Source organism: Salmonella sp. NW38, assembly GCF_051807745.1.
In the GTDB taxonomy this organism is placed as follows: domain Bacteria; phylum Pseudomonadota; class Gammaproteobacteria; order Enterobacterales; family Enterobacteriaceae; genus Salmonella; species Salmonella enterica.
Genome location: NZ_JAMMTO010000009.1, coordinates 1 through 57,671, shown reverse-complemented (window position 1 = coordinate 57,671; position 57,671 = coordinate 1). Strand labels below are relative to the sequence as shown.

56 protein-coding genes and 2 pseudogenes (1 of these 58 running past the window's edge) are annotated in these 57,671 nt (G+C 53.4%); 26 read left to right on the top strand and 32 right to left on the bottom strand.

Annotation, left to right across the window (positions count from 1 at the left end):
- Positions 1-1,454 carry the 3' portion of a CNNM family cation transport protein YoaE gene (yoaE, locus tag NA624_RS15960; protein ID WP_000421815.1) on the top strand. 106 nt of this gene lie to the left of the window's left edge, so the window shows 1,454 of its 1,560 coding nt (coding positions 107-1,560); its start codon lies off the left edge, out of view; it ends in the stop codon at positions 1,452-1,454.
- Positions 1,455-1,475: 21 nt separating this feature from the next.
- Here the strand turns inward: yoaE and NA624_RS15955 are convergent, their stop codons facing one another.
- From NA624_RS15955 to pabB, 4 genes are all read right to left on the bottom strand, one after another.
- The gene (locus NA624_RS15955) at positions 1,476-3,077 is read right to left on the bottom strand and encodes an EAL domain-containing protein (protein WP_001192516.1); all 1,602 of its coding nucleotides are present in this window, start codon (positions 3,075-3,077) and stop codon (positions 1,476-1,478) included.
- A 137-nt stretch (positions 3,078-3,214) separates the two neighbouring features.
- Complete coding sequence (gene sdaA / locus NA624_RS15950; RefSeq protein ID WP_000624274.1) at positions 3,215-4,579, bottom strand: L-serine ammonia-lyase; 1,365 nt, start codon at positions 4,577-4,579, stop codon at positions 3,215-3,217.
- A 263-nt stretch (positions 4,580-4,842) separates the two neighbouring features.
- Positions 4,843-5,421: a CoA pyrophosphatase gene (locus NA624_RS15945; RefSeq protein ID WP_000381543.1), complete on the bottom strand. Its 579-nt coding sequence runs from the start codon at positions 5,419-5,421 to the stop codon at positions 4,843-4,845.
- 3 nt (positions 5,422-5,424) lie between these two features.
- Positions 5,425-6,789, bottom strand: a complete 1,365-nt coding sequence (pabB, locus tag NA624_RS15940) for an aminodeoxychorismate synthase component 1 (RefSeq protein ID WP_000978462.1) — start codon at positions 6,787-6,789, stop codon at positions 5,425-5,427.
- An 80-nt stretch (positions 6,790-6,869) separates the two neighbouring features.
- Here pabB and NA624_RS15935 point away from each other — a divergent pair, with 80 nt between their 5' ends.
- Complete coding sequence (locus NA624_RS15935) at positions 6,870-7,049, top strand: YoaH family protein (protein WP_000457328.1); 180 nt, start codon at positions 6,870-6,872, stop codon at positions 7,047-7,049.
- Between the two features lie 5 nt (positions 7,050-7,054).
- Here NA624_RS15935 and NA624_RS15930 read toward each other — a convergent pair whose 3' ends face one another.
- Positions 7,055-7,399: a RidA family protein gene (locus tag NA624_RS15930; RefSeq protein ID WP_000029550.1), complete on the bottom strand. Its 345-nt coding sequence runs from the start codon at positions 7,397-7,399 to the stop codon at positions 7,055-7,057.
- A 130-nt stretch (positions 7,400-7,529) separates the two neighbouring features.
- On the opposite strand from NA624_RS15930, the gene NA624_RS15925 reads away from it, so the two are divergent.
- The 5 genes from NA624_RS15925 to rnd all read left to right on the top strand — a co-directional run bounded on the left by NA624_RS15925 (position 7,530) and on the right by rnd (position 13,936).
- Positions 7,530-9,440 carry an ATP-dependent DNA helicase gene (locus NA624_RS15925; protein WP_000128801.1) on the top strand — a complete coding sequence of 637 codons (1,911 nt, stop codon included), beginning with the start codon at positions 7,530-7,532 and terminating at the stop codon, positions 9,438-9,440.
- A gap of 57 nt (positions 9,441-9,497) precedes the next feature.
- A complete protein-coding gene (gene tsaB / locus NA624_RS15920) occupies positions 9,498-10,193 on the top strand; it encodes a tRNA (adenosine(37)-N6)-threonylcarbamoyltransferase complex dimerization subunit type 1 TsaB (protein ID WP_001221014.1) in 696 nt (231 codons plus the stop codon).
- A gap of 71 nt (positions 10,194-10,264) precedes the next feature.
- The gene (locus NA624_RS15915) at positions 10,265-10,846 is read left to right on the top strand and encodes a Slp family lipoprotein (RefSeq protein ID WP_000290594.1); all 582 of its coding nucleotides are present in this window, start codon (positions 10,265-10,267) and stop codon (positions 10,844-10,846) included.
- 204 nt (positions 10,847-11,050) lie between these two features.
- Positions 11,051-12,736, top strand: coding sequence for a long-chain-fatty-acid--CoA ligase FadD (gene fadD / locus NA624_RS15910; protein WP_000758418.1), 1,686 nt, complete (start codon positions 11,051-11,053; stop codon positions 12,734-12,736).
- A 72-nt stretch (positions 12,737-12,808) separates the two neighbouring features.
- On the top strand, positions 12,809-13,936 hold the full coding sequence (gene rnd, locus NA624_RS15905) for a ribonuclease D (RefSeq protein WP_001109128.1): 1,128 nt from the start codon (positions 12,809-12,811) through the stop codon (positions 13,934-13,936).
- Between the two features lie 121 nt (positions 13,937-14,057).
- Here the strand turns inward: rnd and minE are convergent, their stop codons facing one another.
- Genes minE through minC form a run of 3 tightly spaced genes read right to left on the bottom strand, consistent with a single transcriptional unit; the run spans position 14,058 to position 15,871 of the window.
- Positions 14,058-14,324: a cell division topological specificity factor MinE gene (minE, locus tag NA624_RS15900; protein ID WP_001185666.1), complete on the bottom strand. Its 267-nt coding sequence runs from the start codon at positions 14,322-14,324 to the stop codon at positions 14,058-14,060.
- A 3-nt stretch (positions 14,325-14,327) separates the two neighbouring features.
- A complete protein-coding gene (minD, locus tag NA624_RS15895) occupies positions 14,328-15,140 on the bottom strand; it encodes a septum site-determining protein MinD (protein ID WP_000101047.1) in 813 nt (270 codons plus the stop codon).
- A gap of 23 nt (positions 15,141-15,163) precedes the next feature.
- On the bottom strand, positions 15,164-15,871 hold the full coding sequence (gene minC / locus NA624_RS15890) for a septum site-determining protein MinC (RefSeq protein ID WP_000072527.1): 708 nt from the start codon (positions 15,869-15,871) through the stop codon (positions 15,164-15,166).
- Positions 15,872-15,996: 125 nt separating this feature from the next.
- Between minC and NA624_RS15885 the strand changes: the two genes are divergently transcribed.
- The 5 genes from NA624_RS15885 (at position 15,997) to NA624_RS15865 (ending at position 18,393) form a co-directional block, all read left to right on the top strand.
- Positions 15,997-16,290 (top strand): YcgL domain-containing protein, encoded by a 294-nt coding sequence (locus NA624_RS15885; RefSeq protein WP_001537109.1) that lies wholly within the window; start codon positions 15,997-15,999, stop codon positions 16,288-16,290.
- A 49-nt stretch (positions 16,291-16,339) separates the two neighbouring features.
- Positions 16,340-16,999, top strand: coding sequence for a fumarylacetoacetate hydrolase family protein (locus NA624_RS15880; protein ID WP_001519895.1), 660 nt, complete (start codon positions 16,340-16,342; stop codon positions 16,997-16,999).
- Positions 17,000-17,091: 92 nt separating this feature from the next.
- Positions 17,092-17,538 (top strand): YcgN family cysteine cluster protein, encoded by a 447-nt coding sequence (locus NA624_RS15875; protein WP_001285703.1) that lies wholly within the window; start codon positions 17,092-17,094, stop codon positions 17,536-17,538.
- 351 nt (positions 17,539-17,889) lie between these two features.
- Positions 17,890-18,027 carry a hypothetical protein gene (locus tag NA624_RS15870; protein ID WP_001519337.1) on the top strand — a complete coding sequence of 46 codons (138 nt, stop codon included), beginning with the start codon at positions 17,890-17,892 and terminating at the stop codon, positions 18,025-18,027.
- Positions 18,028-18,219: 192 nt separating this feature from the next.
- The gene (locus NA624_RS15865) at positions 18,220-18,393 is read left to right on the top strand and encodes a GnsA/GnsB family addiction module toxin (RefSeq protein ID WP_001083582.1); all 174 of its coding nucleotides are present in this window, start codon (positions 18,220-18,222) and stop codon (positions 18,391-18,393) included.
- Between the two features lie 71 nt (positions 18,394-18,464).
- On the opposite strand, the gene NA624_RS15860 is transcribed toward NA624_RS15865, so the two are convergent.
- From NA624_RS15860 to nhaB, 3 genes are all read right to left on the bottom strand, one after another.
- Positions 18,465-18,806, bottom strand: a complete 342-nt coding sequence (locus NA624_RS15860; protein WP_000018967.1) for a DUF1971 domain-containing protein — start codon at positions 18,804-18,806, stop codon at positions 18,465-18,467.
- A 109-nt stretch (positions 18,807-18,915) separates the two neighbouring features.
- Positions 18,916-19,446, bottom strand: coding sequence for a disulfide bond formation protein DsbB (gene dsbB / locus NA624_RS15855; RefSeq protein ID WP_000943470.1), 531 nt, complete (start codon positions 19,444-19,446; stop codon positions 18,916-18,918).
- Between the two features lie 141 nt (positions 19,447-19,587).
- Entirely contained in the window at positions 19,588-21,132 is a 1,545-nt protein-coding gene (gene nhaB / locus NA624_RS15850) for a Na(+)/H(+) antiporter NhaB (RefSeq protein WP_000406426.1), read from the bottom strand.
- Between the two features lie 219 nt (positions 21,133-21,351).
- Between nhaB and fadR the strand changes: the two genes are divergently transcribed.
- The gene (gene fadR / locus NA624_RS15845; protein ID WP_000234826.1) at positions 21,352-22,071 is read left to right on the top strand and encodes a fatty acid metabolism transcriptional regulator FadR; all 720 of its coding nucleotides are present in this window, start codon (positions 21,352-21,354) and stop codon (positions 22,069-22,071) included.
- A gap of 46 nt (positions 22,072-22,117) precedes the next feature.
- Here the strand turns inward: fadR and NA624_RS15840 are convergent, their stop codons facing one another.
- Positions 22,118-23,650, bottom strand: coding sequence for a SpoVR family protein (locus tag NA624_RS15840; RefSeq protein ID WP_000190831.1), 1,533 nt, complete (start codon positions 23,648-23,650; stop codon positions 22,118-22,120).
- Between the two features lie 322 nt (positions 23,651-23,972).
- On the opposite strand from NA624_RS15840, the gene NA624_RS15835 reads away from it, so the two are divergent.
- The 3 genes and pseudogenes from NA624_RS15835 to NA624_RS15825 form a co-directional block, all read left to right on the top strand.
- Positions 23,973-25,271, top strand: coding sequence for a D-amino acid dehydrogenase (locus tag NA624_RS15835; protein ID WP_001266935.1), 1,299 nt, complete (start codon positions 23,973-23,975; stop codon positions 25,269-25,271).
- A 13-nt stretch (positions 25,272-25,284) separates the two neighbouring features.
- Positions 25,285-26,355 (top strand): catabolic alanine racemase DadX, encoded by a 1,071-nt coding sequence (dadX, locus tag NA624_RS15830; RefSeq protein ID WP_000197903.1) that lies wholly within the window; start codon positions 25,285-25,287, stop codon positions 26,353-26,355.
- Between the two features lie 32 nt (positions 26,356-26,387).
- A pseudogene (locus tag NA624_RS15825) lies at positions 26,388-26,480 on the top strand (hypothetical protein); the annotation flags it as partial.
- Here the strand turns inward: NA624_RS15825 and NA624_RS15820 are convergent.
- Together NA624_RS15820 and ldcA are read right to left on the bottom strand one after the other, a co-directional pair.
- Positions 26,436-28,151: pseudogene (locus NA624_RS15820) on the bottom strand (potassium/proton antiporter); the annotation flags it as partial. The pseudogenes NA624_RS15825 and NA624_RS15820 overlap by 45 nt on opposite strands.
- Before the next feature lie 96 nt (positions 28,152-28,247).
- Complete coding sequence (ldcA, locus tag NA624_RS15815; protein ID WP_000051613.1) at positions 28,248-29,162, bottom strand: muramoyltetrapeptide carboxypeptidase; 915 nt, start codon at positions 29,160-29,162, stop codon at positions 28,248-28,250.
- Positions 29,163-29,332: 170 nt separating this feature from the next.
- Between ldcA and emtA the strand changes: the two genes are divergently transcribed.
- A complete protein-coding gene (emtA, locus tag NA624_RS15810) occupies positions 29,333-29,944 on the top strand; it encodes a membrane-bound lytic murein transglycosylase EmtA (protein WP_000776974.1) in 612 nt (203 codons plus the stop codon).
- Between the two features lie 13 nt (positions 29,945-29,957).
- Here emtA and ycgR read toward each other — a convergent pair whose 3' ends face one another.
- On the bottom strand, positions 29,958-30,692 hold the full coding sequence (gene ycgR / locus NA624_RS15805) for a flagellar brake protein YcgR (RefSeq protein ID WP_000017413.1): 735 nt from the start codon (positions 30,690-30,692) through the stop codon (positions 29,958-29,960).
- A gap of 168 nt (positions 30,693-30,860) precedes the next feature.
- Here ycgR and NA624_RS15800 point away from each other — a divergent pair, with 168 nt between their 5' ends.
- Complete coding sequence (locus NA624_RS15800) at positions 30,861-31,115, top strand: GlsB/YeaQ/YmgE family stress response membrane protein (RefSeq protein WP_000511320.1); 255 nt, start codon at positions 30,861-30,863, stop codon at positions 31,113-31,115.
- Between the two features lie 61 nt (positions 31,116-31,176).
- Here NA624_RS15800 and NA624_RS15795 read toward each other — a convergent pair whose 3' ends face one another.
- From NA624_RS15795 to hyaA, 11 genes are all read right to left on the bottom strand, one after another.
- The gene (locus NA624_RS15795) at positions 31,177-32,889 is read right to left on the bottom strand and encodes an alpha,alpha-trehalase (RefSeq protein ID WP_000612835.1); all 1,713 of its coding nucleotides are present in this window, start codon (positions 32,887-32,889) and stop codon (positions 31,177-31,179) included.
- A 213-nt stretch (positions 32,890-33,102) separates the two neighbouring features.
- Positions 33,103-34,377 carry a Glu/Leu/Phe/Val family dehydrogenase gene (locus NA624_RS15790; protein ID WP_001519734.1) on the bottom strand — a complete coding sequence of 425 codons (1,275 nt, stop codon included), beginning with the start codon at positions 34,375-34,377 and terminating at the stop codon, positions 33,103-33,105.
- A gap of 394 nt (positions 34,378-34,771) precedes the next feature.
- Positions 34,772-34,861 carry a cytochrome bd-II oxidase subunit CbdX gene (gene cbdX / locus NA624_RS15785; protein WP_000270306.1) on the bottom strand — a complete coding sequence of 30 codons (90 nt, stop codon included), beginning with the start codon at positions 34,859-34,861 and terminating at the stop codon, positions 34,772-34,774.
- Between the two features lie 12 nt (positions 34,862-34,873).
- Positions 34,874-36,010 (bottom strand): cytochrome d ubiquinol oxidase subunit II, encoded by a 1,137-nt coding sequence (gene appB, locus NA624_RS15780; protein WP_000888109.1) that lies wholly within the window; start codon positions 36,008-36,010, stop codon positions 34,874-34,876.
- An 11-nt stretch (positions 36,011-36,021) separates the two neighbouring features.
- The gene (appC, locus tag NA624_RS15775) at positions 36,022-37,566 is read right to left on the bottom strand and encodes a cytochrome bd-II oxidase subunit 1 (RefSeq protein WP_000263603.1); all 1,545 of its coding nucleotides are present in this window, start codon (positions 37,564-37,566) and stop codon (positions 36,022-36,024) included.
- 74 nt (positions 37,567-37,640) lie between these two features.
- Positions 37,641-38,489, bottom strand: a complete 849-nt coding sequence (locus NA624_RS15770) for a hydrogenase expression/formation protein (RefSeq protein WP_000063377.1) — start codon at positions 38,487-38,489, stop codon at positions 37,641-37,643.
- The gene (gene hyaE, locus NA624_RS15765; protein ID WP_001262569.1) at positions 38,486-38,890 is read right to left on the bottom strand and encodes a hydrogenase-1 operon protein HyaE; all 405 of its coding nucleotides are present in this window, start codon (positions 38,888-38,890) and stop codon (positions 38,486-38,488) included. Before hyaE ends, NA624_RS15770 begins: the two co-directional genes overlap by 4 nt.
- The gene (hyaD, locus tag NA624_RS15760; protein WP_000993804.1) at positions 38,880-39,476 is read right to left on the bottom strand and encodes a hydrogenase 1 maturation protease; all 597 of its coding nucleotides are present in this window, start codon (positions 39,474-39,476) and stop codon (positions 38,880-38,882) included. Before hyaD ends, hyaE begins: the two co-directional genes overlap by 11 nt.
- Entirely contained in the window at positions 39,473-40,204 is a 732-nt protein-coding gene (gene hyaC, locus NA624_RS15755; protein ID WP_000147031.1) for a Ni/Fe-hydrogenase b-type cytochrome subunit, read from the bottom strand. The genes hyaD and hyaC overlap by 4 nt, the downstream gene beginning before the upstream one ends.
- A gap of 18 nt (positions 40,205-40,222) precedes the next feature.
- Positions 40,223-42,016, bottom strand: a complete 1,794-nt coding sequence (gene hyaB / locus NA624_RS15750) for a Ni/Fe-hydrogenase large subunit (RefSeq protein WP_000070982.1) — start codon at positions 42,014-42,016, stop codon at positions 40,223-40,225.
- Entirely contained in the window at positions 42,013-43,131 is a 1,119-nt protein-coding gene (hyaA, locus tag NA624_RS15745) for a hydrogenase 1 small subunit (protein ID WP_001058312.1), read from the bottom strand. The genes hyaB and hyaA overlap by 4 nt, the downstream gene beginning before the upstream one ends.
- Before the next feature lie 492 nt (positions 43,132-43,623).
- Here hyaA and NA624_RS15740 point away from each other — a divergent pair, with 492 nt between their 5' ends.
- On the top strand, positions 43,624-44,889 hold the full coding sequence (locus NA624_RS15740; RefSeq protein WP_000794380.1) for a DUF4427 domain-containing protein: 1,266 nt from the start codon (positions 43,624-43,626) through the stop codon (positions 44,887-44,889).
- A gap of 158 nt (positions 44,890-45,047) precedes the next feature.
- On the opposite strand, the gene ychF is transcribed toward NA624_RS15740, so the two are convergent.
- Positions 45,048-46,139: a redox-regulated ATPase YchF gene (gene ychF / locus NA624_RS15735; RefSeq protein ID WP_000505850.1), complete on the bottom strand. Its 1,092-nt coding sequence runs from the start codon at positions 46,137-46,139 to the stop codon at positions 45,048-45,050.
- 116 nt (positions 46,140-46,255) lie between these two features.
- On the bottom strand, positions 46,256-46,840 hold the full coding sequence (gene pth / locus NA624_RS15730) for an aminoacyl-tRNA hydrolase (RefSeq protein WP_000985595.1): 585 nt from the start codon (positions 46,838-46,840) through the stop codon (positions 46,256-46,258).
- A gap of 275 nt (positions 46,841-47,115) precedes the next feature.
- On the opposite strand from pth, the gene ychH reads away from it, so the two are divergent.
- Positions 47,116-47,394: a stress-induced protein YchH gene (gene ychH / locus NA624_RS15725; RefSeq protein WP_000823878.1), complete on the top strand. Its 279-nt coding sequence runs from the start codon at positions 47,116-47,118 to the stop codon at positions 47,392-47,394.
- 44 nt (positions 47,395-47,438) lie between these two features.
- On the opposite strand, the gene dauA is transcribed toward ychH, so the two are convergent.
- The 4 genes from dauA to lolB form a co-directional block, all read right to left on the bottom strand.
- Positions 47,439-49,124 (bottom strand): C4-dicarboxylic acid transporter DauA, encoded by a 1,686-nt coding sequence (dauA, locus tag NA624_RS15720; RefSeq protein ID WP_001037188.1) that lies wholly within the window; start codon positions 49,122-49,124, stop codon positions 47,439-47,441.
- 124 nt (positions 49,125-49,248) lie between these two features.
- Positions 49,249-50,196, bottom strand: coding sequence for a ribose-phosphate diphosphokinase (gene prs / locus NA624_RS15715; RefSeq protein WP_001518537.1), 948 nt, complete (start codon positions 50,194-50,196; stop codon positions 49,249-49,251).
- Between the two features lie 265 nt (positions 50,197-50,461).
- Positions 50,462-51,313 carry a 4-(cytidine 5'-diphospho)-2-C-methyl-D-erythritol kinase gene (ispE, locus tag NA624_RS15710; protein ID WP_000988251.1) on the bottom strand — a complete coding sequence of 284 codons (852 nt, stop codon included), beginning with the start codon at positions 51,311-51,313 and terminating at the stop codon, positions 50,462-50,464.
- On the bottom strand, positions 51,310-51,933 hold the full coding sequence (gene lolB, locus NA624_RS15705) for a lipoprotein insertase outer membrane protein LolB (protein WP_000174481.1): 624 nt from the start codon (positions 51,931-51,933) through the stop codon (positions 51,310-51,312). The genes ispE and lolB overlap by 4 nt, the downstream gene beginning before the upstream one ends.
- A 313-nt stretch (positions 51,934-52,246) precedes the next feature.
- On the opposite strand from lolB, the gene hemA reads away from it, so the two are divergent.
- Genes hemA through kdsA form a run of 6 tightly spaced genes read left to right on the top strand, consistent with a single transcriptional unit; the run spans position 52,247 to position 57,550 of the window.
- Complete coding sequence (gene hemA, locus NA624_RS15700; protein ID WP_000173208.1) at positions 52,247-53,503, top strand: glutamyl-tRNA reductase; 1,257 nt, start codon at positions 52,247-52,249, stop codon at positions 53,501-53,503.
- 40 nt (positions 53,504-53,543) lie between these two features.
- Complete coding sequence (prfA, locus tag NA624_RS15695; protein WP_000804708.1) at positions 53,544-54,626, top strand: peptide chain release factor 1; 1,083 nt, start codon at positions 53,544-53,546, stop codon at positions 54,624-54,626.
- Positions 54,626-55,459 (top strand): peptide chain release factor N(5)-glutamine methyltransferase, encoded by an 834-nt coding sequence (gene prmC / locus NA624_RS15690; protein WP_000347310.1) that lies wholly within the window; start codon positions 54,626-54,628, stop codon positions 55,457-55,459. The genes prfA and prmC overlap by 1 nt, the downstream gene beginning before the upstream one ends.
- Positions 55,456-55,845 carry an invasion regulator SirB2 gene (gene sirB2, locus NA624_RS15685; protein ID WP_000150667.1) on the top strand — a complete coding sequence of 130 codons (390 nt, stop codon included), beginning with the start codon at positions 55,456-55,458 and terminating at the stop codon, positions 55,843-55,845. Before prmC ends, sirB2 begins: the two co-directional genes overlap by 4 nt.
- Positions 55,846-55,848: 3 nt before the next feature.
- The gene (gene sirB1, locus NA624_RS15680; protein WP_001257065.1) at positions 55,849-56,658 is read left to right on the top strand and encodes an invasion regulator SirB1; all 810 of its coding nucleotides are present in this window, start codon (positions 55,849-55,851) and stop codon (positions 56,656-56,658) included.
- A gap of 37 nt (positions 56,659-56,695) precedes the next feature.
- Positions 56,696-57,550: a 3-deoxy-8-phosphooctulonate synthase gene (kdsA, locus tag NA624_RS15675; protein WP_000811046.1), complete on the top strand. Its 855-nt coding sequence runs from the start codon at positions 56,696-56,698 to the stop codon at positions 57,548-57,550.
- Positions 57,551-57,671 lie beyond the last annotated feature (121 nt).

Here is a 57,671-nt window from a genome sequence, read left to right as displayed (position 1 = left end):
ATAAATTGCCGCCAAAGCAGCGTGACAAAGCGCGTCTTATCGGGCTCTCGCTGGCGCTGATTATGCGTCTGGCGCTGCTGTCCATTATTTCGTGGCTGGTGACCTTAACAAAGCCGCTCTTTACCGTCTGGGATTTTACCTTCTCCGGCCGCGATTTAATTATGCTGCTGGGCGGTATATTCCTGCTGTTTAAAGCGACCACCGAGCTGCATGAACGTCTGGAAAACCGCGAGCATGACACCGGACACGGTAAAGGCTATGCGAGCTTCTGGGTGGTAGTCACGCAGATTGTCATCCTGGATGCGGTCTTCTCGCTGGACGCCGTGATTACGGCGGTAGGTATGGTAAACCATCTGCCGGTTATGATGGCGGCGGTGGTGATTGCGATGGCGGTGATGCTACTGGCGTCAAAACCGCTGACCCGTTTTGTCAACCAGCATCCGACGGTGGTGGTGCTCTGTCTGAGCTTCCTGCTGATGATCGGCCTGAGCCTGGTGGCGGAAGGGTTTGGTTTCCATATTCCGAAAGGCTACCTGTACGCGGCAATTGGTTTCTCGATCGTTATCGAGGTGTTTAACCAGATTGCGCGCCGCAACTTTATTCGTCATCAGTCCACGTTGCCGCTGCGCGCGCGTACTGCGGACGCTATCCTGCGTCTGATGGGCGGTAAACGTCAGGCGAGTACGCAACATGAGACGGATAGCCCGGCCGCGATATCGGTGTCGGAAGGCGCCTTCGCCGAAGAAGAACGCTACATGATTAACGGCGTACTGACTCTGGCGTCGCGCTCCCTGCGCGGCATTATGACGCCGCGAGGCGAAATTAGTTGGGTGGATGCAAATCTCAGCGTAGCTGAAATCCGTCAGCAGTTACTCTCTTCTCCGCATAGCCTGTTCCCGGTATGTCGGGGCGAGCTGGATGAAATTATCGGTATCGTTCGCGCGAAAGAGTTGCTGGTGGCGCTGGAAGAGGGCGCGGATGTTGCGGCTATTGCCGCGTCTTCCCCGGCGATAGTGGTGCCGGAAACGCTTGATCCTATCAATCTGTTAGGCGTTTTGCGTCGCGCGCGCGGCAGTTTCGTTATCGTCACTAACGAGTTCGGCGTGGTGCAGGGGCTGGTTACGCCGCTGGATGTGCTGGAAGCGATTGCCGGTGAGTTCCCGGATGCCGATGAAACGCCGGAAATCGTTGCCGATGCCGAGGGCTGGATAGTGAAGGGCGGCACCGATCTCCATGCGCTACAGCAGGCGCTGGAAGTTGACCATCTGGTGAACGAAGAGGGAGATATTGCGACGGTCGCGGGGTTAGTGATCGCCGCTAATGGCCATATTCCTCGTGTAGGCGATGTCATTGATGTTCCGCCACTGCGGATCACCATTGTCGAGGCCAACGACTACCGTGTCGATCTGGTTCGGATTGTTAAAGAACAGCCTGCCCACGACGAAGAGGAATAACGTCACACGCAGGAATCAAGTCTATAGATGCGGCATCGCGGACATAATCTGTCCGTTATGCCGGGCGGGCGGCGGCGCGCTGCCCGCCAGCCACTGTGGAAATTCGCTAATGGGCATCGGCTTCGCATAGAGATAGCCCTGTAACATTTGCACGCCATGCTGGCGCAAATGCTGTGCCTGCGTCTGGTTTTCGACCCCTTCCGCCACCAGTTCAATATTCAGTCTTTGCCCCAGCGCGATAATAATATCGGTCACCGTCGAATTGACCGCATCGGTACCGATGGCGGCGGTGAAGGATTTATCGATTTTCAAAATATCCGGCCGCAGTTTTTCCAGCCAGGAGAGCGAGCTGTTTCCTGTGCCAAAATCATCGATGGCTAACTTGACGCCTTTACGATGCAGCTCGCGCATCAGGCGGTAATCAACGTCAAGCAACGCGTCGCGTTCCGTGAGCTCCAGCACCAGTTGCTGAACAGGTTCCGCACTAAACCAGTACTGATTAAGATCCTTGAGAAGCACGCCGTGTCGGAAATGGCTTGCCGCCACATTGATGCCGATATGAAACTGATGGTTGATGGGGAAGTAGTGCCGCTGCCGAATGGTTTCCGCAATCACATAGCGGGTCAGCGGCGCTATCAGGTTATGCTCCTCGGCGATAGGAATAAAAACATCCGGTGAGATCCAGCCCTGGCGCGGGTTATTCCAGCGTAACAGGATCTCAACGCCGGTACACTGCTGCGTGCGGGCATTAAGCAACGGCTGACAAAATAGCTCAAACTCCCGTTCGGCAAGGGCCAGATTAATCTCCCAGGAAAAGCTCATTCTGCTGGCCGTCGCCAGCCAGGCGATATAACCGATCAACAGGCTAAGCAATACGGCCAGGGGTAACTGTGTCGGGAGATGTTTGAACGCCAGTACGCCTGCCGACGGCCCGCTGACGCTGATAGTAAAAGGGAAATGCCGCGATGAAAGCTGGTAACGCTCTTCATCTTTTTTTAATTCCGGAAGAGTATCGACCACGCCCCGACCATATAACAGGTGCCGTTTGCCGACCGTCAGGCTGGCGCTGGTAATTTGCGGCTGCTGTGGCTCAAGTAGCATGGTCGTCAGCAAGCCAATATTCACAATTTCCATCACGCCATCCTGACCATCGGCAGAGGCGGGATACCACTGAATGAGGATCGGGCTTCCCTTGAGTAACGAGTGATCCGTGGAAAGTAGCAGCAGATCGCCGGCTGCGGGAAGATCGGGCTGAAGCTGGCGTATGGGAGTATTACGGGCGCCAAAAATGCTTGAGCAGTAGAGAATTCCCTCTTTTACCAGCCCGATAGAACGAATGGTTTGCAGGCGGGCGGCTTGCTTACGCAACGGCAAATGCGCGGTCGCGCACGGAAGCTCAAGTAAGGGTAGCAGTATGTTTCGTCCGACCAGGAGAGGATGCAGCACATTATCCAGCGCATCAACGGCATGATTCGCGAATGCAACCGTGCGATGGTGATTTAAGTTCCGCTCCGAAATAAATCGGATGCTCAGCGTAAGAATGAGCGTGACCAGTGCACAAATCGTGCAAACAATGAAACGATTACGGCGATAATGATTGATGATCCGTTGTGCTGTTTGCATGCGGGCCGCCCAATAAGCGTTGGCGACAAAAGCCAACCGCGACACAGCAAGTGTAGTGGGGAAACGTGGAGTCGACGAGGAAGAGATAAAAATTTCGCCCATCCGTAGCAGATGGGCGAAGGGAGGGGAAACGGCGTTTAATCACACTGGACTTTAATGGCCAGCCCGCCGCGCGACGTTTCACGGTATTTGGCGTTCATGTCTTTTCCGGTCTCGTACATCGTTTCGATGACTTTATCCAGCGAGACGCGCGGCGCGCTGGTTCGACGCATGGCCATACGCGCAGCGTTAATCGCTTTAACCGAAGCAATGGCGTTACGCTCGATACACGGCACCTGCACCTGACCGGCAACCGGGTCGCAGGTCAGCCCCAGGTTATGCTCCATGCCGATTTCAGCGGCAACGCAAACCTGTTCCGGGCTGGCGCCCAACAGTTCAGCAAGGCCTGCCGCCGCCATCGAACAGGCGACCCCGACTTCACCCTGACAGCCGACTTCCGCGCCGGAAATAGACGCGTTCATCTTATACAGCGCGCCAATAGCGCCTGCCGCCAGGAAGTAGCGGGTGTAAATATCCGGGCTGACTGATTCAATAAAATGGTCGTAGTAAGCCAGTACCGCAGGAACGATGCCGCACGCGCCGTTGGTTGGCGCCGTCACGACGCGACCGCCTGCGGCGTTCTCTTCGTTCACCGCCAGAGCAAACATGTTCACCCAGTCAATGACGTTCATCGGATCGCTGGAAAGCTTATCGCTGGAAACCAGCATACGACGCAGCGCGGAGGCGCGACGCGGTACGCGCAGCGGCCCCGGCAGCACGCCTTCGGTATTCATACCGCGATCAATACAGGCCTGCATGGTCTGCCAGACGTGACCGAAATACTCTTCAATCTCTTTCTTGCTATGCAACGCCAGTTCGTTTTGCATCACCATGCCGGAGAGTGAAAGGCCGGTGCTGTTGCAATACTCCAGCATTTCTTTCGCCGATTTAAACGGATAAGGTACAGTAACCTCATTCGTCGCTTCCTGGCCGAAATGCGCTTCATCAACGATAAAGCCGCCGCCGATGGAATAGTACGTCTTGCTATAAATGACCGTGTCGTCATGCCAGGCGTGGATCTGCATCCCGTTTTCATGCAGCGGCAAATTGCCGTTGTGAAAACGCATTCCGTCATCTTTCGGGAAGTCGACTTCGTGACGTCCCTGGGCCAGTAACAGACGCTCGCGCGTTTCGACGTCGCGAATAAAACCGGGGATACTATCAATATCCACGGTAGCGGGTTCATTACCCGCCAGACCCATAATAATGGCGATATCGGTATGGTGACCTTTCCCCGTCAGCGACAGCGAGCCGTAGACATCGACAGCGACGCGGGTAACGTTATCCAGTAATCCTTTTTCGACCAGGTCATCGACGAACTGTTTACCGGCCTTCATCGGGCCAACAGTGTGGGAAGAGGAGGGACCAATCCCTACCTTAAACATGTCGAATAGGCTAATCACGATAATACTCCTGACAGGGCAACCGGGGCTTCCGGTTACGATGTTATAACTGCGCATAGTGTAAGAGGGAACGCTGGCATCAGCTTAACTATTCACATGAATTAAACTAATGAATAACCGCGTTTTTACTAATATTGCGACAGTAATCTCAAGTCGTGTCTTGCGCGCGTAAAGTTAAGTATATACACGTTGCCCTTCAGGCTGCCTCTTTGGGGGAGGCGATTGTTACCGCCTTGAGGCAACGTGAATGGCGTTGTGTACAGTCAGGGCTTTACGCCGATTTGCAGCGCCAGCTCACGAAGAATGTTTGCGGTCATGCCCCAGACGAAATAATGCTCATACCAGGAGAGCCATACGCGGTGCGAATTGCCGCGACGGTAAATATCAAGCGGATGATATCGACCCAGTTGCAACGCTTGCGCCAGCGGCATTTCAAACACCGCAGACACTTCGTCTTCACTGGCGCGCCAGGGGAGGTTTGGCGGAATAATGCCGACCACCGGGGTGACCTGAAAACCGGTCACGCTGTCTACCGGCGGTAAAACGCCAATCACTTCCACGGCTTGCGGCGGGATGGCGACTTCCTCCTGCGCTTCGCGAAGCGCTGCGGCGATAAGCGAAGCATCGGTACTGTCCACGGCCCCGCCGGGAAAGGCGACCTGTCCGGCGTGTTTGCGTAAATGAATAGCCCGCTGGGTCAACAGCAGCCCCGGCTGGGGGCGGCGAACCACAGGGATCAGTACGGCGGCCTGACGTTGATTTAACGTTTCATGAGTCATCTGCGGGCGCAAAAGCTGAAAGCGCGATAAGAAATGATCGAGCGTCAGACGGCTGGTATCCACGTATTAGTTCTCCAGTGGGTGCAGGATACGATTAACTTTATCAAAAGTTTCCTGATATTCCGCTTCTTCCTTGCTATCGGCCACGATACCGCCGCCGGCAGAGCAATAGAGTTGGCCCTGCGTTGCCGTGACGGTGCGGATAGTAATACTGGTATCCATCTTGCCGCAGAAACTCAGATAACCGATGCTACCGCACCAGGCGTTGCGTCGCTGCGGCTCCAGTTCGTCGATAATTTCCATCGCCCGCACTTTAGGCGCGCCGGTAATGGAGCCGCCGGGGAAAGCCGCGCGCAGCAGGTCGGTGGCATGAAGCGAGTCCGGTAAACGGGCGGTAATGGTGCTAACCAGATGGTGAACGGCAGGAAATGGTTCGACGACGAACAGTTCCGGCACTTTCACCGAACCCGGCACGGCGACCCGGCCAATGTCGTTACGCATCAAATCGACGATCATCAAATTTTCAGCGCGATCTTTCATTGAGTTTGCCAGTTTCTGCGCTTGCTGACGATCCGCCTGCGGATCGTTAAGCCGTGGAAGCGTACCTTTGATCGGGCGCGTCTGAATATGACCATTCTCCAGTTGGATAAAACGCTCGGGAGAAAGGCTCAATATGGCGCTGTCATGCAAACGAAGAAAGGCGCTGAACGGGGCGCGATTTGCGCGGTTAAGGCGTTCGAAAGCCTGCCACTCATCACCCTCGTAGCTCGCCTGAAAACGCTGGGAAAGATTGACCTGATAGCAGTCCCCACTGTGCAGCCAGGCCTGCACCTGACGAAACTTCTCGCCATACTCGCAACGCGTCATATTGGATTGCCAGGCTGAGGTAAGCCTGAAGGGCGTGCGGGTCGGCGCGCGCTGGCTGGTGAGCCAGCGATATCGGGCGTCTGTATCGTGATAGCTTATCAGCGACACTACCTGTTTATGGTGATCGACAATCAGCGCCCAGTCGTAAAGGCCAATCGCCATATCGGGTAAAGCGATATCGCGCGCGGCAGTATCGGGCAGAATTTCGAAACGCCGCCCTAAATCGTAACCAAACAGACCCAGCGCGCCGCCCTGAAAGGGTAAGTCAGGGTCAGGCTGAGGATGAAAAGGCAGCGCCTCCAGTTGAGTCTGCAAAACGTGTAACGGATCGTCGAGAGTGACGGTAGTCGTGCGCGCAGTACATACCGTGGTTTCCTGCGCGCGCGTGGTCAGTGTGGTGACAGGATCGGCGACCAAAATATCAAAGCGGTTATAGGGATGAATAGCATCACCTGAATGCAGCAGCATCGCCCAGGGCAAATGGTTTACGGGCGCAAAATAGTGTTCAGCGGCGTCCGGACGCCAGGGTAAGGTGATAACAGTGGGAGATAACGTCTTCATCATTCCTGACTCGTTACAACACTACTGGCTTACCGCCGGGTAGCGTGAAATAATTAGCGCTAACAATTTAGCAGGAGTTAATCATGTTTGCAGGTTTACCTTCACTCAGTCATGAACAACAGCAAAAAGCCGTAGAACGTATCCAGGAATTGATGTCGCAAGGTATGAGCAGCGGAGAAGCGATTGCCCAGGTGGCGGGTGAGCTTCGCGCCAACCATACCGGCGAACGGATAGTGGCGCGTTTTGAGGATGAAGACGAATAACCGGCTTATACCGCCGCGACAATCTTAATCTCAACTTTATATTTCGGGTTCATCAACCCGGCCTGTACGGTACAGCGTACCGGCGCATGGCCTGCGACGACCCACGCATCCCACGCCTTATTCATGGCGGCAAAATCCGCTTTATCGCTCAGGAAAATAGTGGCATCCAGAATACGTGACTTACTGGAGCCCTGTTTTTCCAGCACCGCATCAATTTGCGCCAGAGTATTCGCCGTTTGCTCAAAAGCGTCGGCGTCGAGGTTTTCCGGCACGCCGGTATACCACAGCGTATTATTGTAGATCACCACGTCTGACCAACGATCTTCGGCATCAATACGCACGATAGACATCAATTATTCCTCATTTGCTTTTCATTTGAATGGTTCAAGACTGCCACAATGTGGCGCCGCCGTCACCTCTGTAACTGGCGTAAGCCTTTCTACCCTGACATAATCCCTGTGCAAATTAACAGGGGGCAGTGTGACGGACGATTTTGCAGCAGATGGCCAACTGGCCAAAGCGATAACTGGCTTTAAACCGCGCGAACCACAGCGGCAAATGGCGGTTGCCGTAACACAAGCGATTGAAAATGCGCAGCCTTTGGTTGTTGAAGCCGGCACCGGAACCGGGAAGACCTATGCTTACCTCGCTCCGGCGTTGCGCGCCGGGAAAAAAGTCATTATTTCGACCGGGTCGAAAGCGTTGCAGGATCAACTCTACAGCCGCGATCTGCCGACGGTAGCAAAAGCGTTGGCGTTTACCGGTAAGACGGCCCTGTTGAAAGGACGTTCAAACTACCTCTGCCTGGAGCGTCTGGAACAACAAGCGCTGGCGGGCGGCGATTTACCGGTACAAACGTTAAGCGACGTGATATTGCTGCGCTCCTGGTCAAATCAGACGCGGGATGGCGATATCAGCACCTGCGTCAGCGTGGCAGAAGATTCCCAGGCCTGGCCGCTGGTCACCAGTACCAACGACAACTGCCTTGGCAGCGATTGCCCGCTCTACAAAGAGTGCTTTGTGGTGAAAGCGCGTAAAAAGGCGATGGACGCGGATGTGGTGATTGTAAACCACCACCTTTTTCTTGCGGATATGGTGGTTAAAGAGAGCGGGTTTGGCGAACTTATCCCTCAGGCTGAAGTAATGATCTTCGATGAAGCCCACCAACTGCCTGATATCGCCAGCCAGTATTTCGGACAATCGCTCTCCAGCCGTCAGTTGCTGGATTTAGCAAAAGACATCACCATCGCCTACCGGACGGAACTGAAAGACACTCAACAGTTGCAAAAATGCGCCGATCGCCTTGCCCAGAGCGCCCAGGATTTTCGTCTGCAACTGGGGGAGCCCGGCTACCGGGGAAATTTGCGTGAACTGTTAGCCGACCCACGTATCCAACGGGCATTTTTACTGCTGGATGATACGCTGGAGCTTTGTTACGACGTGGCGAAGCTGTCGCTGGGCCGTTCGGCGCTGCTGGATGCGGCTTTTGAACGCGCCACGCTATACCGTTCACGGCTGAAACGCTTAAAAGAGATCAATCAGCCGGGATACAGCTACTGGTATGAGTGCACCTCGCGCCATTTCACCCTGGCGCTGACGCCGCTCACCGTGGCGGACAAATTCAAAGAAGTGATGGAACAGAAGCCCGGTAGCTGGATTTTTACCTCGGCCACGTTGTCGGTAAATGATGATCTTCACCACTTTACCGCCCGTCTGGGAATTGAACAGGCAGAATCCATGCTACTGCCCAGCCCATTCGACTATACGCGCCAGGCGTTACTCTGCGTACCGCGTAACCTACCGCAAACCAACCAGCCCGGCGCGGCGCGACAGTTGGCGGCTATGCTCAGGCCGATTATCGAAGCCAATAACGGGCGATGTTTTATGCTGTGCACCTCACACGCCATGATGCGCGATCTGGCGGAGCAGTTTCGCGCCACCATGACGCTGCCGGTATTGTTGCAAGGGGAAACCAGTAAAGGCCAACTGTTACAGCAATTTGTTAGCGCCGGCAACGCGCTGCTCGTCGCCACCAGCAGCTTCTGGGAAGGGGTGGACGTGCGCGGCGATACGTTATCGTTGGTGATTATCGACAAATTGCCGTTTACCTCCCCGGACGACCCGCTGTTAAAAGCGCGAATGGAAGACTGTCGTTTGCGCGGCGGCGATCCGTTTGATGAGGTTCAACTGCCCGACGCGGTGATTACGCTGAAGCAGGGCGTAGGGCGGCTGATTCGCGATGCGGACGATCGCGGGGTGTTAGTGATTTGTGATAACCGGCTGGTGATGCGGCCCTATGGCGCCACGTTTCTCGCCAGCCTGCCTCCTGCGCCGCGCACGCGTGATATCGCCCGTGCCGTTCGCTTTCTTGCGATTCCATCCGCCGAGTAATTTGTTACGGAGTATGGTAAGATGCGCGCTATTTTATTGATCTAAGCACGAAACCTCATGCGAATTCTGGCTATCGATACCGCCACAGAGGCCTGTTCTGTCGCCCTGTGGAACAACGGTACTATCAATGCTCACTTTGAGCTTTGTCCACGAGAACACACTCAACGTATCCTGCCCATGGTGCAGGAGATTCTGGCCGCCAGCGGCGCCTCGCTCAATGAGATAGATGCGCTGGCGTTTGGGCGCGGTCCGGGCAGCTTTACTGGCGTGCGTATCGGCATTGGTATTGCGCAAGGGCTGGCGTTAGGGGCAAATCTGCCGATGATCGGTGTTTCGACGCTTGCCACGATGGCGCAGGGCGCGTGGCGTAAAACCGGCGCGACCCGCGTACTCGCCGCGATTGACGCGCGGATGGGCGAAGTGTACTGGGCGGAATACCAGCGTGATGCGCAGGGCGTCTGGCAGGGCGAAGAGACGGAAGCGGTGCTGAAACCGGAACGGGTCGGCGAGCGGTTGAAACAGCTTTCCGGCGAGTGGGCGACCGTAGGAACGGGTTGGTCCGCCTGGCCCGATCTGGCGAAGGAGTGCGGCCTGACGCTTCATGATGGGGAGGTGTCGCTCCCGGCAGCGGAAGATATGTTGCCCATCGCCAGTCAAAAGCTGGCGGCAGGAGAGACCGTTGCCGTGGAACATGCCGAGCCGGTTTATTTGCGTAACGAAGTGGCGTGGAAGAAACTTCCCGGCAAAGAATGACTCTCACTACTATTACCCCCCATACTTTATGCTGTGGGGTGGAATAGAGGTCGAGAAAAAGGAGTCGCATCATGGCGGTTCAAAAACGGTTAATAAAAGGGGCGCTGGCGTGCGCTTTTGCGCTTATGCTGAGCGGTTGCGTGACTATCCCGGATGCCATTAAAGGTTCGAGTCCGACGCCGCAGCAGGATTTGGTGCGGGTGATGAATGCGCCGCAGCTCTATATCGGGCAAGAGGCGCGTTTTGGCGGCAAAGTTGTGGCGGTACAAAATCAGCAGGGAAAAACCCGGCTTGAAATCGCGACCGTACCGCTCGACAGCGGCGCGCGTCCTGTTCTGGGCGAAGCCTCGCGCGGCAGAATTTTTGCCGATGTGAACGGTTTTCTGGACCCGGTGGACTTCCGTGGCCAGTTAGTTACCGTTGTCGGCCCGATAACTGGCACGGTTGACGGTAAAATCGGCAATACGCCGTATAAATTTATGCTGATGCAGGCTACCGGCTATAAACGCTGGCATCTTGTTCAGCAGGTCGTCATGCCTCCACAGCCGATCGATCCGTGGTTTTACGGCGGACGCGCCTGGCCTTATGGCTATGGCGGTTGGGGGTGGTATAACCCTGGACCCGCAGAGGTTCAGACGATAGTAACAGAGTAACTCTTTGTTTTATCAATAAAAGAAACAGCGGCTGGTCCGCTGTTTCTGCATTCATAGAGACATAATAAAAATAAATAGTGACGCGCTTCGCAACCTTTCAGTTGCGTAATTAATAAACTGGTACGCTGAGTTAATATAATGTTAACGACTTGTTTATTAACTGGGGTTGTGATGACGACGAACACTCATTTTAGAGGTGATGCATTGAAGAAGGTTTGGCTTAACCGTTATCCTGCTGATGTTCCGGCGGAGATCAACCCTGACCGTTATCAATCCCTGGTTGAACTGTTTGAACATGCGGCGACGCGCTATGCCGATCAGCCTGCGTTCGTCAATATGGGGGAGGTAATGACCTTCCGCAAATTAGAAGAACGTAGTCGGGCATTTGCGGCTTATTTACAACAAGGGCTGGGACTCAAAAAAGGCGACCGTGTGGCGCTGATGATGCCAAACCTGTTGCAGTATCCCGTCGCGCTATTTGGTATTTTACGCGCCGGCATGATTGTGGTGAACGTTAACCCGCTTTACACGCCGCGCGAACTTGAGCATCAGCTTAACGATAGCGGCGCGGCGGCAATTATTATTGTTTCTAACTTTGCCCATACGCTGGAAAAAGTAGTCGAGAAAACGTCGGTACAGCACGTTATTCTGACGCGGATGGGCGACCAGCTTTCTACCGCCAAAGGTACGGTTGTTAACTTTGTCGTGAAATACATCAAGCGTCTGGTGCCAAAATACCACTTGCCAGATGCGATCTCGTTTCGTAGCGCGCTACAGCATGGCTACCGTATGCAGTATGTCAAACCCGAGGTTGTCGCTGAAGATCTGGCTTTCCTGCAATATACCGGCGGTACGACGGGCGTGGCGAAAGGCGCGATGTTGACCCACCGCAATATGCTGGCGAATCTGGAGCAGGTGAAAGCGACCTATGGGCCGCTGCTGCATCCGGGGAAAGAGCTGGTAGTGACCGCGCTGCCGCTGTATCACATTTTTGCCTTAACCATGAACTGTCTGCTTTTTATCGAGCTGGGTGGGCAAAACCTGCTGATTACCAATCCGCGTGATATCCCCGGCCTGGTCAAGGAGCTGGCGAAATATCCATTTACGGCGATGACTGGCGTTAATACGCTATTCAACGCCCTGCTCAATAATAAAGAGTTTCAACAGCTGGATTTTTCTTCGCTGCATCTGTCAGCCGGCGGCGGGATGCCGGTGCAAAACGTCGTTGCGGAACGTTGGGTAAAGCTGACCGGGCAATACCTGCTGGAAGGCTACGGGCTGACCGAGTGCGCCCCGCTGGTGAGCGTCAACCCGCATGATATTGATTATCACAGCGGCAGTATCGGCCTGCCAGTACCGTCAACAGAAGCCAAACTGGTGGATGACGATGACAATGAAGTCGCGCCGGGTGAGGCCGGAGAGCTTTGCGTGAAAGGCCCGCAGGTTATGCTGGGATACTGGCAGCGTCCTGACGCGACGGATGAAATCATTAAAGATGGCTGGCTGCATACGGGCGATATTGCGGTTATGGATGAAGACGGCTTTCTGCGGATTGTCGATCGTAAGAAAGATATGATTCTGGTTTCTGGTTTCAACGTTTATCCAAACGAAATTGAAGATGTGGTGATGCAGCATTCTGGCGTGCAGGAAGTCGCGGCGGTTGGCGTGCCTTCCGGTAGTAGCGGCGAAGCGGTGAAGCTTTTTGTGGTTAAGAAAGATCCGGCATTGACTGACGATGCGTTGATCACCTTCTGCCGTCGCCATCTGACCGGGTATAAGGTGCCCAAACAGGTAGAGTTTCGCGAGGAATTACCAAAATCTAACGTTGGGAAAATTTTACGACGAGAACTGCGTGACGAAGCCCGTGGCAAAGTAGACAATAAAGCCTGAGCGTTAAGTCAGCTAACGAGAGACGCCGGTTAAGCCGGCGTTTTTTTTGGCGCGAACCAAAGAGAACACGATTTGAATTACCAAATGATTGAAACGGACGATGCGCTGGCGAGCCTGTGTGAAGCTGTCCGCGCATGTCCGGCTATTGCTTTAGATACGGAATTTGTCCGTACCCGCACCTATTACCCGCAGTTAGGATTGATCCAGTTATTTGACGGGGCAAATGTCGCCCTGATCGATCCGCTCGGCATCAGCGACTGGTCGCCGTTAAAAGCGGTGCTGCGCGATACGGGAATCACCAAATTTCTGCACGCGGGTAGCGAAGATCTGGAAGTATTTCTGAATGCGTTTGGCGAACTGCCGGAACCCCTGATTGATACGCAAATTCTGGCGGCGTTTTGCGGGCGTCCGCTGTCGTGGGGGTTTGCGTCGATGGTAGAAGAGTATACGGGCGTGGCGCTGGATAAAAGCGAATCTCGTACCGACTGGTTAGCCCGGCCTTTAAGCGAGCGTCAGTGTGAATACGCGGCGGCGGATGTCTGGTATCTGTTACCGATCGCTAAAAAGCTGATGATTGAAACTGAAGCCGCAGGATGGCTGCCTGCCGCGCTTGATGAATGCCGATTGATGCAGCAGCGTCGTCAGGAGATTCAGGCGCCGGAAGAAGCATGGCGGGATATCACTAATGCCTGGCAACTGCGTACCCGCCAGTTAGCCTGTCTGCAACTTTTAGCTGACTGGCGGCTACGTAAGGCGCGTGAGCGCGATATGGCGGTGAACTTTGTTGTGCGTGAAGAAAACCTGTGGGCGGTCGCGCGTTATATGCCGGGCAGTCTCGGTGAGCTGGATAGCCTGGGGCTTTCCGGCAGCGAGATTCGTTTTCACGGCAAGACGTTGATATCGCTGGTGGCGAAAGCACAGGCATTACCGGAAGAGGCATTGCCGGAACCCCTGTTGAATCTGATGGACATGCCGGGCTATCGCAAAGCGTTTAAGGCCATCAAAGCGCTGGTGGCGGAGGTGAGCGCGTCGCATCACGTCAGCGGCGAGCTACTGGCATCGCGTCGGCAGATTAATCAGTTGCTTAACTGGCACTGGAAATTAAAACCGCAAAATGGGCAACCGGAATTGATTTCCGGCTGGCGCGCCGAACTGATGGCGGAGAAGTTAACTCTTCTGTTGCAGGAGTATCCGCGTTAACGACGGTAATTGCCGGGAAAACGGCCAGTGAAATAAATGTCCGTATTCGGAATAATGTAAAAAAATAAAAAAGGCAGATTCTTCTGCCTTTTTTAATCCAGGAATTTTCCCATAAAAGAGCTTATTTTGACTCTTCGGCTTCCGGCAGCGTTACGTTAAGTTCAAGGATGGAGATATCACCATCTTTTTGCTCAAGCTGGACGGTAACCATTTCCGGATCGATTTGTACGTATTTACAAATGACCTCAAGAATATCTTTACGTAACTGCGGTAAATAATGCGGTTCGGCATCGCTACGGCGACGTTCCGCGACAATGATTTGCAACCGCTCTTTTGCAATATTAGCGGTACTCTTTTTCCGCGAGAGAAAAAAATCCAGTAATGCCATAATTTATCCTCCGAACAGGCGTTTGAGGAAACCTTTCTTCTCTTCTTCAATGAAGCGGAAAGGACGTTCTTCTCCCAACAGACGATCTACGGTATCTGCATAGGCTTTACCCGCATCCGCAGTGGCGTCAAGAATCACCGGTTCGCCCTGGTTCGATGCGCGCAGTACGGATTGATCTTCCGGGATCACCCCGACGAGTTTAATACGCAGAATCTCCAGTACATCTTCCATGCTGAGCATGTCGCCTTTATTGACGCGGCCTGGATTGTAGCGCGTCAACAGAAGATGTTCTTTAATCGGTTCTTCGCCATTTTCTGCGCGACGAGATTTCGATGCCAGAATACCCAGAATACGGTCTGAGTCACGGACAGAAGAGACTTCCGGGTTGGTCGTGATGATCGCTTCATCGGCAAAATAGAGCGCCATCAGCGCCCCGGTTTCGATACCCGCCGGCGAGTCGCAAACGATGAACTCAAAGTCCATCGCTTTCAGTGAGTCCAGTACCTTAGCGACGCCTTCGCGCGTTAGCGCGTCTTTATCCCGGGTCTGCGACGCCGGAAGAATGAAGAGATTTTCAGTACGCTTATCTTTGATCAGCGCCTGATTCAGTGTCGCATCGCCCTGAATGACGTTTACAAAATCGTAAACGACACGACGTTCGCACCCCATAATCAGATCGAGGTTACGCAGTCCGATATCAAAATCAATGACGACAGTTTTCTTTCCCTTCTGGGCCAAACCTGTAGCGATGGCCGCGCTGGAGGTGGTCTTGCCAACGCCCCCTTTACCCGAAGTAACAACAATAATGCGTGCCATAAAAATTCCTTGTTAAAAAGGGATCAATTCAACGGTTGAACTGTCAAAGCGTTGTCTGCTAAACGCAGGCGCGCCGCTTTGCCATAAAATTCTGCCGGGATTTTATCACTCAGCCAGTAAACACCTGCGATAGAGACCAGTTCTGCCGTCAGATGGGTACAAAAAATTTGCGCTTCCCGATCGCCGCTCGCTCCTGCCAGCGCGCGACCTCTCATCATGCCATAGACATGGATATTGCCGTCAGCGATAAGCTCTGCGCCAGCGCTGACGTGACTTGTAACAATCAGATCACATTGTGGAGCATAAATGCGCTGACCGGAACGAACCGGAACATCAATTAATCGCGTTTTTGTGATGGGATTAGCGTTTTGCGGCGGTTCGCTGGGCGTTGCCGGCTCAACGGGCGCAGGCCGAACCGCTTTCTCTTTACCTTCAGTCAGTAAAGGAAGACCCATCCGATCGATTTCTACTTTCAGGCTGGCGTCTTTACAGCCGCTCACGCCGATAATGCGTAAGCCGGTTGAGGTCACGATCTTATGCAGTTCCGGCCAGTTTACCGGGCTTTCAAGACCGCTAACGTTAATAACGACAGGGGCGTGTTTTAAAAACGCAGGAGCCTGCGCTATTTTGTCTTCTAACGCCTGACGAATAACCTCTGGTTCCGCTTCATGCAAATGAACCACTGATAAGGTGAAGCTACTGCCTTTAAGCTCGATTGGCGTGTTTGACATCCTGGCCTTACTCAATTTGCTATTTATCATCTCCGATACGGAGTGATATTCCGAAGTCCAGAAGGCATGTTATAGTCAGTATTATATTGAGGCAAGTCACCATCCCGTTAATTCAGAGTAAAAGTATGTTTTGTGTGATCTATAGAAGTAGCAAGCGCGATCAAACCTATTTGTATGTCGAAAAAAAAGACGATTTTTCGCGGGTGCCTGAAGCATTGATGAAAGGATTCGGTCAGCCGCAGTTAGCGATGATGCTGCCGCTTGATGGACGTAAAAAATTAGTCAATGCTGAGCTCGAAAAAGTAAAACAGGCGTTAAGCGAGCAGGGCTATTATTTACAATTGCCGCCGCCGCCGGAAGATTTGCTGAAACAACATCTTTCTTCGGTGGGACAAAATACGTCGCACGCTGACCGTTAAACGGTATTCGGCGCCGCGCCTGAATTCCATCATGATCTTAGGGGAAAATATGTATCAACATCGTAACTGGCAAGGCGCCTTGCTTGATTACCCGGTAAGTAAAGTGGTCTGCGTGGGCAGTAATTACGCAAATCACATCAAGGAGATGGGCAGCGCGACGCCGGAAGAACCCGTGCTTTTTATCAAGCCGGAAACCGCATTGTGTGATATTCGCCAGCCGCTGGCGATTCCGGCGGATATGGGCGCTGTTCATCATGAAGTTGAGCTTGCTGTGCTGATTGGCGCAACGCTCCGCCAGGCGACCGAAGATCATGTACGTAAAGCGATAGCCGGTTATGGCGTGGCGCTTGATTTAACCCTGCGCGATATTCAAGGGAAAATGAAAAAGGCCGGACAGCCCTGGGAAAAAGCCAAAGGTTTTGATAACGCATGTCCGATTTCAGGCTTCATCCCTGTCGCGGCCTTCTGCGGCGATCCGCAAAATACGGTTATCGGACTTAACGTTAATGGCGAGGTTCGCCAGCAAGGGTCGACCGCGGATATGATTCATCCTATTGTGCCCCTTATCGCCTATATGAGCCGCTATTTTACGCTCAAAGCCGGGGACGTGGTGCTAACCGGCACGCCGGCAGGCGTGGGGCCATTATTAAGCGGCGATGAGCTGGACATTCGTTTTAATGGCGAAACGTTGTCTACCCGCGTTCTGTAAAATCTGCTTGCCGCCTTCAGCGGCGGTAAAACTTGCATCTGCAGGCCAGACTGGTTATAAGGTGCAGCTTTAGTGCAATGGCGGATACTTTAATGAGCGATACACCTTTCTGGCAACGTAAAACCCTGGATGAAATGACCGATGCCGAGTGGGAGTCGCTGTGCGATGGCTGCGGTCAATGCTGCCTGCATAAGCTGATGGATGAAGATACAGATGAAATCTACTTCACCAACGTGGCGTGCAGGCAATTAAATATCAAAACGTGCCAGTGCCGTCATTATGAACGCCGTTTTGAATTTGAACCCGACTGTATCAAACTCACTCGCGAAAACTTGCCAGACTTTGAATGGTTGCCGATGACCTGCGCCTACCGTTTGTTGGCGGAAGGTAAGCCCTTGCCGACGTGGCATCCGCTGCTGACTGGATCGAAAGCCGCTATGCATGGCGAGCGAATTTCTGTCCGTCATATCGCGGTTAAAGAATCTGAAGTACGGGACTGGCAGGATCATATTTTAAATAAACCGTCGTGGGCAGAATAAGTCTTCGGCAAAACGGCTGATTGTTTACAATTCTTTAATTTACGCCGGGCGGCCCCTGAAACTAGGAATTGCGTGCAAATTCCGTCACCTGGCGTTATCACTGCCTTCTATTCTTCCCTGACGCGCCTTGTCGCTGCGCTCGCGCACGTATGGTGGCGACTCTATACTTTCAAAGCAGTATATCGCTGCCTATCCTGAGGAGTTACCCCATGAATAACCAACCGTTGCGCGTTTCAAAGGATCAGCCCAGGAAGCCTGATAAGACACCCGAAGACGAAGGAAAAAATCCAAAGAAAAACCAAAAGTAGTGCTGTAGGGTATCTTTAATAACTATGGTTCGTTGGAGGCTTTATGTCTGAACGTCCTGATTTAGTCGATCCATTACCAGAGGATGAGCCGCTTCCTGGTGAAAATATTCCGGATACACCAGAGGGAGACGATCCTCTCGACCCGGATACCCAGAATGAGGTTGAAGATCCTCGTAGATAGCGTCTTGTGCTATTAACCAACCGCCTGATGCACCGTCTGTGCCAGGCGGTTTTTTGCATCTTCTAAAGCGAAACATCCTGATAATCCTCAGAAAGATAGCCTATAATTTTTTGTACGTTAAAATAGTAGCGCGTCCATGACGACACTGTCTTATTTGCGCTTAGCCGTTTGCGAGTTCAAAGGAGGAAATCAATGAACAGCGAAGAGTTGACACATAAAGCAGAAGAGGAAATCGCGGCACTCATTAGCAAAAAGGTTGCCGAACTACGGAAGAAAACCGGGCAAGAGGTTTCCGAAATAGAGTTCGCGCCGCGAGAAACGATGAAAGGGCTTGAGGGATACCACGTTAAAATTAAACTACTCTAGCGTTTAATTAGCGCCATCAATTACCTGGCTACTGGGCGGGACGCCGCCCAGTGGTGACTGGTTTACCGATGTCAGGCTTTTTTCTGTTGATACATTTCCTCGCCCTGATGGTCTTCCTCTACCCAAAAATGAATGTTGAACCGCGCATCATCGCTCAGCTCTACCCGATGCCAGTATTGCGGCGGACTGGTGGCGAATTGCCCGGCATTAATCACCACTTTCACTTCGGGTTCTGTCGCGGTTTCATTCGCAAAGCCATAGTAGGTCACGGTGCCTTCCATCACGCAGAGTTGTCCGAAAACGCCTGCCGCTGTGTTGTGATGAGAGAGCAGTGCCGCCGGAACATTTTCTTTGGTGAAAAAGGGGGTAGAGCGTTTAACTTTCCAGTTTGCCGGGATGCGTAAGTGGGACATAAGACATCTCCCTGATGTGGTGATTAAAAGATGCATTTAATATACACCTTTTAATCGCTGGCAAACAACGCTTCGGGTAAAAAAAAACGCTCCCGAAGGAGCGTGTGTATCAACGACCGAACAGGTCGCGTTTTTTAGGCTTAAATGCCTGGGCTATGACGACGGCTATCGCCACCACAAGGTAAGCGGCAAAGATCCCCAACAGCCATTGTGGCATCTCCAGCGTTAAAAACGACCACTGGCGTTCGGCGCAATCACCGGATGCCACAAACACCTGCGGCAGCCATTTACCCAACGGCAACCAGTCTGGAAAGCGCGCCATAAAGTCACAGGTCATGAACGGCGAGGGATGCAACTGAATCATCGTATGTTCATACGCCAGTTGTAGACCCCGCCAGGCGCTGTAAATCCAGATAACCATCGCCACGTATCGCAACGGCGTTTTCGGCGCTATAGCGCCGATCAGACCCGCGCCCATCACGCCAAACAGGGCGCAACGTTCGTAAATACATAGCACGCAAGGTTTAAGTAACATGACGTGCTGGAACCACAGCGCCACCATTTCCAGCGCCAGGGCGGTAAACGCCATCAGTAACCATGCGCCCCGACCCCGTGAGCACTGGTTTAAAAATCGCAACATAATAATTTCCCTGCAACATGCGTAGAGACCGCAGTGTAAACCAATTCAATTCGTGCGCCACTAGCGGGAAATGAAATAATGTGTAATTGGATAATTATCAGGCAAAAATCGGAGCCGGGCGGTGTATTGCCCGGCCAAACGTTACGAAAGCGTTGCTAACCATCCTGCCTGAGTCATCCATTCGGTGACCGGCGCAAGAGTGAATTCGACGCACAGTAGCCCTATCAGGGTCAGTACGATAGTGTACGGTAACGCCATCCAGACCATACGGCCATAGGAGAGACGGATTAACGGCGCCAGCGCGGAGGTCAGCAGGAATAAGAATGCCGCCTGACCATTTGGCGTCGCTACCGATGGCAGGTTAGTACCGGTATTGATGGCCACGGCTAACAGCTCAAACTGTTTTAAGCTGATAGCGCCGTTTTCCATTGCCGCCTTCGCTTCGTTGATATAAATGGTGCCGACAAAGACGTTATCTGAGATGGAAGACAACAGGCCGTTAAAGAGATAGAACAGCGTTAGCTGCGCGTGTTCAGAGGCTTGCAAGACAAACTGAATAATCGGCGCGAAAAGATGTTGATCGATAATAACCGCCACAATGGAGAAGAAAACGGTTAACAGCGCAGTAAACGGCAGCGACTCGGTAAACGCTTTGCCGATGGCGTGTTCATCGGTTACACCCGTTAACGCGGTGGCCAGAATAATAACCGACAGACCAATCAGCCCCACCTCCGCGAGATGGAGGGCGAGGGCGGTAACCAGCCAGACGCCAATAATTGCCTGGACTATTAGTTTAATTTTATCCTGGCGGGTGCGCTTCTTACGGCTTTGATCGTCGAATTGCTGCAAGACGTCGCGGACTTTTTCGGGCAACGTTTCGCCATAGCCAAACCAGCGCATTTTCTCGACCAGCATACAGGTTAACAGTCCACATATCAGTACCGGGACGGTGACAGGCGACATCCGTAAAAAGAAGTCGCCGAAATGCCAGCCAGCCGCTTTAGCGATGATCAGGTTTTGCGGCTCCCCGACCATGGTCATGACGCCGCCCAGCGCCGTCCCCACGCCCGCATGCATCATCAGGCTACGCAAGAATCCGCGGAATTGCTCCAGCACCGTTTTGTAATGCGGATCGATATGGCTGTCGTCCAGCATATCGTTCTCTTCGCCGCGCGATGAGGCCACACGATGGTAAATCCCGTAAAAACCGACGGCGACGCTGATCACCACCGCGACGACGGTAAGCGCGTCAAGGAAAGCCGACAAGAATGCGGCGGCGACGCAAAAGGCCAGCGACAGAACCATCTTCGAGCGGATACTGAGTAACAGACGGGTAAAAATAAACAGCAATAACTGCTTCATAAAGTAGATGCCTGCCACCATAAACATCAGCAGCAGCAAGACTTCCAGGTTGGCGGCAACCTCTTCACGTACATGGGCGGCGCTGGTCATGCCGATGATGACGGCTTCAATGGCCAGTAACCCGCCGGGCAGCAGGGGGTAACACTTTAACGCCATCGCCAGGGTGAAGATAAACTCTGCCACCAGCAGCCAACCGGCAATAAAGGGATTAGCTAAGAAAATGAATGGGTTAATAATTAAAAAGACAAGTAGTGCCAGTTTGTACCAGTCGGGCGACTGGCCTAAAAAGTTGCGCCACATGGCGCGACCCCATGAGATCTCCATGAAATTTTTCCTTACCTAGAAAAATGAAATAGCGTTTTTATGTTTAAACACAGAGAGTAGCGAGCGCGACGAATGCAAGCAAGTCCTTAACGATATTGGCAGGCGATATCAGAAATGGTGCCTTGATCCCCTTTTTCTTCATTGCGTCCGCTATCAGGTGTTACGCCCGTCTGGTATGATGAGTGCAACTATGTTTTGCTGTGTAATGGAAATCTCACTATGGTCATTAAGGCGCAGAGCCCGGCGGGTTTCGCGGAAGAGTATATTATTGAAAGTATCTGGAATAACCGCTTTCCTCCTGGCACTATCTTACCGGCAGAACGAGAACTCTCCGAACTGATCGGCGTGACGCGCACGACATTACGCGAGGTGTTACAGCGGTTGGCGCGAGATGGCTGGCTGACCATTCAGCATGGCAAACCGACAAAGGTTAATAATTTTTGGGAAACGTCAGGGCTGAATATCCTTGAAACGCTGGCCCGCCTTGATCATGAAAGCGTTCCGCAACTGATCGACAATTTGTTGTCGGTGCGTACCAATATTTCTACTATCTTTATTCGTACCGCGTTGCGTCAACACCCGGATAAGGCGCAGGAAGTGCTGGCCACAGCCCACGAAGTGGCCGACCATGCCGATGCATTCGCCGATCTGGACTATAACATCTTTCGTGGTCTGGCATTCGCCTCCGGCAATCCTATTTACGGCTTGATCCTGAATGGTATGAAAGGGTTATACACCCGCATTGGTCGCCACTATTTCGCCAATCCGGAAGCGCGCAGTCTGGCACTGGGTTTCTATCATAAATTATCGTCGTTATGCGAGCAGGGTGCGCACGACCAGGTGTATGAAACGGTGCGACGTTACGGGCATGACAGCGGCGAGATTTGGCATCGGATGCAGAAAAATCTGCCCGGCGATTTAGCGATTCAGGGACGATAATCCCGCGATGCCCGGTAAGCGCAAACACTACCGGGCAGTATCTCGATTACAGCATGTTCATGCGCGGCGGACAACGCTCCAGCAGTTCTACGCTGCCATCCTCATTTTGTTGCTCCAGCATCACATCAAAGCCCCATAACCGATGCACATGTTTCAGCACCTCTTTGCGGCCTTTATCCAGCGGCGCGCGGTTATGCGGGATATAACGCAACGTCAGCGATCTGTCGCCACGTAAATCCACATTCCAGACCTGAATATTCGGCTCCAGGTTGCTCAGGTTATACTGTGACGACAGTTTTGATCGAATCTCCCGATAACCTTCTTCGTTATGAATGGCGGAGATCTCCAGATAATTATGCCTGTCATCATCAAGTACCGTGAAGAAACGGAAATCACGCATCACTTTTGGCGACAGGAACTGACTGATAAAGCTTTCATCTTTAAAATCGCGCATGGCGAAGTGCAGCGTTTCCAGCCAGTCGGAACCGGCAATATCCGGAAACCAGTATTTATCTTCATCCGTGGGCGACTGACAAATACGTTTGATATCCTGGAACATGGCAAAGCCGAGCGCATAGGGGTTAATTCCGCTATACCAGGGGCTATTATAGGGCGGCTGAAATACGACATTGGTATGGCTGTGTAAAAACTCCAGCATAAAGCGTTCCGTCACTTTGCCTTCATCATAGAGATGGTTCAGGATGGTGTAGTGCCAGAAGGTCGCCCAGCCCTCGTTCATGACCTGCGTCTGTTTCTGCGGATAAAAATACTGGCTGACTTTACGCACGATGCGCAGAATTTCGCGCTGCCACGGCTCGAGCAACGGGGCGTTTTTCTCCATAAAATAGAGCAGGTTTTCCTGCGGTTCAGCGGGAAAGCGGCGTGCTTCGGCGACCGTTTTTTCTTCCTCGCGTTTTGGCAGCGTGCGCCACAGCATATTCACCTGGCTTTGTAGATACTCTTCCCGGCTTTTTTGTCGCGCTTTCTCTTCCTGCAACGAGATTTTCTGCGGGCGCTTATAGCGATCGACGCCGTAATTCATCAGCGCGTGGCAGGAGTCGAGCAGTTTTTCTACTTCATCCACTCCGTAGCGTTCTTCACAGCGGGTAATGTAATTTCGGGCGAAAATCAGATAATCGACGATAGAGCTGGCATCCGTCCAGCTCCGGAAGAGATAATTATTTTTAAAAAAGGAGTTGTGGCCGTAACAGGCGTGCGCCATGACCAGCGCCTGCATGGTGATGGTATTTTCTTCCATCAGGTAGGCAATGCAGGGATTAGAGTTGATCACAATTTCATAAGCCAGTCCTTGTTGACCATGCTTATACAGACGTTCCGTCTCAATGAACTTTTTGCCAAACGACCAGTGCGGATAGTTGATCGGCATCCCGACGCTGGAGTAGGCGTCCATCATCTGTTCGGAAGTGATGACTTCAATTTGGTGCGGGTAAGTATCCAGTTGGTAGAGTTTCGCCACGCGGTCTATCTCTGCCAGATAGACATCCAGCAGATCAAATGTCCAGTCGGGTCCATCGCTCAAACGTGTGGTGTCCTTGTTCATGGAATCAATCGTTGCCATTCGCGCACCCTCATTGTTGGCGACGCTCTCTGTATGGAGCGCCTCCTTTCAAGCATAGAACACCATGTTAAAAAACGACTTGATCGTGAAAACTTTTCTTTGCGATTTCCTCCACATTGAACGGCAAAAAAACGGGTATTGGCATCATTTTATGCTGTATAGCCATGCCGCGTAGCAGGAGATCCCAAACCAGTGGGATCGCTTGTCTTTAGGGTATATGTGAAGCACGTCACCATAAAAAAGTCATATGTTGAATAATATTTTCATCTGGGTTATCAAGATGTAATCAGAAGATTGTTCTTTTACTATTAACGGAGTGGCTATGCGAGTTGTCATCCTGGGGAGTGGCGTAGTTGGCGTGACCAGCGCCTGGTACTTGAGTCAGGCGGGGCATGATGTCACCGTCATCGATCGCGAATCCGGCCCGGCGCAAGAAACCAGCGCGGCGAATGCCGGACAAATTTCACCGGGATATGCGGCGCCCTGGGCGGCCCCTGGCGTACCGCTGAAGGCGATAAAATGGATGTTCCAGCGCCATGCGCCGCTGGCGGTGCGTCTGGATGGCACCCCGTTTCAACTGAAGTGGATGTGGCAAATGCTGCGTAACTGCGATACCCGGCATTATATGGAAAATAAAGGCCGCATGGTGCGTCTGGCGGAATATAGTCGCGACTGTCTGAAAACGCTACGCGCCGCGACCGGTATCGAATATGAAGGCCGCCAGGGGGGAACGCTGCAACTCTTTCGCACCGCGCAACAGTATGAGAACGCCACCCGTGATATCGCCGTGCTGGAAGATGCCGGGGTGCCGTATCAGCTCCTGGAAGCCAGCCGACTGGCGGAAGTTGAACCCGCTCTGGCTGAGGTTGCGCATAAATTAACCGGCGGACTGCGCTTACCGAATGATGAAACCGGGGACTGTCAGCTCTTTACCCAGCGTCTGGCGCGCATGGCGGAGCAGGCGGGCGTAACCTTTCGCTTTAATACTCCCGTGGAAAAATTACTGTACGAAAATGATCAGATTTACGGCGTGAAATGCGCCGATGAGATCATTAAAGCAGATGCGTATGTTATGGCGTTTGGATCGTATTCGACGGCGATGCTTAAAGGCATTGTTGATATCCCGGTGTATCCGCTGAAAGGCTATTCATTAACCATCCCAATCGTCGAGCCAGACGGCGCGCCGGTATCAACGATTCTTGATGAAACCTACAAAATCGCTATTACGCGTTTTGATAAGCGTATTCGCGTGGGGGGAATGGCGGAAATCGTGGGCTTTAATACCGACTTACTGCAACCGCGCCGCGAGACGCTGGAGATGGTTGTGCGCGATCTCTTTCCGCGCGGCGGTCATATTGAGCAGGCCACATTCTGGACCGGCCTGCGCCCCATGACGCCGGACGGCACGCCGGTAGTCGGACGTACCCGTTATAAAAATCTGTGGCTTAATACTGGACACGGCACCTTAGGCTGGACGATGGCCTGCGGTTCAGGCCAGTTGTTAAGCGATATCTTGTCGGGTCGTACGCCAGCGATACCCTACGACGATCTGAGCGTGGCGCGATACCGTTCCGATTTTACGCCCACCCGCCCGCAACGTTTGCATAGCGCGCATAACTGATAAAGGAAGTGAAATGACCCGCCCTATACAGGCCAGCCTTGATTTACAGGTAATGAAACAAAATTTGGCTATTGTGCGCCGGGCGGCCCCGGAGGCGCGCGTCTGGTCGGTAGTGAAAGCCAACGCCTACGGCCACGGTATTGAACGCGTCTGGAGCGCGCTGGGCGCCACAGATGGTTTCGCTATGCTCAACCTTGAAGAGGCGATTACCCTGCGTGAGCGCGGGTGGAAAGGGCCGATATTGATGCTGGAGGGGTTTTTCCATGCGCAAGACCTGGAGGCGTATGACACTTATCGGCTGACCACCTGCATCCACAGTAACTGGCAGTTGAAAGCGCTGCAAAATGCGCGGCTTAACGCGCCGCTGGATATCTATGTCAAAGTCAACAGCGGCATGAACCGACTCGGTTTTCAGCCTGAGCGGGCGCAGACCGTCTGGCAGCAATTGCGGGCAATGCGCAATGTCGGTGAAATGACCCTGATGTCACATTTTGCTCAGGCCGATCATCCGGAAGGTATCGGGGAGGCGATGAGACGTATTGCGCTGGCGACAGAAGGCCTGCAGTGTGCATACTCGTTATCAAATTCGGCAGCGACGCTGTGGCATCCCCAGGCGCATTATGACTGGGTCAGGCCGGGCATTATTTTGTACGGCGCGTCGCCGTCAGGACAGTGGCGGGATATTGCCGATACCGGGCTAAAACCCGTGATGACGCTGAGTAGCGAAATTATTGGCGTGCAGACGCTGAGCGCGGGTGAAAGGGTAGGCTATGGCGGAGGGTATTCTGTGACTCAGGAACAACGCATTGGCATCGTCGCGGCGGGTTATGCCGATGGCTATCCACGCCATGCGCCGACCGGGACGCCCGTGCTGGTGGACGGTATCCGTACCAGAACAGTAGGCACCGTTTCAATGGATATGCTGGCGGTGGATTTGACGCCGTGTCCGCAGGCGGGAATCGGCACGCCGGTTGAATTATGGGGCAAAGAAATTAAGGTCGATGATGTCGCCTCTGCGGCAGGCACGCTGGGCTATGAGCTACTGTGCGCCGTAGCGCCGCGCGTGCCGTTTGTGACAACGTAACCTAATTCAGGCTAAGGCGTCGACCGGTCCACTTGGGGGCGGGTCGACGTTGTCCGACGACCTTATTCTGCTTCGTCTTCGGCGACGCGTACCCCAATCTTGCGTACCACGTTATCTTCTTTTTCAGCTACCGTCCAAATCATGCCGCCAAACTCCACCTGATCGCCGACGACCGGCGCAGCGCCCAGCAGTTGCTGTATGATTTCACCGAGGGTTTGTTGTTTATCCCGGTATTCCGTTCCTTCTTCCAGCCCGTAGATAAGCGCCACGTCGGCGAATTTCGCATTCGCTTCGAGGATAAAATCGCCAAAGAAACGCTGATCTAACGAAACCGGCGGCGACTGGCTAAACAATTTGCCCAGCGCTGGCAGATCGCGCTCCCGGCCAATCACGCAGAGTACGTCGCCTTCCTGCAGGCGAGTACTGCCCGTGGGGTGAAACAGTTCATTATTGCGAAATAGCGCGGCAATGCGGGTTTCGTTCGGCATATGCAGGTCGCGCAACGCCGCGCCGACGCACCATTTGTCGGCGCTCAACTGATAGATGAATTGCTCCCACGGATTATCAGGATGGATGTCAAGCCCCACGCGCGATACTGGCCAGCCAACCGGAGGCACGACCACTTTGGCTCTTTTCGCCGCCCATGACAGCGATGTTCCCTGCAGGAGCAGTGACACCAGTACCACAAAGAAAGCGACATTAAAGAACAGGCGAGCGTTTTCAAGCCCGGCCATCATCGGGAAAACGGCGAGAATAATCGGCACCGCGCCGCGCAGTCCGACCCAACTGATGAAAATGCGCTCCCGAAGATTAAAGCCGCGAAATGGCAGCAGGCCGGTAAACACCGACAGTGGGCGGGCGAAGAAAATCATCCAGATAGAGAGAATGAGCGCAGGGACGGCAATCGGCCACAGATCGGAAGGCGTCACCAACAGCCCCAGGACCAGGAACATCGCGATCTGCGCCAGCCAGGCCAGTCCGTCAAAGTTTTGCAGGATGCCGTAACGGTTGCGAATCGGGCGGTTTCCTAACAGGAATCCGCACAGATAGACCGCGAGAATACCGCTGCCTTCAAGCGCGGTCGTCAAAGCAAAAATCAGAATACCGCCGCTGAGCGCCAACATCGGATACAGGCCGCTGGGCAGAGAAATGCGGTTGATCATCTGCTGTAGCAGGTAACCGCCGCCGAGACCAAAAACAATACCGAGACCGAACTGCTGGATAATATGGACGGCAAACATCCAGTCCAGACCGGTTTCATGTTTCTGGATCATCTCAATTAATGTAATGGTCAGAAAAACGGCCATCGGGTCGTTACTTCCCGATTCGATCTCCAGCGTGGAGCCTACACGTTCGTTTAGCCCTTTGCCGCCAAGCAGAGAAAAGACCGCCGCGGCGTCAGTGGAACCGACTATCGCGCCGATAAGCAGACCTTCGATAAGATCCAGATGAAACAGCCAGGCGGCCATCATACCTGTTAAACCCGACGTGATCAGTACGCCGAGCGTCGCCAGCGACAGCGCGGGGCCCAGCGCTACCCGGAAAGAGCTGGCCTGGGTGCGCATGCCGCCATCGAGTAAAATAATCGCCAGCGCCAGGTTACTGACCATATAAGCGAAAGGATAATTATCGAAAGGAATACCGCCAATGCCATCCACACCCGCTAACATCCCAATGGCGAGGAAAATGACCAGAATCGGGATGCCCAGTCGCGATGAGAATGAACTTAACAGGATACTGCTGGTTACAAGGATGGAACCTAAAATAAATAGACTAATAATTGTTGCAGCATCCAACGTTTTATATCTCCTGACTCACACGACTTCGTATTATTTAACATTAACATAATAACGGCCAGGGCAGCGTTTTACTTAGCCTGTCGGGGACTTTTTTTACAATTGCAGCGTAGGATGACCAGATAAAGTGAGTTGAGTCCCCTGGCGCGTATTTTTAAGCGTCGCGTTTGCCCCGATAGGGAGCGTCACCGTACGCTGTTCATGCCCGAAGTCGAGACCGGTAATCAGCGGAACGGACAGACGGGAACGTAAAAACGCGTAGACGCTCTCCAGAGAATAGCCAGCGTCATACTCGTTGGGCGCCGCGCCGCTAAAGCTGCCGAGAACGATGGCGCTCTGACGGTTTAAAATTCCGGCGTACTCCAGTTGCAAAAGCATACGCTCCACCCGGAAAGGATGCTCATTGACATCTTCCAGCACTAAAATTCCTTTATCGATAGTCGGCATCCAGGGCGTACCGATAAGGGAAATCAACATCGCCAGATTTCCGCCCCATAAGGTGCCTTGTACGTCGCACTGAGGGCCGTCGCCTTGCCACTCTACGGTAAATTGCGCCTTACGTAGCGCCAGCCAGAAATGTTGCTCGGTGAACGTATTCAGCGTTTCGGCGCCAAAATTTGCCGCCAGCATAGGACCGCTAAAGGTGATGACATTGGCCTGCGCCAGGAGTCCAGCCTGAATCGCCGTAAAATCGCTATGACCGCAAATCAGTAAGGGATCGCGCTGTTGCCGGGAGGCGAGCGCCTGCCAGTCGATACGATCCAGCAAGCGGCTGGCGCCATAGCCGCCGCGAACCGGCATGACGATCGTATCCGGCGAAGTTAGCGAGGCCAGCGAATTAACATCGGCCAGCCGTTCCGCGTCCGTACCGGCAAAACGCTGATAGCGGCGACGAATCACCTCGTCATTCTCCACCTGATGACCCGCGTCAGTCAGGCGCTGAACGCCGCGTAACGCGGCCTGTTGGTTAATACAGTAGCCCGAGGGGGCGATTAAATGAAACAGAGACATGGTAATTCCTTGCTGACAATAGAATGCAAATGTATATCATGCCGCATATATTAGGCGATGTCCCTCGTTGTGCGACGTTTCTGGATGCGCACCAGGGAGGCAACCTAAGTACCTGGCCGGGGCGGTATAACCTCTTCGGCAGATAAGTTACGGCTATAAGGATAGATGACGTGAAATTAAGATGGTTTGCTTTTTTGGTAGTAATACTGGCTGGCTGTAGCTCAAAACAGGATTACAGGAATCCGCCGTGGAATGCCGAAGTGCCTGTAAAGCGTGCGATGCAGTGGATGCCCATCAGTGAAAAAGCCGGGGCGGCATGGGGGGTTGATCCGCATTTAATCACCGCGATTATCGCCATTGAATCCGGCGGCAACCCTAACGCGGTCAGTAAATCCAATGCGATTGGCCTGATGCAGTTAAAGGCGTCGACCTCCGGGCGCGACGTTTACCGTCGCATGGGCTGGCGTGGCGAACCGACCACCAGCGAGCTGAAAAACCCTGAGCGTAACATCTCAATGGGCGCGGCGTATCTGAGCATTCTGGAAAATGGGCCGCTGGCCGGCATCAAAGATCCGCAGGTGATGCAATATGCGCTGGTCGTCTCTTATGCTAACGGCGCAGGCGCGTTATTGCGTACTTTTTCATCCGACAGGAAGAAGGCGATAGAAAAAATTAACGATCTGGATGCGGACGAGTTTTTTGAACATGTTGTTGATAATCATCCCGCGCCGCAGGCGCCGCGCTATATCTGGAAGCTTCAGCAGGCGCTGGACGCCATGTAGTTTAGCGTGAAGATTATTCTCGCACTTTATTCGCTCTTTCTCGGGCGTCGCGCTCAAGCGAAAAAATAATCCGCTGCAACTCCCGCTCCACCGCCGGGCTAACGTTAAGGAAACGAAAGCTCAGGCGGGGAGTGGTGATCGTTTCATTTTTCCCATCAATCACCTTACGCTCGCTGATGGCGATAAGCTGGGCGTCAACGTGAAAAATCCCCCATGGCCCCATGTTCAGTTCAACCTGCGAAAAGCGTGCGCCTTCGATTAGTCCGTCGGGGATGGCGGATTCCAGTAGCGCGCCCATGCCGCCCAGGGAAAGATCAAACAGGCGAAAACGTAACGTACGGGTGTCCGGTAGCGTGGTGACGCCGTAATAAGGCGGATACAGCGGCGCGCCAATGCGAAAATACTCCCGGCGCTGGACAAACCACAGTGACGACGGCAGGGGCGTGATAAAGGCCGGCAGCCGCTGATATTCGCCTGTAACGAGTTGCGGCAACGTGAACTCGACTTTTGCGCCCTGCGTTTCTGCGATAATGGCTACCTGCCCGGCACGTAATACGGCGCTATTTTCATATTCCTGGCTGCCGTAATCTACGATGAGTTTTTCCGGGTCTACCGCCAAAATTTTACTGATGAATTGACCATGCGCCCATGAAATACGCAGTGGAACCTGATTTTTATTTAAATCCCGTAGCACGCCTAATATCGCTAATGGATTTTTTTTCAGGAACTGCTCATTGTAACCACTCACACGAAATAACCCCTGATACGCAGACTATCGTTGGGTTATCGGCATCGGTAGAAAGAACTTAATAGCGATAAATAAATTTTTATGTCCGCGAGATAAATCAGTGTTCAGAAATGCGACGCTCGACTTTGCCTATACTTAAAACGTTTTTACTGGAAAGAGGGTTTGCAAATGGGAATTATCGCCTGGATTATTTTTGGTTTGATTGCCGGCGTTATCGCCAAATTGCTTATGCCGGGGCGCGATGGCGGGGGATTTATCCTGACCTGTATTCTCGGTATCGTCGGGGCGGTCGTTGGCGGATGGCTGGCGACGATGTTTGGTATTGGCGGCAGTATCAGCGGCTTTAATCTGCACAGTTTCCTGGTCGCCGTGGTGGGCGCGATCGTGGTGCTGGTGATTTTCCGCCTTCTGCGACGCGGCTAACCGCTGCAAACGTTTAAGCGTTGACCCGGTCAGCACCGGGTCAACCTACTATAAACACGCGTTACTGCGTCGCTGCAGACGGCGTTTTTGTCGGCGTTGCGCTTAACGATGCCGGACGAGTAGACGGTACGCTATCACACGGTTTTTCCTGCGGACAAATCAGATCGAGCATTTTCAGCGTCACGCCGTTGGTCCAGCCAAAGCCGTCCTGAAGGGGATATTCGCCGCCGCCACCGCCGGTTCCGGTACTGCTGACATCATATTTTTCGACCAGTTTTTTCTCGCGATCGTAGGTGTGCTGCACATTGGTTAAAAAGCGCCAGGTGACTTCCATTGCCACGTCATCCTGCCCATAATTTTGCAATCCTTCGGCAGCGACCCATTGTAACGGCGCCCAGCCGTTTGGCGCATCCCACTGCTGTCCGCTTTTAACCGAGGTGGTAGCCAGCCCGCCAGGCTGTAGCAGATGCGCCTGGGCCGCCGCCGCCACTTTCGCGGCGCGATCTTTCGCGGCGGCGTTTACATAGAGCGGGAACAGCGCGGCAGCGGTGAGTTGGTTGCGGATTTTATTGTTCTGCAGATCGTAGTCGGCATACCAACCCTCTTTGTTATTCCACAGATGCATTTCAATGGCTTTTTGCCGCGCGTTGGCCAGCGCGTCATATTGCGAGGCTTTGGCCCGATCGCCCGCCGCAGCGCTGGCGCGGGCGAGGGTTTTCTCCAGCTGATACAGCAGAGCGTTAAGATCGACAGGGACAATCGTGGTGGTACGAATGGTACTGAGCTGCTGCGGATTATCCATCCAGCGGGAGCTGAAATCCCAGCCGGAGGCGGCGGCAGAGCGGAGGTCCCGATAGATCTCCGTTGCCGGGCGGTTGGGGTTGCTTTTGGCGGTAGCGATATCTTCAACCCAGGATTCAGGGCGGGGCGTATCCCGATCGTCCCAGTAGCGGTTGAGAACGCTGCCGTCCTCCAGTTTGACGACGCGTTGGTTTTGTTGCCCTGGCTGCAATGTCTCAACGCCCTCCATCCAGTAGGCGTACTCTTTTTGCAGTTGCGGCAGGTATTCTTTCAGCGCATCGTCACCTTCATGTTGCGCCAGTAACTCAACCATAAACGCAAAGAAAGGCGGCTGCGAACGACTCAGGTAGTAGGTACGGTTGCCGTTGGGAATATGCCCCCAGGCGTCAATTTCGTAACCAAAGTTCGCCACCATATCCGCCACCTTATCCCAGTGCCCGCTTTCCGCCAGCCCCAGCATCGTAAAGTAGCTGTCCCAGTAGTAAATCTCTCTGAATCGCCCACCCGGCACGACATAGGATTCAGGCAACGGCAAGAGCGAGTCCCACTTTTCGACGTTTTTAGTTGAACGGGTCAGCACCGGCCACAGACCATCAATATGTTCACGCAATGACTGCCCGGCAGGCGGGACATATTTTTCACCCGCTTTCGGCAGGGTGAAGTTAACATCAACAAAATGACGCAAATCGAAGCCGGACTGGTTCCGCTGCATACGATAATCCGCAAGAATCATGAGCGGATCGCTATTAGGTATGGCGTCAGCAAAGGTTTTCTGATCGGGGAAGAGTTTTGCATTCTGGACATCATTAAAAAGCGGGCCAAGCAAAATATCCGGCGGCTGCGGAGTTTCAGTGTCGGAAGACGGGTCTGCGGCAGTCGCCGAAAACGATGCAAACGTCAGCAGCGTCCCTGCCAGCGCCAGTTTTATGGCTTTCTGCAGTAGAACAGAACGGCGAATCTCTGGGGGTATCATCAAGTTATCTCCTTAGCGGTGAGCCAAAGCCAACGGCATTTACCATGACAAAACCTTAGTCTACGATGACCAGATACGCGTGATTGAACCGCTATTTTGCGAACAAACAGACATTTTATTGAGACGGAATTTATCGGCGCGCGCGTGGAAAACGGGGTATACAGACAAAAAATCCACGCCGGGACGTGGATTTTAGCGTAATGATTTGTCGCCTTAACCCGGATAGATACCGCGATCTTTACGGGCCAACAGAATGCGCTCACAGGCGACAATATAGGCTGCGGTGCGCAGAGAGCAGGATTTCTCAGTCGCTTTCTCCCAGACATGGACGATAGCGTCGGTCATGATTTTGTCCATGCGCGCGTTGATCTCTTCTTCGCTCCAGAAGAAGCTGGCCATATCTTGTACCCATTCGAAGTAGCTGACGGTTACGCCGCCTGCGTTACAGACCACGTCAGGCACCACAAGGATACCACGGCTGGCCAGAACATCATCAGCATCCGGATAGGTCGGGCCGTTAGCCCCTTCCAGCACCAGCTTACACGTCAGGGCTTCCGCGCGCTGACGAGTTATCTGGCCTTCAAGCGCCGCCGGGATCAGAATATCCATCTCCAGACGCCAGAACGCATCGCTGGCGATAGTTTCCGCGCCCGGGAAACCGGCTATCTGTTTGTGTTCTGTCTGCCATGCCGTGAGCGCCTTCATGTCAATACCGGTGGCGTTAAACAGCGTTGCGGTATGATCCTGAATCGCCACGACACGGGCGCCAGCGCCTGCAAACAGACGCGCGGCTTCGCTGCCGACGTTACCAAAACCCTGAACCGCAACGCGAGCGCCTTCAACGGCGATATTCGCCCGACGCGCGGCTTCCAGCCCGCTGACGAAAACGCCGCGCCCCGTCGCTTTTTCACGGCCCAGCGAACCGCCAAGATGGATAGGCTTACCGGTGACGACGCCAGTGACCGTCGTGCCATGATTCATGGAATACGTATCCATCATCCAGGCCATCACTTTACCGTTGGTGCCGACATCCGGCGCAGGAATATCTTTCTGCGGCCCGATGATAATGCCGATCTCGCTGGTATAGCGGCGGGTCAAACGCTCCAGTTCACCTTCCGACAGCGAGAACGGATCGACGCGGATGCCGCCTTTGGCGCCGCCGTACGGCAGGTTCAGCGCGGCACATTTGATGGTCATCCATGCTGACAGGGCCATCACTTCATTGAGATCAACGTCAGGATGGTAGCGAACACCGCCTTTACCCGGACCTCGGGAGAGGTTGTGCTGCACGCGATATCCTTCGAAATGACGAATAGTGCCATCATCCATTTGTACCGGAATATCGACGATCAGAGCGCGTTTTGGGTGGCGCAGAGTATCCACCCAGGGGGATAACTCGCCCAGATAAGGGGCCACACGCTCGATTTGTTGCAGGTAGGTATTCCAGGCAGATGTGCTGCTATCTGAAGCGTAAGATAACTTATCCATGATAAACCTTAGTGATAAAAGTAATATGTTCTTTAATTGACCGTGGTACATAGTAGATCACACCATGTAGCGATAAATTTAACACTTTTTTAAACAATTAACTCAGATCAAAAATGGCAGGCAGTTGGATTTTCGTTATGATTTTGGATGGGAAGTGGTTAACTATCCTATATAAGAGGTGATATATCGCTAATTATGCAATTAATTGCTTAAATATGCGTAATATGTGCAAGGCGGCTATTTGTCATAATTATGACGCACCTCTAAAAGTAAACATTATGATAACGACATGTATCAATGTTATGTCGTCCTGTCGGCGGGGAAACGTCTTCACCAGGCGCGTAAAAAGATAAAAATAACCGGAGTCAGACGGCGCTGACCCCGGTTTACCTCTTTATTGTTGACGCGACTCAAGCCATACCAACACCAGTGTCGACAGTGAGCACATCAGCAGAATGCCGACAAACCACAGTAAATACCACATCGCTTCCGCTCCCTAATAAAGTTCATGATCGTTGCGGCGGAGGCTCTCCAGGTTGATACGCCCCAACATTTTGTAATAGCTCCACAGCGTATAGAGCAGTACGATCGGCAGAAAAATCAGCACAATCACCAGCATGATTTCGAGCGTCATCTGGCTGGAGGTGCTGTCCCACACCGTCAGGCTGGAGAGAGGACTAACACTCGACGGCATCACAAAAGGAAATAGCGTTATGCCGGCGGTAAAGATGACGCAGGCCTGGGTCAGGGAAGCGAACAGAAATCCACGAATAGTCTGACCGCGAAGGCAGGCATAGAAAGCCAGAATCGGCAGGATCATACCGAGCAACGGGATGATGAGCAGTAGCGGCGAGCGTATAAAGTGGTTCATCCATGCGCCAGGGAGTATCGCCACGCCTTTTAAGAGCGGATTGGAAGGACCGTTGGCATCCTGCGTGAGTAAGACAAAGCCATCAACGCCGGCCCACAGCCAGTAACCGGCCAGCAGGAAGCAGATCACGATCAGCAGCGCGCTGTGGCGGGTGGCCGACAGAGCCCGTTGACGAATAACGCCCTCCGTTTTCAACTGTAACCAGACGCCTCCTTGCATAATCACCAACGACAGACTCAATAATCCACACAGTAGGGCAAAGGGCGAGAGTAACTGCCAGAAGGTGCCAAAATAGTCAACATGAAGCTGCGGCGTGAAGGCAAACGGCACGCCTAAAAACAGGTTGCCGAACGCGATACCGAATACGACTGGGGGAACCAGGCTGCCAATAACCAGACCGGTATCCCACAGCGCGCGCCAGCGGGCATTGGCGATTTTACCCCGATAATCAAAGGCCAGCGGGCGAAAGAAGAGGGCACACAGCACCAGGATCATCGCCACATAAAAACCGGAAAACGCGGCGGCATAGACCCGTGGCCAGGCGGCGAATAATGCCCCGCCCGCGAGAATCAACCATACCTGGTTTCCTTCCCAGTGGGCACCGACGCTATTGATCAATACCCGGCGTTCGTCATCGTTGCGCGCTATCAGCGGGAGCAGGCAACCGACACCCATATCAAACCCGTCAGTTACCATAAATGCCACCAGGATAACGCCGATCAGCAGCCACCAAATGAACCGCAACGTTTCATAATCCAACATGATTGTCTCCTTTATCCCTGTTGTTGCGCTTGTTGTTGATGTTGCATGGCGCTTGGCCCAAGACGCGCGTACTTCTGCATCAGATAGACTTCCGCGATTAAAAACAGGGTGTAAAGTCCGAGGATAAGTCCCATTGAGAAGGCCAACTGGCCCGGCGTCAGCGCGGAGTGAGCGTACCAGGTCGGCAGAATGTCCTGAATCGCCCAGGGCTGACGGCCAAACTCCGTCATAAACCAACCGGCTTCAATGGCAATCCACGGTAACGGCAGGCTCCAGAGCGTCATACGCAATACCCAGCGATGCTGGTCGATACGCATTCGTAGCGTCTGTATCAACGCAATCAACATCACCACTAACAGCAGCGAACCGCAGCCGACCATAATACGGAAACTCCAGAACACCGGCGCCACCTGAGGAATAGCGCCACGCTGGGCCGCACGATACTGCCCCGGCGTCACATGGTTCATATCCGGGGCATATTTCGCCAGCAGAATGCCGTACCCCAGATCGCCCTCAACGGCGTGAAACGCATTCAGTACCTGCGGCGAGCGATTGCCTTGCGCTATCTCCTGCATGAGTAGCCAGGCCTCCCGGCCACGCTTCAGGCGCGGCAGAGTGTCGTCCATCAGGTTTTTTAACCCCGGAACCGGCGTATCCAGCGAATGGGTGGCCAGAATACCCAGCAGAGCGGGGATCTTCACGGCAAACGCATTACGCTCCTGTTCCTGCTGCGGCCAGGCAATCAGATGAAACGGCGCGGGCGCGGGTTCGGTTTGCCATTCGCCTTCCATCGCCGCCAGTTTCACCGGCTGAATTTGGGCGACCTCGTAGGCCGAACTGTCCCCCAGTTGCAGGGTTCCCAGAATGGCCAGGGTGCCGAATACTGAGCCGATAGCAAACGAGCGCAAGGCCACTTCACGCTCGCGGCCACGTAGCAGATACCAGGCGCTGATGGACATAATAAACATGGCGCCGGTGACATAACCGGACATGACGGTATGGACGAATTTCACCTGGCTCACCGGGTTAAAGACCAGATCGCTGAAGCTGCTCATTTCCATCCGTAATGTATCGATGTTGAAATGAGCGCCGGTAGGATGCTGCATCCAGCCATTGGCATTCAGAATCCATAATGCTGAAATATTGGAGCCGAAGGCCACCAGCCAGGTGACCAGCAGGTGTTGGTATTTATTCAGCCGCTGCCAGCCGAAAAAGAACAGGCCGACAAAAGTGGATTCGAGAAAGAAGGCCAGTAACGCTTCCATCGCCAGCGGCGCGCCGAAAATATCGCCCACATAGTTGGAATAGAGCGACCAGTTAGTCCCGAACTGAAACTCCATGGTCAGGCCGGTAGCCACACCGAGAGCAAAATTGATCCCGAAGAGCTTGCCCCAGAAACGCGTCATATCGCGGTAGACGGTTTTCCCCGTCACCACATAGATCGTCTCCATGACGGCCAGCAAAAAAATCAGCCCAAGCGTAAGAGGAACAAATAAAAAGTGATACAGCGCGGTCAGCGCAAACTGCCAGCGCGATAAGTCAATGACATCCCACATGCTAACTCCTGTAGGCAGAAAGAGAGTAAAAAGCTAATCAGTACCGGATACCGGTTACGTTCCTGTTGAGAGCGTTAGCGCGTCTCCAGCCATCGGCAGACTTCATCCAGGCGCTGGCGCGAATCGGCCAGATCTTCCGGGGCCGCCAGTACCAGCTCCGGCAAAGGACAAATCTCATAGCTATCGAGCAACGGCCCTTTAAGGGCGTCCAGACAGCGCACATGCCAGAGATGGCGCAATGCTGTGGCGTTGATTTGGCTTTCGCCATACCCGGAGATGCGAATCTGGATGTTCCCGTGTCCGCATAAACGCGCCAGAAAAAGACGATCGGCCTCGCTGAGCGGCAGTTGGGTCAAATTGATGCTGTGAGGTTGCAACGCCGGATCGCGTACGTGCGCCAATAACTCATGGGCCAGCGGCAGTCCATTCATCAGGCCAGCGACAGGCGGAGGCAGCAGAGAGTCGTCAGGCAGCGTATCGGCAGTCGCCGCTTGCCACAATGTCAGGGGCGCGCTACCCGCTTCCAGACGATCCGTCAGCAGGCGTCGGTTATGCAGATGGCGTACCCGCCACAGGCCGCAGAAGATGGTCTCCTGGATCTCGCTTTCACTCCCGTCCGGATGCTGAATGCGTACCGAGACTTCGCCTTCGCCCAATAGCGTATTGAGGAATGAGAGATCATCGGCATTCAGGGGAGATAACTCCCATCCCAGCACGTCGCCGACTTCCGGGATGCGCCGGGCAAGCTGACCTCGCAGATCGGTCAACAATGCCATCACCGCCGGGCTGTGAGCGCAGCGCTCCAGCGCCGCCATACTTGGGTCGCCATTGACCTGACAGGTGAGCGGTAAGGGATTCATCGAGAAACTGGCGTCATCAGGCTGCGTACCTGGCCCCAGCAGATGAAAAAAGGCGTTGCTCATTGTGCTATCTCCTGCGCTGCGGGAGTGTCAACCATCGAACGCATCAGCGTGAGCAGTTCAGCCCAGGGATGAATGCCGCTGAGCGCGCCGCGTAGCTCGCCGTCTGTAAAAACCAACGTCGCCGGAAACCGACGAACATTAAAGCGATCGCCGATAGCTTCGCTTTGTTCAAGGTCGGCCACCGCCACCTGCCAGTCAAACTGCGGGAACTCACGCAGGAGTTCGGCAATCATCACCGGGTTATCGCTGACTTCCGGCGTACGCCGCGGATCGCTACTTAACAGGATGACGCCATCTCCAACCAGTTTGATCCAGTCGTCTACCGTGGAAGCCTCTACCGGTTGCCATCCCCGGGTTAACAGGCGTTGCCATAGCGCAGAGAACGGGGTGTCATTCGCCACTTCTTTTGCCCTCCAGACGTGTCTGATACTGACGTATGCGCACTCCCTCATAATTTTCCATCGACAGGCATTTATAGTTCAGACAGCGTGCGACCTCATTTGCCTGCGGTACGATCCCCCAGGCGGCCAGTTGCTCCAGGGCGGCCTGTTCCGCCGCCGGTAGCTGGCTGCGAGCTATTTCGCTCAGGCTACCGCCGTAGTCGTCCAGTAGCGCCGGTTGCAGGCCGACCAGCGCAATGTGACAGGGCAGATGCCCGCGGATGTCGGCCAGCGCCAGAACTTCGGAAAAACTGTTTTGATGCAGGCTCATTTTTTTGGCGCTGAGATACGCGGGGATTTTCTCGCCGGCATAGGTTCGCAGGCTGCCCGGCGCCAGGCCATAATCGATCGCGTCAAGGAGCAGGAGATGGCTGGCTTGCTCTACATAACCTAACAGGTTTAGCCCTTGCGTACCGCCGTCCACAATTTCTACCTCTTCAGGCCAGTGATATCGGGCATACAAACGCTCCGCGACCCGGATACCGAATCCTTCATCGGCCCACAGCAGGTTTCCTAACCCCATCACCACTACGCGTTGCGCATTCATGAGGGCTCCTTGTCGTGCGGTTTGGGGAATTTGTGGCTGCGATAGCCATTGATCATGGTGGAGATCACCGTATCGTCGGACATAATGTCTTCCCGGATAGCGAGGTAAACGTGCCCGACGATGAAGGCGGCGATCAGCCACATGCCCAGTCGGTGCCAGCTGTGAATATCGATGGAGTTGCCGCCGGTCCAGTAGAAAAATTCAACTACATAGCGGAACGGCGCAAAGATGGCGTACTGGCTATGCTCGCCAAACAGAGCGAAACCGGTGAGGATCATAAATACCGACAACAGGAAATAGCCGAACATCGCGGCCTGCGCGACAGGGTTATGTCCGATGTCGCTCCCCGGTTTTTTCTCCAGAAACAGATACCAGCGGACCACGGAGAAAGCGCCTTGCCACCAACTGCGACGCCAGACCGGGACGATAAACAGCTCTCGCGAATAGCGGTTGCCGACACAGGCCCAATAAATTCGCCCCAGCAGTAACACGGTAAAGATCATCGCGGCGGCAAAGTGGATCAGCCGGATATAGCCCATGTAAAACAGATAGGTCGCCTCGCCACTCACCGACGGCAGCGGTCGGCCAATGAAGTAGCCTGTTACCATCAGTACCAACATGCAGGCCACCGTTAGCCAGTGCCACAGGCGTACCGGCGCTTCAAACACATAGTGGCTGACGGCAGTATCACGCGCCTCCCCGACGCGTGGAGATAGCTTTCCAGTCATCGTTCTTTTCCTTAACGCTTAGCGTACCTGGACGGCAATCAGTTCGCTGCCGTCGTCGCCGAGCACGTGGGTTGAACAGGCGAGGCAGGGGTCGAAGCTGTGCAGTGTCCTCAGGATTTCTAACGGTTGGTCGGGAATCGCCATTTGCGTTCCCATCAATGCCGCTTCATAGGCGCCGATCTGTTTTTTAGGATCGCGTGGGCTGGCGTTCCAGGTGGTGGGGACCACGCACTGATAGAGTTCAATCTTCTGATCGCGTATTGACGCCCAGTGTCCCAACGCTCCGCGAGGCGCTTCGGTAAAACCGATGCCGCGGCAGTGCTGCGGCCAACTGGCCGGTTCCCATTTCTCGGTATTGGCGGTGGCCAGGTCGCCGTTTTTCAGGTTGGTCATAAGCCTGTCGAAAAAATACTGCAGCTTACCGACGGCCCATTGCGCTTCGTGCGCGCGGCATAAAATACGACCAAGCGTAGACTGGATACCGGAGAGCGGCAGTTTAAGGGCGGACATCATGCGATCTACCGACTCTATGGTGGCGGCATCCCCTTTGTGGTACGCGATAAGCGTTCGGGCAAGCGGGCCGACTTCCATGGCATGACCCCGCCAGCGCGGCGCTTTAATCCAGGAGTAACGTTCCTGCTCGTTGAGCTGCTGGATATGCGTATCGCTGCCTTTGACATCACCCGGGTTGTACCAGGGATCGGTAATGCCGTCAAAAGGATGACGACCCAGCCGATCGTCCGGATAGCGGTACCAGGCGTGATCCACAAACTCCTGTATCTGCTGCGGATCGGCCAAATCTACCGGCATGACATTTTTAAAATCGCCATTGACCACCGCGCCGCCCGGCATTAACAGGCTTTGCTGGCTGAAGTCGTTGGCAATGTCCGGAAATGCGCCGTAACTCAGCACGCATTTATCCGACAGACCGGTGCCAATTTGACTCCATGCTTTATTGAACTGGCCGATAGCCAGCGCGTCCGGAACCATCACGTTGTTAATGAAGTCGGCGGTGCGGGTGATGATCGACTGCACCAGGTTGAGGCGCTCCATATTGATAGCCCCGACCGCGCCGCTTTGATCGAGATTGATCGCGCACGGCATCCCGCCGACGATCCAGTTAGGATGGGGGTTCTTACCGCCAAATATGGTATGGATTTTGACGATCTCGCGCTGGAAGTCGAGGGCTTCAAGATAGTGGGCAAAACCCATCAGATTAGCCTCTGGCGACAGTTTGTACTGTGGATGTCCCCAATAGCCGTTACGGAATATCCCAAGCTGGCCGCCATCGACAAATTTCTTCAATCGATTTTGTACGTCAAAGAAGTAGCCCGGCGATGACATCGGCCAGGCGGAAAGGCTTTGCGCCAACTGCGAGGTGGCGCGCGGATCGGCTTTCAGCGCATTCAGAACATCAATCCAGTCCATGCCGGCTAACTGATAAAAATGGACCAGATGATCGTGACACCACAACGTAGCCAGCATGATGTTACGTATAATATTGGCGTTATCCGGCACCTGGATACCAATCGCATCTTCGATAGCGTACACCGATGCCAGAGCATGTACCCCGGTACAGACACCACAAATACGTTCAACAAACGCCCAGGCGTCACGCGGGTCACGGCCTTGCAGAATGATCTCCAGCCCGCGGAACATTGTGCCGCAGGAAACGGCATTGGTAATGACGTTTTGCTCATCAATGTTCACTTCGCAGCGCATATGCCCTTCGATGCGGGTAATCGGGTCCACGATCAGACGACGGCCGGCGTCGTTAACGGTATAACCCTGGGTTTGATACTGGTTACTCATGCCTGTTTATCCTCATTGTCCGGCTGTTGTTCGGCTTGCGCTAACTGTTGTTTGTGGCGTTTACGTTGGTTGAGCGCGCTGGCGACAGCGTGACCGCCAACGCCCGCCGCGACCACGCCCAGCGCGGTCAGCCCCACCGTATCGGCGGTTGAATGGGTACCCATCTGGGGAATATCCACCACGCGGCTATAAAACGAGCCGCGATCCCAGAAACCATTTTCTGAACATCCCAGACATCCGTGACCGGACTGGATAGGAAAGGAGACGCCGTCATTCCAGCGTGTGGAGGAGCAGGCGTTATAGGTGGTTGGTCCTTTACAGCCCATCTTGTACAGGCAGTATCCCTTGCGGGCGGCGTCATCATCCCAGCTCTCGACAAATTCACCGGCGTCAAAATGGGCGCGGCGGTAGCATTTATCGTGGATACGCTGACCGTAGAACATTAGTGGACGGCCCATGCGATCGAGTTCCGGCAGACGATCAAACGTCACCATATAGGTGATAATGGCGCTCATGACATCCGGGATTGGCGGACATCCAGGGACCTTCACGATCGGCTTGTCGGTGATCACTTTATCGATAGGCGTTGCCTGGGTCGGATTGGGGCGGGCGGCCTGGACGCAACCCCAGGAAGCGCAGTTTCCCCAGGCAATAATAGCGCTGGCGCCCGCGGCGGCTTTCTTCAGTTTTTCAATAAACGGGCGACCGCCGCTGATACAGAACATCCCTTGTTCTCCTAACGGTGGATTGCCTTCCACCGCCAGAATGTATTTCCCGGCGTAGCGAGTGGTAATATCGTCAAAGACTTCTTCGGCCTGTGCGCCGGCGGCGGCCATCAGGGTGTCGTCATAATCGAGGGAAATCAGCGAGAGGATCACATCTTTGGCTAGCGGGTGCGAGGAACGGATAAAGGATTCGGTACAGCAGGTGCATTCCAGTCCATGAATCCAGACCACCGGAATCCGCGGTTTATTCTCCAGCGCCCAGGCGATCTTTGGCGTCATTCCGGCGCCCAGCCCCAGCGATGTGGCAGCAAGGCTACAGAATTTGAGAAAGCTGCGTCGGGTCACTCCCTTACGACGCATGGCTTGATAAAAGGTCTCCTCGTTATTCATAACGCGTATTTTTTCTCCTTTTTGCACCACGCTCCGCCAGGGGCATAAGGCGCTTTTGCGGGTCCGTTGACGTTCCGCCAGCAAGGCAAATCATTGTGTTACGCGCGAGCGCGGAAACGAGCCCGATTCACTTTGCACCGGCGTATATCGCCAGAAATAATGTGAAAAAAGCGTATCGGATTAACGATAAGAAACAATGTGAAGTGTGTGGGTATAGCTTATAGCGGTATATTTATACCCATTATCGGTTTTTCGGCGAAAGGGCCGTGGCGGGGAAGGACGGTTGAGCTTGTTCCAGGATGAGGTTTCAGCGAGTGACCTCGGGTAGATTTATCCTGGTCTCGCCATTTCAGGATACGTAAGTTGACGCAAAAGGAGGGAGGATTTGATGTCATCGTTAAAAGAAGCATACTTCGTGAAGATTTTTATATAAAATAGTGATGCTGGTTTTAAAGGAATGCAAAAAAGAGACCGTTTGAAAGAGGGCGTCCCATGAAAAATAACATCAGATTTGACTTGTCCGATTATTTGATTCATTTTTTTCGGGACGTTGATTTAGAGACCGGTAGCCATATTTATTTGCCTGAATACTGTGGTTTTAATAATCAGCACCACGCATGTTTCATTGATGCTAAATATTTACTTCGATTATCTTTACGCAGTCATAAAATTTTCTCGTCCTGGTCATACCGAAATGGGCAACGAACCGTATATGGTGACTCCCCGGTGGTATGCTTTACAGATATGCCGATTGCAGCTTATTTAGAAACTGGTGTTCGCCGATTAGAACGAAATGAAAAAATCGGTTTATATGCAATCGTTTTACCTAAAGAGCAAATGTTTAATTATGGGGCAAGGCCAGTAATATATGGGTTAGATCAGCATAACAATGCTCGATACTCGCAAGGCAGAAACGGGGAACGTATTCTTGATGAAACGGTTCTTCCTTTGATTGAACAATATAGATATGTTACTTATGTTCCAGGTAAGGTTGACTGGACACATGAACGCGAATGGCGATGGCCATATCGTGGCGATATTAAAAATTTCCTTAATCATATTAAAGAGTATGGTATTCCGGAAGACATTGAAAGCACCCCAGGGTTTGATTTTAAATCAAGCGAAATAAATGGTGCGGGAATAATAGTCCCATTTGTAGAAGATATCCCTACCGTAACTCACGATATTTTAACTTTAATTGACCGGGGTATCATTGGAAGAAATACTTTCAAATTCATTATAGCTGTAGAGAGTTTACAATCATGGACCCAGCTCTCGGAACCGGGCGCGTTACTGTCCTGTATTAATGATAATACTTTCGGATTTGAATCTTTTTTTGATTTATCTGCATCTAAAGTAAAAAATTATGCTGATTCTATCAATGATTATGTAAGTGAATTATATTCAAAAAAAGATTTTTTAAATGATAATTATGCAATGGAATTTGGAAATGCCTGGGTCTGGATTCATGATAACCAATCCCAGGTGGTACGGGCGTTACTGCAGGCTGGAATGATCAAGGTTAATAAAGAAGGGCGGTACTTATTAGATGTTAATTTGGCTTCTGTTGATTGGCCATTAAGAAGAAAAGAAGCTTTCGCAAGTCATGTTGCGGGATGGCTCAAACATCGTTTTGATATCGAAGCGGGAAGGTATTCCGTTCAGGGAAAAGATCATTATGATGCGATCCCAAGTTATGAGACGCCGCTAAAGGAACAGCATCCTTTTTATAATCATACAGTAAATGTCGACTGGTAATTAAGAAAAGAACTTACCCTGTTAGCTCTGCGTTAATTGAGCCTGTCAGCATGAGTTGAGATATTATGAAATAAAAAATCCACGCGGTTGCGTGGATTTTATGACTTTCTTTGCCTCTCATGAGGTTCAATGAAACCTCATGAGACAACAAATTTTATTTAGACGTTGAACAGGAAGTTCATTATATCGCCATCTTTAACGATGTAATCTTTGCCTTCCGCTCGCATCTTACCGGCTTCTTTCGCGCCTTGTTCACCTTTATAGGTAATAAAGTCGTCAAAGGCGATAGTTTGGGCGCGGATAAAGCCTTTTTCGAAGTCGGTATGGATTTTACCTGCCGCCTGCGGCGCGGTTGCGCCAACCGGAATGGTCCATGCGCGAACTTCTTTCACCCCGGCGGTAAAGTAGGTCTGGAGGTTCAGCAGGCGATAACCTGCGCGAATAACGCGGTTCAGCCCCGGTTCTTCCAGACCCAGTTCAGCCATAAATTCGTCGCGCTCGTCATCATCCAGCTCAGCAATATCAGCTTCGACGGCGGCACACACCGGAACCACGACCGAACCTTCTTTGGCGGCGATTTCGCGAACCTGGTCGAGATACGGGTTATTTTCAAAACCGTCTTCATTGACGTTAGCGATATACATCGTCGGCTTCAGCGTCAGGAAGCTTAAATAACGGATAGCCGCTTTATCTTCGTCCGTCAGGTCCAGCGAACGCAGCATCCCCGCTTCGGCCAGGTGCGGCAGGCATTTTTCCAGCGCGGCCAGTTCCGCTTTGGCGTCTTTATCGCCGCCTTTGGCTTTCTTCTGTACGCGATGAATAGCGCGCTCGCAGGTATCGAGGTCAGCCAGCGCCAGTTCGGTATTGATAACATCAATATCTTCTGCCGGATTTACTTTACCCGCCACGTGGATGATATTGTCGTTCTCAAAGCAGCGAACCACGTGACCGATAGCTTCGGTTTCACGGATATTGGTCAGGAACTGGTTACCCAACCCTTCGCCTTTGGACGCGCCTTTCACCAGACCGGCGATATCCACGAACTCCATCGTGGTTGGTAGAATGCGTTGCGGTTTAACAATCTCAGCCAACTGGTCCAGACGCGGATCGGGCATCGGCACGACACCGGTATTCGGTTCGATAGTGCAGAACGGAAAGTTTGCCGCTTCAATACCGGCTTTTGTCAGCGCGTTGAACAGGGTGGATTTCCCGACGTTGGGCAGACCGACGATACCGCATTTGAATCCCATGATTTAACTCACCTTAATATCTTAATAATCAACCTGTTATAGAAAACAGATTGCAGAAATGGAAATAACTTCGCCTATTATACACGGCGTGCGGCAAAAATGCCGCACATCACTGGTTATTGCGCCTTAAAGGTATGCAAACGGCTTGTTGCTTTGGCCAGACCCTCTTTGAACCACAATTCCGTACAGCGTGCCGCTTCGTCAATGGCCTCATCAATTAATTTTTGTTCAGAAACAGGGGGTTTACCCAGCACGAAACCAACAACTTTATTTTTATCGCCTGGATGACCAATTCCAACGCGCAAGCGGTGAAAGTTGGGATTATTGCCCAGCTTGCTGATGATGTCTTTCAGACCATTGTGGCCGCCGTGGCCGCCGCCAAGTTTAAATTTCGCGACGCCCGGAGGGAGATCCAACTCGTCGTGAGCGACCAGAATTTCGTCCGGCTGAATACGGTAAAAACTGGCCATTGCGCCAACTGCTTTACCACTGAGGTTCATGAACGTGGTGGGTACCAGCAGGCGAACATCTTCCCCTTCCAGCGTGATGCGTGAGGTATAGCCAAAGAATTTAGGCTCTTCACGCAATGGCGCACGCAGGCGCTCCGCCAGTAAATCGACGTACCATGCGCCTGCATTGTGTCGCGTCGCGGCATATTCCGCGCCGGGATTCGCCAGACCAACAATCAATTTAATTGCCACGTTTTTTGTCCTGAGTAGATCCATAACTGGCGCGTAGTTTACTGTCTGTCTGCCCGCTTGACAAAACACAGCGACACTCTGAAGTAAATTAAATAATTGCCAGCATTGATTATTAAAAATGTAAACTGTTCAGTGTGTTATTTGTAAAGTTTTGTTAAATGAAACTTTACATTTGTGATCACAGCCGCACTTACAAACGAAAGTGTTGTCTATACTTTACACATAAAGTTTAGGGGGATTTCCTAAAAACAACCCAAAAGTTCCGGAGGTGACATATGAAACGCAAAAACGCTTCGTTATTCGGTAACGTGCTGATGGGGTTGGGGCTGGTCGTGATGGTTGTCGGCGTGGGTTACTCTATTTTAAACCAACTGCCGCAGTTTAATTTGCCGCAATTTTTTGCGCATGGCGCAATACTGAGCATTTTTGTCGGTGCAGTTCTTTGGCTGGCGGGGGCTCGTGTAGGGGGGCATGAGCAGGTGAGCGACAAATATTGGTGGGTACGTCACTATGACAAACGTTGCCGCCGTAACGACAATCGTCGTCATAGCTAACCGGTTCAGGCCCGGTAAGCGTTATCGCCACCGGGCATTGTCCATTAACTGAGTAAATCCGCTAACGCCTCCGTCCTGTTCGGGAAGAAGGTCAGACGCCCAGGAATAGGTTTGATACCGGCACGCGCCATTGTGCGCAGCGGTTGGAACTCCAGGTTACTGATACGCAATTCGCAACCCTCCGGCAGACGCTTCACAAAACGCTGAAAAGCATCAAGCCCGCCTGCATCCAGTACTGGCACTGCGTCCCATTTCAGAACGACGATACGTTTGCCCTTAATACGTGACTCAAGGTCGGTAAACAGCCCTTCCGCCGCAGCGAAAAAGAGCGGCCCGATAACACGCAGCACCAGCACATCTTCAGGCACATCGACATTGACCGGCGCAAGTCGAGTCATTCGCGCAATACGGCGCATAAACAGCAGGGAAGCAAGGACAATCCCCACGCTGATGGCGATGACCATATCAAACAGAACCGTTAATGACATGCACAGCAGCATAACGATAATGTCGTCTTTCGGTGCATGGCGTAACAGATCCACCACTTTATGGGCTTCACTCATATTCCATGCCACCATCAGCAGTAGCGCCGCCATCGCGGAAAGCGGCAGCCAGGAGAGTAGCGGGGCTAAGACCAGTAGCGCCAGAATAACCAGGATAGCGTGAATTACCGCTGAGACGGGAGAGGTCGCGCCAGCGCGGACGTTGGCGGCAGAGCGGGCAATCGCGGCGGTGGCGGTGATGCCGCCAAAGAACGGCGCGACCATATTCCCCAGCCCCTGGCCGATAAGTTCGCTGTTAGCTTTATGTTTGGTGCCGGTCATGCCGTCCAGCACGACGGCGCAGAGCAATGATTCGATTGCCCCCAGCATTGCCATCGAGAAGGCCGCTGGCAGCAGCGCGCGCAGTGAGTCCCAGCTTAGCGTGAAATCGGAGCCAGGAAGACTCCACGGCAGCATCAGTTGCGGCAGGAGCTGCGGGATGCCGTTGCCCTGGGTGCCGTCAGCCAGAACGTAATGGAACTGTGAACCGATAGTCGCTACATTACCGCCCAGCAGATTAACGATCCCCATCACGGCGCAACCGGCCAGCAGCGCGGGAAGATGTCCCGGCAGACGAATACCGAGACGCGGCCAGAAAATCAACGTTCCCAGCGTCACCACGCCAATGGCGGCATCGCCAATATTGACGGTGGGCAACGCCATAAACAGCGCGCCGACTTTCTGCAAATAGTGCTCTGGCACATGGGCCATCTGCAGACCAAGAAAATCTTTAATCTGCATGGTACCGATGGTAATACCAATCCCTGAGGTAAAACCCAACGTGACCGACACCGGGATATATTCAATCAATCGCCCCAGTCTCGCCAGGCCGAAAAGGATCAGGAAGAAGCCCGACATCAGCGTGGCGACCAGTAGACCCGCCAGCCCAAACTGTTGCGACACCGGATACAAAATCACCACAAACGCGGCGGTAGGGCCGGAAACGCTAAAGCGCGAGCCGCCGGTTAGCGCGATCACGATCCCGGCGACAGCGGAGGTATAGAGGCCATACTGCGGCGCAACGCCACTGCCAATTGCCAGCGCCATCGCCAGCGGGATAGCAATAATCCCGACGGTGATCCCGGCTATCACATCACGGGTGAACCGGGAGGCGGTATATTTTTCTTTCCAGCAAGCATCGATGAGAGCGCGGAAAGGCATCACATGTGAGGAAAATAATTTGTTCACAATAATGTTTCATCCATGAGCGCATCATCTGTCAACTAAATGGCAGGTGAAGGAGGCATAAGTCATACAAAAGGGTGTTACAGACAAAAAAACCCGCCGCAGCGGGTTTCAGATCCGGGTTCGATCAATGCTCGAACATGGCGGAAATCGATTCTTCGTTGCTGATACGGCGAATCGCTTCGGCCAGCATACCTGACAGGGTCAAGGTACGCACGTTCGGCAGCGCTTTGATTTCGTCGGTCAGCGGAATGGTGTCGCAGACAACGACTTCATCAATAACGGAGTTGCGCAGGTTGTTTGCCGCATTGCCTGAGAAGATCGGGTGCGTCGCGTAGGCAAACACGCGTTTAGCGCCACGTTCTTTCAATGCTTCTGCTGCTTTGCACAGAGTACCGCCGGTATCGATCATATCATCAACCAGCACGCAGTCACGGCCAGCGACGTCGCCGATGATGTGCATCACCTGAGAAACGTTCGCGCGCGGACGACGTTTATCAATGATAGCCATATCGGTATCGTTCAGCAGCTTAGCGATAGCGCGGGCACGAACCACGCCGCCAATATCCGGAGAAACCACGATCGGGTTATCCAGATTCAGTTGCAGCATATCTTCGAGCAGGATTGGGCTACCGAACACGTTATCAACCGGAACGTCAAAGAAGCCCTGGATCTGTTCAGCATGCAGATCTACGGTGAGAACGCGGTCAACGCCGACGCTGGACAGGAAGTCAGCGACAACTTTTGCGGTAATCGGCACACGGGCGGAACGTACGCGACGGTCCTGACGTGCATAGCCAAAGTAGGGGATAACGGCGGTGATACGACCTGCGGAAGCACGACGCAGGGCATCAACCATAACGACCAATTCCATCAGGTTGTCGTTGGTTGGGGCACAAGTGGACTGGATGATGAAAATATCACCACCGCGTACATTTTCGTTGATTTGTACGCTGACTTCGCCGTCGCTAAAGCGACCTACGGCGGCGTCGCCGAGAGAAGTGTACAGGCGGTTGGCAATACGTTGTGCTAGTTCCGGGGTGGCGTTACCAGCAAAAAGCTTCATATCAGGCACGAGAAGAACCTCAGGCATGCGTCCATTGGTGGAAAAGATTTGCCGAAAACTGTGCGGGCCAGGCAAAATCCTATCCAGGCGGTGTATTAAAGAGCGCGATGCAACGTCTGGAACAAGGTGACGTTGTCACCGAAGCTCAGCTTGCCCGGCTTACTCGTCTTCATTCACGTTTCATGTGCGCTGGTATCGATGCCTCACACCGGTCAAATACGGCATATATGACCGGCGACTCGTCATTTCGCCATCTTCCTGAAACCCGAATGCGTTAGAGTAACTCTCGATGCAATGGGGAGAGGTTGACACCCTTCGCCACAAAAGCATTGAGCCATTCCGGGGCTTGCTCAAGCACCTGGCGAGCACAAGACTCTGTATCGAATTCAGCAAAGACACAGGCCCCTGTCCCAGTCAGGCGCGACGGCGCGTATTCTAACAGCCAGGAAAGCGCCGCATCAACCTCGCGAAAACGTTTTCTTGCGATAACCTCGCAATCATTGCTGAATTCACATTTTAGTAACGTATCTATTGACCTTTTTGGCGTATTACGCGGCAATTGAGGATCTTTAAAGATAACCGGTGTGGGAATGCTTACGCCAGGGTGCGCGACCAGATACCATTTTTCCGGCGGATTCACCGGCGTTAATATTTCGCCTACGCCTTCGGCAAACGCGGCATGGCCGCGGACAAACACTGGAACATCCGCGCCGAGCGTCAGGCCGAGCGTCGCCAGTTCATCAATGGAAAGCCCGCATTGCCAAAGATGATTGAGCGCCACCAGAACGGTCGCGGCGTTAGATGAGCCGCCGCCCAGACCGCCGCCCATGGGAAGGCGCTTCTCAATGCTGATATCCGCACCGCTTCCGACGGGCAGGCGTCCACTCTCCGAGGCGGCTTTCATCAACAACCGCGCGGCGCGGACGATCAGATTGTCTTCATTTTCAACGCCGGTAACCGGCGTTAATAAATGGATTTCGCCATCGTGACGCGGTTCGATGTGGAGTGTGTCGCCATAATCCAGAAACTGAAACAGCGTCTGCAGCGTGTGGTAGCCGTCTGCACGCTGTCCGGTGATATATAAAAACAGATTTAATTTTGCCGGAGAGGGCCAATGGGTCATCATTTCACAATCCAGTTATCCATTTTCAGCTTAATGCGCTGACTGCCGTCTGAAAGCTCCATATTGGCAGGCATGGCAGGCTGCGTTTTGCTGTCATAGCCACCGTAAACCACTTTCCAGTTTTTACCATCCTGGCGGTAGTTCACTTCGCTCAGGCGGTACTGGTCGTCCAGTTTGTAGTCGGTGGCATCGCCAGGCAGGCCGAGGATCCACTGCCGCAGGCTGTTTAACGGAATCGGCATCCCGGTGAGTTTGCCGATCATCTCTTCGGCGTCATCGGCGGTATAACGCTGGCCTTTGTTATCCACCAACTGGACGTTGCCCGGCTGGGCGTTAAGCTCCAGCTCGGTGCTGCCCAGCGGGTTGGTAAGCAGCAGGCGGTAGCGATCCTGTCCGGTCTGTTGCCAGAAGAAGCGCGCATAGACTTTCTGATCATCTGAGATGTAAGCAAAGGCGCCGCGCGTCTGGTATTGATTCAGATGACGCACCTCTTGCTGATGCTGGCGCCACTGAGGGGAATCCGGGCTCTTGCCCGGGCCTTCATGCCCAGGAAGCGTACAGGCGGTGAGAACCAGGCTTGCTAACGGCAGTAGACGAATCAGGCGAAAATCGGGCAGGGTCATAGTGATGACGAATCCTTGTGATACGGTGCAATAATTGCCTGATGGCGTTACGCTTATCAGGCCTGAAAACTGAACCTGCAGGCTGTAAAAACGTTCGCGCCGCGATTCGGCAAATTTTTGCTATCGGTTACAGTTATAGCCTTTAATGCTAGCGCCGCCTGGTGACATCGTCTACTTTCAAGTTGTCTTAAATCATCAAATTAGCGAGCGCTGCCAATTACTCCAAAAGGGGGCTCTCTCTTTTATTGACCACGCGCATCCTGTATGATGCAAGCAGACTAACCATATCAACGCTGGTACTACTCCCGCAGACATGACCCTTTTAGCGCTCGGTATTAACCATAAAACGGCACCTGTATCGCTGCGAGAACGCGTAACGTTTTCGCCGGACACGCTTGATCAGGCGCTGGACAGCCTGCTTGCGCAGCCAATGGTGCAGGGCGGGGTCGTGCTGTCAACTTGTAACCGTACAGAGTTGTATTTGAGCGTGGAAGAGCAGGATAACCTGCAGGAAGCGCTGATCCGCTGGTTATGCGATTACCATAACCTGAACGAGGACGATCTGCGCAACAGTCTGTACTGGCATCAGGACAATGACGCCGTCAGCCACCTGATGCGCGTCGCCAGCGGTCTGGATTCACTGGTGCTGGGCGAACCGCAAATCCTCGGTCAGGTGAAAAAAGCGTTTGCGGATTCGCAAAAAGGCCACCTTAACGCCAGCGCGCTGGAGCGAATGTTTCAGAAGTCTTTTTCCGTCGCCAAGCGAGTGCGGACTGAAACCGATATCGGCGCCAGCGCCGTCTCCGTCGCGTTTGCCGCCTGTACGCTCGCCCGCCAAATCTTCGAATCGCTCTCGACGGTCACTGTACTGTTAGTTGGCGCGGGCGAAACCATTGAACTGGTGGCGCGTCACCTGCGCGAGCATAAAGTACAAAAGATGATTATCGCCAACCGAACCCGCGAGCGCGCGCAAGCCCTGGCGGATGAAGTAGGCGCTGAGGTTATCTCGCTCAGCGATATCGACGCCCGTTTGCAGGATGCCGATATTATCATCAGTTCGACCGCCAGCCCGCTGCCGATTATCGGTAAAGGCATGGTGGAGCGCGCATTAAAAAGCCGTCGCAACCAGCCGATGCTGCTGGTGGATATCGCCGTACCGCGCGACGTTGAGCCGGAAGTCGGCAAACTGGCGAACGCTTATCTTTATAGCGTCGATGATTTACAGAGCATCATTTCGCATAATCTGGCGCAGCGTCAGGCTGCGGCGGTAGAAGCGGAAACGATTGTTGAGCAGGAAGCCAGCGAGTTTATGGCCTGGCTACGCGCCCAGGGGGCCAGCGAGACCATTCGGGAATACCGTAGTCAGTCGGAGCAGATTCGTGACGAACTGACTACCAAAGCGCTGTCGGCCCTTCAACAGGGCGGTGATGCGCAAGCCATCTTGCAGGATCTGGCATGGAAACTGACCAACCGCCTGATTCATGCGCCAACGAAATCACTTCAACAGGCTGCCCGTGACGGGGATGACGAACGCCTGAATATTCTGCGCGACAGCCTCGGGCTGGAGTAGCAGCACACACCACACTTTTTTACAGGGTGAATTTACGCCTATGAAGCCTTCTATCGTTGCCAAACTGGAAGCCCTGCACGAACGCCATGAGGAAGTTCAGGCGTTGCTGGGCGATGCGGGAATTATCGCCGACCAGGACCGCTTTCGCGCATTGTCGCGCGAATATGCGCAATTAAGCGACGTTTCTCGCTGTTTTACGGACTGGCAACAGGTTCAGGACGATATCGAGACGGCTCAGATGATGCTCGACGATCCTGAAATGCGAGAAATGGCGCAGGAAGAACTGCGCGAAGCGAAAGAAAAAAGCGAACAACTGGAGCAACAGTTACAGGTACTGCTGCTGCCGAAAGATCCGGACGATGAACGAAACGCGTTCCTTGAGGTTCGCGCCGGCACCGGCGGCGATGAAGCCGCGCTGTTTGCCGGCGATCTGTTCCGCATGTACAGCCGTTATGCCGAATCGCGCCGCTGGCGCGTGGAGATCATGAGCATGAGCGAAGGCGAGCATGGCGGTTATAAAGAGATCATCGCCAAAATCAGCGGCGACGGCGTGTATGGCCGACTGAAATTTGAGTCCGGCGGACACCGCGTACAGCGTGTTCCGGCGACCGAGTCGCAGGGGCGTATCCATACCTCCGCCTGTACCGTCGCCGTGATGCCGGAGCTGCCGGAAGCCGAGCTGCCGGATATTAACCCGGCGGATCTGCGCATTGATACGTTTCGTTCTTCCGGCGCGGGCGGTCAGCACGTTAACACCACCGACTCCGCTATCCGTATTACCCACTTGCCGACCGGCATCGTGGTGGAATGCCAGGACGAGCGTTCGCAGCATAAAAACAAAGCGAAAGCGCTCTCGGTGCTCGGGGCGCGTATTCACGCCGCCGAAACGGCAAAACGCCAGCAGGCCGAGGCGTCAACGCGCCGCAACCTGCTTGGCAGCGGCGATCGCAGCGATCGTAACCGGACCTATAATTTCCCGCAGGGGCGCGTGACCGATCATCGTATTAATCTGACGTTATATCGCCTTGATGAAACGATGGAAGGTAAGTTGGATATGCTGATTGAGCCGATTGTTCAGGAACATCAGGCTGACCTGTTAGCCGCGTTGTCCGAGCAGGAATAATGGATTTTCAGCACTGGCTGCATGAGGCGGTAAACCAGCTCCGGGACAGCGACAGCCCCCGGCGCGACGCCGAGATCCTGCTTGAGTACGTTACGGGCAAGGGGCGGACGTATATCATGGCCTTTGGCGAAACGCCGCTTACTGACGTCCAGCAACAACAGCTCGCGGATCTGCTGCAGCGGCGTAAACAGGGCGAACCCATTGCGTACCTGACGGGCTTACGCGAATTCTGGTCGCTGCCGCTCTTCGTTTCTCCCGCCACGCTAATCCCGCGCCCGGATACCGAATGTCTGGTGGAACAGGCGTTGGCGCGATTGCCGGTCAAAACCTGTCGTATTCTGGATTTAGGCACCGGAACTGGCGCGATTGCGCTGGCGCTGGCCTGCGAGCGACCGGATTGTGAGGTGACTGCGGTCGATCGTATGCCTGATGCGGTTGCGCTGGCGATACGCAACGCGGAACATTTGGCTATCCGGAATGTGCGTATACTGCAAAGTTGTTGGTTCAGCGCGCTATCGGGGCAGCAGTTCGACATGATTGTCAGCAATCCGCCCTACATTGACGCGCAGGACCCGCACCTTAGCGAAGGCGATGTACGCTTTGAACCGCGCTCGGCGTTGGTGGCGGACGAAAACGGTATGGCGGATCTTACGCATATTATCGATAACGCCCGCCAGATGTTAACGCCCGGCGGCTTCCTGCTGCTGGAACACGGTTGGCAGCAAGGCGAAGCGGTAAGAGCGGTTTTCAGGCGGTCTGGTTACTCGGATGTAGAAACGTGTCGTGATTATGGCGGTAATGAACGCGTGACCTGCGGACGTTTTACGCCATGACAATTGCGATGCTGCTCACGCTTCATCTTATCTGTGTTGCGCTCTCCGTCAGTTTGTTTGTCGCTCGTTACTGGTGGCGCTATTGCGGCCATGCGTTGGCCGCCGCGCGCTGGACACGAATCGTGCCTCCCGTCATAGATACCCTGTTACTGCTTAGCGGTATTGGGTTAATCGTTAAAACGCACATCCTGCCATTCACGGAGTCGGGCTCATGGCTGACTGAAAAACTGTTTGGCGTTATCATCTACATCGTTTTGGGTTTTATTGCGCTTGATTATCGTCAGGCGCGCAGCCAGCAGGCGCGTTTTATCGCTTTCCCGCTGGCGCTGGTGGTGCTGTACATCATCATTAAACTCGCCACCACAAAAATACCGTTACTGGGGTAAGTCATGAGGTCGTTAGCTGATTTCGAATTTAACAATGCGCCGCTGTGTGATGGCATGATCCTGGCATCAGAGATGATTCGCCTGGATTTTCCCACGCAGTTTGTCTACGACGAACTGGAACGTCTGGTCAGTCTGGCGCAGGAAGAAATTAGCCAGCTCCTGTCTCAGGATGAGCAACTGGAAAAATTGCTGGCACTTTTTTACGGCGAGTGGGGGTTCACGGATTCCCGCGGCGTCTACCGTCTTTCTGATGCTTTATGGCTCGATAAAGTCCTGAAAAAACGCCAGGGTAGCGCGGTATCGTTGGGCGCTATTTTATTATGGATAGCAAACCGTCTTGATTTGCCGTTGGTGCCCGTTATCTTCCCAACGCAGTTGATTTTGCGTATTGAATCGCTGGAAGGGGAAATGTGGCTGATTAACCCGTTCAACGGTGAAACGCTTGATGAACATACTCTGGAAGTCTGGTTAAAAGGCAATATTAGTCCGGTCGCCGAGTTGTTTAATGAAGATTTGGACGAAGCGGATAACGCCGAAGTGATTCGTAAGCTACTGGATACGCTGAAATCCTCGCTGATGGAGGAACGGCAAATGGAGCTGGCGCTGCGCGTTAGCGAAGCATTGTTGCAATTTAACCCGGAAGATCCTTACGAAATCCGTGACCGCGGGTTGATCTACGCGCAGCTTGAGTGTGAACACGTTGCGCTGACTGATTTAAGCTACTTCGTTGAACAGTGTCCGGAAGACCCGATCAGCGAAATGATTCGTGCGCAGATCAACACCATTGCGCACAAGCAAATTGTTCTACATTAATTAACCGACATTTTACCTATAAGTGTAAGGCGATCCTATGAAACAAAAAGTGGTTAACATTGGCGACATTAAGGTGGCAAATGACCTGCCGTTTGTGCTGTTTGGCGGTATGAACGTGTTGGAGTCACGCGATCTGGCAATGCGCATTTGTGAGCACTACGTAACCGTTACCCAGAAGCTGGGTATTCCTTACGTGTTCAAGGCCTCTTTTGATAAAGCCAACCGTTCCTCTATTCACTCTTACCGTGGGCCGGGTCTGGAAGAAGGGATGAAAATCTTCCAGGAACTCAAGCAGACATTTGGCGTAAAAGTGATCACTGACGTCCACGAAGCCAGCCAGGCGCAGCCTGTGGCTGATGTGGTTGACGTGATTCAGCTCCCGGCGTTTCTGGCGCGCCAGACCGACCTGGTGGAAGCGATGGCGAAAACCGGCGCTGTGATTAACGTGAAAAAGCCGCAGTTCGTAAGCCCAGGTCAGATGGGCAATATCGTGGATAAGTTCCATGAGGGCGGCAACGATAAGGTGATTCTGTGCGACCGCGGCGCGAACTTCGGTTATGACAACCTGGTGGTAGATATGCTGGGCTTTAGCGTGATGAAAAAGGTCTCCGGCAACTCGCCGGTGATTTTCGACGTTACCCACGCGCTGCAATGCCGCGACCCATTTGGCGCCGCCTCTGGCGGTCGTCGTGGTCAGGTGACCGAGCTGGCGCGCGCCGGTATGGCTGTCGGTCTGGCGGGCCTGTTCCTGGAGTCGCATCCGGACCCGGCTAACGCGAAGTGCGACGGTCCTTCCGCGCTGCCGCTGGCGAAACTGGAGCAGTTCCTGACCCAGATAAAAGCGATTGATGATTTGGTGAAAAGCTTCGACGAGCTGGATACCGAGAACTGATTGCGGTTTTTAGCTTGTGTAGGCCGGATAAGATACTATCCGGCTTTTTTGTCTATGGAAAACCCCCAGCTAGGCTGGGGGTTCCGGAAAGCTTTCAGCTTTAAGCCAGTTATTAAAACCC

Coding starts and splice junctions, on each gene's coding strand:
- NA624_RS15955 (WP_001192516.1), bottom strand. CDS start 3,077: ATGCAAACAGCACAACGGATCATCAATCATTATCGCCGTAATCGTTTC.
- pabB (WP_000978462.1), bottom strand. CDS start 6,789: ATGATGAAGACGTTATCTCCCACTGTTATCACCTTACCCTGGCGTCCG.
- NA624_RS15935 (WP_000457328.1), top strand. CDS start 6,870: ATGTTTGCAGGTTTACCTTCACTCAGTCATGAACAACAGCAAAAAGCC.
- NA624_RS15930 (WP_000029550.1), bottom strand. CDS start 7,399: ATGTCTATCGTGCGTATTGATGCCGAAGATCGTTGGTCAGACGTGGTG.
- tsaB (WP_001221014.1), top strand. CDS start 9,498: ATGCGAATTCTGGCTATCGATACCGCCACAGAGGCCTGTTCTGTCGCC.
- NA624_RS15915 (WP_000290594.1), top strand. CDS start 10,265: ATGGCGGTTCAAAAACGGTTAATAAAAGGGGCGCTGGCGTGCGCTTTT.
- minE (WP_001185666.1), bottom strand. CDS start 14,324: ATGGCATTACTGGATTTTTTTCTCTCGCGGAAAAAGAGTACCGCTAAT.
- minD (WP_000101047.1), bottom strand. CDS start 15,140: ATGGCACGCATTATTGTTGTTACTTCGGGTAAAGGGGGCGTTGGCAAG.
- minC (WP_000072527.1), bottom strand. CDS start 15,871: ATGTCAAACACGCCAATCGAGCTTAAAGGCAGTAGCTTCACCTTATCA.
- NA624_RS15885 (WP_001537109.1), top strand. CDS start 15,997: ATGTTTTGTGTGATCTATAGAAGTAGCAAGCGCGATCAAACCTATTTG.
- NA624_RS15880 (WP_001519895.1), top strand. CDS start 16,340: ATGTATCAACATCGTAACTGGCAAGGCGCCTTGCTTGATTACCCGGTA.
- NA624_RS15875 (WP_001285703.1), top strand. CDS start 17,092: ATGAGCGATACACCTTTCTGGCAACGTAAAACCCTGGATGAAATGACC.
- NA624_RS15870 (WP_001519337.1), top strand. CDS start 17,890: ATGTCTGAACGTCCTGATTTAGTCGATCCATTACCAGAGGATGAGCCG.
- NA624_RS15865 (WP_001083582.1), top strand. CDS start 18,220: ATGAACAGCGAAGAGTTGACACATAAAGCAGAAGAGGAAATCGCGGCA.
- NA624_RS15860 (WP_000018967.1), bottom strand. CDS start 18,806: ATGTCCCACTTACGCATCCCGGCAAACTGGAAAGTTAAACGCTCTACC.
- dsbB (WP_000943470.1), bottom strand. CDS start 19,446: ATGTTGCGATTTTTAAACCAGTGCTCACGGGGTCGGGGCGCATGGTTA.
- nhaB (WP_000406426.1), bottom strand. CDS start 21,132: ATGGAGATCTCATGGGGTCGCGCCATGTGGCGCAACTTTTTAGGCCAG.
- fadR (WP_000234826.1), top strand. CDS start 21,352: ATGGTCATTAAGGCGCAGAGCCCGGCGGGTTTCGCGGAAGAGTATATT.
- NA624_RS15840 (WP_000190831.1), bottom strand. CDS start 23,650: ATGGCAACGATTGATTCCATGAACAAGGACACCACACGTTTGAGCGAT.
- NA624_RS15835 (WP_001266935.1), top strand. CDS start 23,973: ATGCGAGTTGTCATCCTGGGGAGTGGCGTAGTTGGCGTGACCAGCGCC.
- dadX (WP_000197903.1), top strand. CDS start 25,285: ATGACCCGCCCTATACAGGCCAGCCTTGATTTACAGGTAATGAAACAA.
- ldcA (WP_000051613.1), bottom strand. CDS start 29,162: ATGTCTCTGTTTCATTTAATCGCCCCCTCGGGCTACTGTATTAACCAA.
- NA624_RS15800 (WP_000511320.1), top strand. CDS start 30,861: ATGGGAATTATCGCCTGGATTATTTTTGGTTTGATTGCCGGCGTTATC.
- NA624_RS15795 (WP_000612835.1), bottom strand. CDS start 32,889: ATGATACCCCCAGAGATTCGCCGTTCTGTTCTACTGCAGAAAGCCATA.
- NA624_RS15790 (WP_001519734.1), bottom strand. CDS start 34,377: ATGGATAAGTTATCTTACGCTTCAGATAGCAGCACATCTGCCTGGAAT.
- cbdX (WP_000270306.1), bottom strand. CDS start 34,861: ATGTGGTATTTACTGTGGTTTGTCGGCATTCTGCTGATGTGCTCACTG.
- appB (WP_000888109.1), bottom strand. CDS start 36,010: ATGTTGGATTATGAAACGTTGCGGTTCATTTGGTGGCTGCTGATCGGC.
- appC (WP_000263603.1), bottom strand. CDS start 37,566: ATGTGGGATGTCATTGACTTATCGCGCTGGCAGTTTGCGCTGACCGCG.
- NA624_RS15770 (WP_000063377.1), bottom strand. CDS start 38,489: ATGAGCAACGCCTTTTTTCATCTGCTGGGGCCAGGTACGCAGCCTGAT.
- hyaD (WP_000993804.1), bottom strand. CDS start 39,476: ATGAATGCGCAACGCGTAGTGGTGATGGGGTTAGGAAACCTGCTGTGG.
- hyaC (WP_000147031.1), bottom strand. CDS start 40,204: ATGACTGGAAAGCTATCTCCACGCGTCGGGGAGGCGCGTGATACTGCC.
- hyaB (WP_000070982.1), bottom strand. CDS start 42,016: ATGAGTAACCAGTATCAAACCCAGGGTTATACCGTTAACGACGCCGGC.
- hyaA (WP_001058312.1), bottom strand. CDS start 43,131: ATGAATAACGAGGAGACCTTTTATCAAGCCATGCGTCGTAAGGGAGTG.
- NA624_RS15740 (WP_000794380.1), top strand. CDS start 43,624: ATGAAAAATAACATCAGATTTGACTTGTCCGATTATTTGATTCATTTT.
- ychF (WP_000505850.1), bottom strand. CDS start 46,139: ATGGGATTCAAATGCGGTATCGTCGGTCTGCCCAACGTCGGGAAATCC.
- ychH (WP_000823878.1), top strand. CDS start 47,116: ATGAAACGCAAAAACGCTTCGTTATTCGGTAACGTGCTGATGGGGTTG.
- ispE (WP_000988251.1), bottom strand. CDS start 51,313: ATGATGACCCATTGGCCCTCTCCGGCAAAATTAAATCTGTTTTTATAT.
- lolB (WP_000174481.1), bottom strand. CDS start 51,933: ATGACCCTGCCCGATTTTCGCCTGATTCGTCTACTGCCGTTAGCAAGC.
- hemA (WP_000173208.1), top strand. CDS start 52,247: ATGACCCTTTTAGCGCTCGGTATTAACCATAAAACGGCACCTGTATCG.
- prfA (WP_000804708.1), top strand. CDS start 53,544: ATGAAGCCTTCTATCGTTGCCAAACTGGAAGCCCTGCACGAACGCCAT.
- prmC (WP_000347310.1), top strand. CDS start 54,626: ATGGATTTTCAGCACTGGCTGCATGAGGCGGTAAACCAGCTCCGGGAC.
- sirB2 (WP_000150667.1), top strand. CDS start 55,456: ATGACAATTGCGATGCTGCTCACGCTTCATCTTATCTGTGTTGCGCTC.
- sirB1 (WP_001257065.1), top strand. CDS start 55,849: ATGAGGTCGTTAGCTGATTTCGAATTTAACAATGCGCCGCTGTGTGAT.
- kdsA (WP_000811046.1), top strand. CDS start 56,696: ATGAAACAAAAAGTGGTTAACATTGGCGACATTAAGGTGGCAAATGAC.